Annotated in this window: 55 protein-coding genes and 2 tRNA genes (2 of these 57 only partly in view); 27 read left to right on the top strand and 30 right to left on the bottom strand. The window is 67.1% G+C overall.

All coding sequences use genetic code 11. From position 1 onward, the window contains the following. The 9 genes from AC5P5V_RS07370 to AC5P5V_RS07410 all read left to right on the top strand — a co-directional run. A protein-coding gene (locus AC5P5V_RS07370; protein WP_134968343.1) for an efflux RND transporter periplasmic adaptor subunit crosses the window boundary here: on the top strand, positions 1–39 show its 3' end. The gene continues 1,206 nt to the left of window position 1, outside the view; the window shows 39 of its 1,245 coding nt (coding positions 1,207–1,245); the start codon falls outside the window, past its left edge; it ends in the stop codon at positions 37–39. 74 nt (positions 40–113) lie between these two features. Continuing rightward, positions 114–3,347 carry an efflux RND transporter permease subunit gene (locus AC5P5V_RS07375; protein ID WP_134968342.1) on the top strand — a complete coding sequence of 1,078 codons (3,234 nt, stop codon included), beginning with the start codon at positions 114–116 and terminating at the stop codon, positions 3,345–3,347. A 31-nt stretch (positions 3,348–3,378) separates the two neighbouring features. After that, on the top strand, positions 3,379–6,501 hold the full coding sequence (locus tag AC5P5V_RS07380; RefSeq protein ID WP_231352355.1) for an efflux RND transporter permease subunit: 3,123 nt from the start codon (positions 3,379–3,381) through the stop codon (positions 6,499–6,501). Positions 6,502–6,647: 146 nt separating this feature from the next. Beyond that, positions 6,648–8,825 carry a YccS family putative transporter gene (gene yccS, locus AC5P5V_RS07385; protein ID WP_154351520.1) on the top strand — a complete coding sequence of 726 codons (2,178 nt, stop codon included), beginning with the start codon at positions 6,648–6,650 and terminating at the stop codon, positions 8,823–8,825. Positions 8,826–8,965: 140 nt separating this feature from the next. After that, complete coding sequence (locus tag AC5P5V_RS07390) at positions 8,966–9,760, top strand: SDR family NAD(P)-dependent oxidoreductase (protein WP_061478213.1); 795 nt, start codon at positions 8,966–8,968, stop codon at positions 9,758–9,760. A 98-nt stretch (positions 9,761–9,858) separates the two neighbouring features. Further along, positions 9,859–11,748 carry an MFS transporter gene (locus AC5P5V_RS07395; RefSeq protein WP_231352356.1) on the top strand — a complete coding sequence of 630 codons (1,890 nt, stop codon included), beginning with the start codon at positions 9,859–9,861 and terminating at the stop codon, positions 11,746–11,748. 229 nt (positions 11,749–11,977) lie between these two features. Next, entirely contained in the window at positions 11,978–12,265 is a 288-nt protein-coding gene (locus tag AC5P5V_RS07400) for a CD225/dispanin family protein (protein ID WP_005419784.1), read from the top strand. Between the two features lie 34 nt (positions 12,266–12,299). Next, complete coding sequence (locus AC5P5V_RS07405; protein WP_005419785.1) at positions 12,300–12,578, top strand: CD225/dispanin family protein; 279 nt, start codon at positions 12,300–12,302, stop codon at positions 12,576–12,578. A gap of 43 nt (positions 12,579–12,621) precedes the next feature. Further along, the gene (locus AC5P5V_RS07410; protein ID WP_005419786.1) at positions 12,622–13,047 is read left to right on the top strand and encodes a DUF2752 domain-containing protein; all 426 of its coding nucleotides are present in this window, start codon (positions 12,622–12,624) and stop codon (positions 13,045–13,047) included. Between the two features lie 485 nt (positions 13,048–13,532). Here the strand turns inward: AC5P5V_RS07410 and ampE are convergent, their stop codons facing one another. From ampE to AC5P5V_RS07435, 5 genes are all read right to left on the bottom strand, one after another. Beyond that, entirely contained in the window at positions 13,533–14,420 is an 888-nt protein-coding gene (ampE, locus tag AC5P5V_RS07415; protein ID WP_072168916.1) for a regulatory signaling modulator protein AmpE, read from the bottom strand. Between the two features lie 146 nt (positions 14,421–14,566). Further along, positions 14,567–15,472: an NAD(+) diphosphatase gene (gene nudC / locus AC5P5V_RS07420; RefSeq protein WP_061478193.1), complete on the bottom strand. Its 906-nt coding sequence runs from the start codon at positions 15,470–15,472 to the stop codon at positions 14,567–14,569. 119 nt (positions 15,473–15,591) lie between these two features. Continuing rightward, positions 15,592–15,984, bottom strand: a complete 393-nt coding sequence (gene erpA / locus AC5P5V_RS07425) for an iron-sulfur cluster insertion protein ErpA (protein WP_134969324.1) — start codon at positions 15,982–15,984, stop codon at positions 15,592–15,594. A gap of 31 nt (positions 15,985–16,015) precedes the next feature. After that, positions 16,016–16,480 (bottom strand): bactofilin family protein, encoded by a 465-nt coding sequence (locus AC5P5V_RS07430; RefSeq protein ID WP_049415389.1) that lies wholly within the window; start codon positions 16,478–16,480, stop codon positions 16,016–16,018. Positions 16,481–16,484: 4 nt separating this feature from the next. After that, positions 16,485–17,228: a DUF6776 family protein gene (locus AC5P5V_RS07435; RefSeq protein ID WP_005419791.1), complete on the bottom strand. Its 744-nt coding sequence runs from the start codon at positions 17,226–17,228 to the stop codon at positions 16,485–16,487. A gap of 179 nt (positions 17,229–17,407) precedes the next feature. Here AC5P5V_RS07435 and AC5P5V_RS07440 point away from each other — a divergent pair, with 179 nt between their 5' ends. Genes AC5P5V_RS07440 through AC5P5V_RS07450 form a run of 3 tightly spaced genes read left to right on the top strand, consistent with a single transcriptional unit; the run spans position 17,408 to position 22,195 of the window. Continuing rightward, positions 17,408–18,025: a DUF4126 domain-containing protein gene (locus AC5P5V_RS07440; RefSeq protein ID WP_061478194.1), complete on the top strand. Its 618-nt coding sequence runs from the start codon at positions 17,408–17,410 to the stop codon at positions 18,023–18,025. Positions 18,026–18,069: 44 nt separating this feature from the next. After that, positions 18,070–19,959, top strand: coding sequence for an EAL domain-containing protein (locus tag AC5P5V_RS07445; protein WP_495215858.1), 1,890 nt, complete (start codon positions 18,070–18,072; stop codon positions 19,957–19,959). A 1-nt stretch (position 19,960) separates the two neighbouring features. After that, a complete protein-coding gene (locus AC5P5V_RS07450; RefSeq protein WP_134968150.1) occupies positions 19,961–22,195 on the top strand; it encodes an ATP-binding protein in 2,235 nt (744 codons plus the stop codon). Position 22,196: 1 nt separating this feature from the next. On the opposite strand, the gene bfr is transcribed toward AC5P5V_RS07450, so the two are convergent. The 3 genes from bfr to AC5P5V_RS07465 form a co-directional block, all read right to left on the bottom strand. Next, complete coding sequence (gene bfr / locus AC5P5V_RS07455; RefSeq protein WP_005419804.1) at positions 22,197–22,667, bottom strand: bacterioferritin; 471 nt, start codon at positions 22,665–22,667, stop codon at positions 22,197–22,199. A gap of 142 nt (positions 22,668–22,809) precedes the next feature. Further along, positions 22,810–23,019, bottom strand: coding sequence for a (2Fe-2S)-binding protein (locus tag AC5P5V_RS07460; RefSeq protein ID WP_005411309.1), 210 nt, complete (start codon positions 23,017–23,019; stop codon positions 22,810–22,812). A 204-nt stretch (positions 23,020–23,223) separates the two neighbouring features. After that, on the bottom strand, positions 23,224–23,847 hold the full coding sequence (locus tag AC5P5V_RS07465) for an RNA pyrophosphohydrolase (protein ID WP_005419809.1): 624 nt from the start codon (positions 23,845–23,847) through the stop codon (positions 23,224–23,226). A 121-nt stretch (positions 23,848–23,968) separates the two neighbouring features. Between AC5P5V_RS07465 and AC5P5V_RS07470 the strand changes: the two genes are divergently transcribed. Next, positions 23,969–24,045, top strand: a tRNA-Met gene (locus AC5P5V_RS07470). 55 nt (positions 24,046–24,100) lie between these two features. Further along, positions 24,101–24,175: transfer RNA gene (locus AC5P5V_RS07475), tRNA-Gln, on the top strand. Positions 24,176–24,498: 323 nt separating this feature from the next. Here AC5P5V_RS07475 and rpsI read toward each other — a convergent pair. Together rpsI and rplM are read right to left on the bottom strand one after the other, a co-directional pair. After that, positions 24,499–24,891, bottom strand: a complete 393-nt coding sequence (gene rpsI, locus AC5P5V_RS07480) for a 30S ribosomal protein S9 (RefSeq protein WP_005411311.1) — start codon at positions 24,889–24,891, stop codon at positions 24,499–24,501. Positions 24,892–24,893: 2 nt separating this feature from the next. Then, a complete protein-coding gene (rplM, locus tag AC5P5V_RS07485; protein WP_005414692.1) occupies positions 24,894–25,322 on the bottom strand; it encodes a 50S ribosomal protein L13 in 429 nt (142 codons plus the stop codon). 197 nt (positions 25,323–25,519) lie between these two features. On the opposite strand from rplM, the gene coq7 reads away from it, so the two are divergent. Further along, positions 25,520–26,164 (top strand): 2-polyprenyl-3-methyl-6-methoxy-1,4-benzoquinone monooxygenase, encoded by a 645-nt coding sequence (gene coq7 / locus AC5P5V_RS07490; protein WP_053443613.1) that lies wholly within the window; start codon positions 25,520–25,522, stop codon positions 26,162–26,164. An 82-nt stretch (positions 26,165–26,246) separates the two neighbouring features. Here coq7 and AC5P5V_RS07495 read toward each other — a convergent pair whose 3' ends face one another. Beyond that, positions 26,247–26,567: a DMT family transporter gene (locus AC5P5V_RS07495; protein WP_005419816.1), complete on the bottom strand. Its 321-nt coding sequence runs from the start codon at positions 26,565–26,567 to the stop codon at positions 26,247–26,249. 168 nt (positions 26,568–26,735) lie between these two features. Then, positions 26,736–27,530, bottom strand: a complete 795-nt coding sequence (gene speD, locus AC5P5V_RS07500; protein WP_005411315.1) for an adenosylmethionine decarboxylase — start codon at positions 27,528–27,530, stop codon at positions 26,736–26,738. Positions 27,531–27,679: 149 nt separating this feature from the next. Between speD and crp the strand changes: the two genes are divergently transcribed. Continuing rightward, complete coding sequence (crp, locus tag AC5P5V_RS07505; protein WP_010482649.1) at positions 27,680–28,369, top strand: cAMP-activated global transcriptional regulator CRP; 690 nt, start codon at positions 27,680–27,682, stop codon at positions 28,367–28,369. Positions 28,370–28,503: 134 nt separating this feature from the next. Continuing rightward, entirely contained in the window at positions 28,504–29,265 is a 762-nt protein-coding gene (locus tag AC5P5V_RS07510) for a sulfite exporter TauE/SafE family protein (protein WP_061478197.1), read from the top strand. Between the two features lie 97 nt (positions 29,266–29,362). Here AC5P5V_RS07510 and AC5P5V_RS07515 read toward each other — a convergent pair whose 3' ends face one another. From AC5P5V_RS07515 to AC5P5V_RS07560, 10 genes are all read right to left on the bottom strand, one after another. Continuing rightward, positions 29,363–30,079, bottom strand: a complete 717-nt coding sequence (locus AC5P5V_RS07515) for a haloacid dehalogenase-like hydrolase (RefSeq protein ID WP_005419826.1) — start codon at positions 30,077–30,079, stop codon at positions 29,363–29,365. Then, a complete protein-coding gene (trpC, locus tag AC5P5V_RS07520; protein WP_061478198.1) occupies positions 30,076–30,870 on the bottom strand; it encodes an indole-3-glycerol phosphate synthase TrpC in 795 nt (264 codons plus the stop codon). Before trpC ends, AC5P5V_RS07515 begins: the two co-directional genes overlap by 4 nt. Before the next feature lie 74 nt (positions 30,871–30,944). Continuing rightward, positions 30,945–31,976 carry an anthranilate phosphoribosyltransferase gene (gene trpD, locus AC5P5V_RS07525; RefSeq protein WP_049443905.1) on the bottom strand — a complete coding sequence of 344 codons (1,032 nt, stop codon included), beginning with the start codon at positions 31,974–31,976 and terminating at the stop codon, positions 30,945–30,947. A gap of 16 nt (positions 31,977–31,992) precedes the next feature. Next, positions 31,993–32,580, bottom strand: coding sequence for an anthranilate synthase component II (locus AC5P5V_RS07530; protein WP_005419831.1), 588 nt, complete (start codon positions 32,578–32,580; stop codon positions 31,993–31,995). Between the two features lie 2 nt (positions 32,581–32,582). Beyond that, positions 32,583–33,362, bottom strand: coding sequence for an SIMPL domain-containing protein (locus tag AC5P5V_RS07535; RefSeq protein ID WP_134968151.1), 780 nt, complete (start codon positions 33,360–33,362; stop codon positions 32,583–32,585). 67 nt (positions 33,363–33,429) lie between these two features. Further along, positions 33,430–34,905, bottom strand: coding sequence for an anthranilate synthase component I (gene trpE / locus AC5P5V_RS07540; RefSeq protein WP_134968152.1), 1,476 nt, complete (start codon positions 34,903–34,905; stop codon positions 33,430–33,432). 200 nt (positions 34,906–35,105) lie between these two features. After that, positions 35,106–36,041: a lipid kinase YegS gene (yegS, locus tag AC5P5V_RS07545; protein ID WP_134968153.1), complete on the bottom strand. Its 936-nt coding sequence runs from the start codon at positions 36,039–36,041 to the stop codon at positions 35,106–35,108. A 224-nt stretch (positions 36,042–36,265) separates the two neighbouring features. Then, positions 36,266–36,748 carry a GNAT family N-acetyltransferase gene (locus tag AC5P5V_RS07550; protein WP_132863895.1) on the bottom strand — a complete coding sequence of 161 codons (483 nt, stop codon included), beginning with the start codon at positions 36,746–36,748 and terminating at the stop codon, positions 36,266–36,268. A 12-nt stretch (positions 36,749–36,760) separates the two neighbouring features. Continuing rightward, a complete protein-coding gene (gene rpe / locus AC5P5V_RS07555) occupies positions 36,761–37,438 on the bottom strand; it encodes a ribulose-phosphate 3-epimerase (RefSeq protein ID WP_134968154.1) in 678 nt (225 codons plus the stop codon). A gap of 30 nt (positions 37,439–37,468) precedes the next feature. Further along, on the bottom strand, positions 37,469–37,798 hold the full coding sequence (locus AC5P5V_RS07560) for a J domain-containing protein (RefSeq protein WP_008265098.1): 330 nt from the start codon (positions 37,796–37,798) through the stop codon (positions 37,469–37,471). A gap of 144 nt (positions 37,799–37,942) precedes the next feature. Here AC5P5V_RS07560 and AC5P5V_RS07565 point away from each other — a divergent pair, with 144 nt between their 5' ends. The 8 genes from AC5P5V_RS07565 (at position 37,943) to AC5P5V_RS07600 (ending at position 45,811) form a co-directional block, all read left to right on the top strand. After that, a complete protein-coding gene (locus tag AC5P5V_RS07565) occupies positions 37,943–38,869 on the top strand; it encodes a phosphoribosylaminoimidazolesuccinocarboxamide synthase (protein ID WP_061478205.1) in 927 nt (308 codons plus the stop codon). 199 nt (positions 38,870–39,068) lie between these two features. Then, complete coding sequence (locus AC5P5V_RS07570; protein ID WP_061478206.1) at positions 39,069–39,554, top strand: Mpo1 family 2-hydroxy fatty acid dioxygenase; 486 nt, start codon at positions 39,069–39,071, stop codon at positions 39,552–39,554. A gap of 331 nt (positions 39,555–39,885) precedes the next feature. Beyond that, complete coding sequence (locus AC5P5V_RS07575) at positions 39,886–42,717, top strand: monovalent cation/H+ antiporter subunit A (protein WP_154351528.1); 2,832 nt, start codon at positions 39,886–39,888, stop codon at positions 42,715–42,717. Continuing rightward, positions 42,717–43,109, top strand: a complete 393-nt coding sequence (locus AC5P5V_RS07580) for a Na+/H+ antiporter subunit C (RefSeq protein ID WP_010482669.1) — start codon at positions 42,717–42,719, stop codon at positions 43,107–43,109. The genes AC5P5V_RS07575 and AC5P5V_RS07580 overlap by 1 nt, the downstream gene beginning before the upstream one ends. Further along, positions 43,106–44,641: a monovalent cation/H+ antiporter subunit D gene (locus tag AC5P5V_RS07585; protein ID WP_134968156.1), complete on the top strand. Its 1,536-nt coding sequence runs from the start codon at positions 43,106–43,108 to the stop codon at positions 44,639–44,641. Before AC5P5V_RS07580 ends, AC5P5V_RS07585 begins: the two co-directional genes overlap by 4 nt. Next, positions 44,638–45,144 (top strand): Na+/H+ antiporter subunit E, encoded by a 507-nt coding sequence (locus AC5P5V_RS07590; RefSeq protein ID WP_061480225.1) that lies wholly within the window; start codon positions 44,638–44,640, stop codon positions 45,142–45,144. Before AC5P5V_RS07585 ends, AC5P5V_RS07590 begins: the two co-directional genes overlap by 4 nt. Further along, positions 45,141–45,425 carry a K+/H+ antiporter subunit F gene (locus tag AC5P5V_RS07595; RefSeq protein ID WP_005411334.1) on the top strand — a complete coding sequence of 95 codons (285 nt, stop codon included), beginning with the start codon at positions 45,141–45,143 and terminating at the stop codon, positions 45,423–45,425. Before AC5P5V_RS07590 ends, AC5P5V_RS07595 begins: the two co-directional genes overlap by 4 nt. Beyond that, entirely contained in the window at positions 45,422–45,811 is a 390-nt protein-coding gene (locus AC5P5V_RS07600; RefSeq protein ID WP_049401677.1) for a Na+/H+ antiporter subunit G, read from the top strand. Before AC5P5V_RS07595 ends, AC5P5V_RS07600 begins: the two co-directional genes overlap by 4 nt. An 83-nt stretch (positions 45,812–45,894) precedes the next feature. Here AC5P5V_RS07600 and AC5P5V_RS07605 read toward each other — a convergent pair whose 3' ends face one another. Then, positions 45,895–46,860 (bottom strand): sodium:calcium antiporter, encoded by a 966-nt coding sequence (locus AC5P5V_RS07605; protein WP_061480227.1) that lies wholly within the window; start codon positions 46,858–46,860, stop codon positions 45,895–45,897. Between the two features lie 73 nt (positions 46,861–46,933). Beyond that, positions 46,934–47,590 carry a hypothetical protein gene (locus AC5P5V_RS07610; protein ID WP_061480228.1) on the bottom strand — a complete coding sequence of 219 codons (657 nt, stop codon included), beginning with the start codon at positions 47,588–47,590 and terminating at the stop codon, positions 46,934–46,936. A 125-nt stretch (positions 47,591–47,715) separates the two neighbouring features. Between AC5P5V_RS07610 and AC5P5V_RS07615 the strand changes: the two genes are divergently transcribed. Continuing rightward, positions 47,716–48,222 carry a hypothetical protein gene (locus AC5P5V_RS07615; RefSeq protein WP_061480229.1) on the top strand — a complete coding sequence of 169 codons (507 nt, stop codon included), beginning with the start codon at positions 47,716–47,718 and terminating at the stop codon, positions 48,220–48,222. Positions 48,223–48,306: 84 nt separating this feature from the next. On the opposite strand, the gene hmgA is transcribed toward AC5P5V_RS07615, so the two are convergent. Together hmgA and hppD are read right to left on the bottom strand one after the other, a co-directional pair. Next, positions 48,307–49,605, bottom strand: a complete 1,299-nt coding sequence (gene hmgA, locus AC5P5V_RS07620) for a homogentisate 1,2-dioxygenase (protein WP_005411339.1) — start codon at positions 49,603–49,605, stop codon at positions 48,307–48,309. Positions 49,606–49,708: 103 nt separating this feature from the next. Next, entirely contained in the window at positions 49,709–50,821 is a 1,113-nt protein-coding gene (gene hppD / locus AC5P5V_RS07625; protein ID WP_185807468.1) for a 4-hydroxyphenylpyruvate dioxygenase, read from the bottom strand. A gap of 129 nt (positions 50,822–50,950) precedes the next feature. Between hppD and AC5P5V_RS07630 the strand changes: the two genes are divergently transcribed. After that, positions 50,951–51,445 (top strand): MarR family winged helix-turn-helix transcriptional regulator, encoded by a 495-nt coding sequence (locus AC5P5V_RS07630; RefSeq protein WP_072168901.1) that lies wholly within the window; start codon positions 50,951–50,953, stop codon positions 51,443–51,445. 81 nt (positions 51,446–51,526) lie between these two features. On the opposite strand, the gene AC5P5V_RS07635 is transcribed toward AC5P5V_RS07630, so the two are convergent. From AC5P5V_RS07635 to AC5P5V_RS07650, 4 genes are all read right to left on the bottom strand, one after another. Further along, positions 51,527–52,666, bottom strand: coding sequence for a hypothetical protein (locus AC5P5V_RS07635; protein ID WP_061480231.1), 1,140 nt, complete (start codon positions 52,664–52,666; stop codon positions 51,527–51,529). Between the two features lie 226 nt (positions 52,667–52,892). Further along, the gene (locus AC5P5V_RS07640; protein ID WP_154351531.1) at positions 52,893–53,498 is read right to left on the bottom strand and encodes a thioredoxin family protein; all 606 of its coding nucleotides are present in this window, start codon (positions 53,496–53,498) and stop codon (positions 52,893–52,895) included. Between the two features lie 19 nt (positions 53,499–53,517). Continuing rightward, positions 53,518–55,017 carry a peptide MFS transporter gene (locus AC5P5V_RS07645; RefSeq protein ID WP_061480233.1) on the bottom strand — a complete coding sequence of 500 codons (1,500 nt, stop codon included), beginning with the start codon at positions 55,015–55,017 and terminating at the stop codon, positions 53,518–53,520. Positions 55,018–55,198: 181 nt separating this feature from the next. Further along, a protein-coding gene (locus AC5P5V_RS07650) for a tryptophan 2,3-dioxygenase (protein ID WP_005419892.1) crosses the window boundary here: on the bottom strand, positions 55,199–56,043 show its 3' portion. It continues 31 nt past the right edge of the window; 845 of the gene's 876 nt are visible here — the last part of the coding sequence; its start codon lies beyond the right edge, outside the window — the gene reads right to left on this strand; the stop codon is at positions 55,199–55,201.

A 56,043-nucleotide genomic window follows, 5' to 3' on the forward strand; every position in this document is an offset into this window, starting at 1 on the left:
GCGGGCGGCGGTGGCCGTCGCGGTGGTGGCCCGCGCTGAGCGCAGGCCACGGTTCTCCCTCGCGCCGGCGGACCTGCCGGCGCCGACATTGAAGTGCCAGCAAGGATCAGTCCGTGGGCTTTTCGACGATCTTCATCCGCCGCCCGATCGCTACCTCGCTGTTGATGGCGGGCCTGTTGCTGCTGGGCATCCTCGGTTACCGCAAGCTGCCGGTGTCGGCGCTGCCGGAAATCGATGCGCCCAGCCTGGTGGTCACCACCCAGTACCCCGGCGCCAACGCCACCACCATGGCCTCGCTGGTCACCACCCCGCTGGAGCGCCAGTTCGGGCAGATCTCCGGGCTGGAACTGATGACGTCGGACTCGTCGGCCGGGTTGTCGACGATCATCCTGCAGTTCTCGATGGACCGCGACATCGACATCGCCGCGCAGGACGTGCAGGCGGCGATCCGCCAGGCCACCCTGCCCTCATCGCTGCCCTACCAGCCGGTCTACAACCGGGTGAATCCGGCCGACGCGGCCATCGTCACCCTGAAGCTGACCTCTGACACGCGCCCGCTGCGCGACGTCAACAACTACGCCGACTCGATCCTGGCCCAGCGCCTGTCGCAGGTGCAGGGCGTGGGCCTGGTCTCGATTGCCGGCAACGTGCGGCCCGCCGTGCGCATCCAGGTCAATCCGGCGCAGCTGTCGAACATGGGGCTGACCCTGGAACAGCTGCGCAGCGCGCTGACCCAGGCCAACGTCAACGCGCCGAAGGGTTCGTTGAACGGCAAGACCCAGTCCTACAGCATCGGCACCAACGACCAGCTGGCCAGCGCCGCCGAGTACCGCGACACCATCATCAGCTACAAGAACGGCCGCCCGGTGCGGCTGTCGGACGTGGCCGAGGTGATCGATGGCGTGGAGAACGACCAGTTGGCCGCCTGGGCCGATGGCAAGCCGGCGGTGCTGCTGGAAGTGCGCCGCCAGCCCGGTGCCAACATCGTGCAGACCGTCGAGCGCATCCGCGCGATCCTGCCGCAGCTGCAGGGCGTGCTGCCGGCCGACGTGCACCTGGAAATCTTCAACGATCGCACCGAGACCATCCGCGCCTCGGTGCATGAGGTGCAGTTCACCCTGATCCTCACCATCGGCCTGGTGGTGGCGGTGATCTTCGTGTTCCTGCGCCGCCTGTGGGCCACGATCATCCCGTCGGTGGCAGTACCGCTCTCGCTGGCCGGTACCTTCGCGGTGATGGCCTTCGCCGGCATGTCGCTGGACAACCTGTCGCTGATGGCGCTGGTGGTGGCCACCGGCTTCGTGGTCGACGACGCGATCGTGATGATCGAGAACATCGTGCGCTACATCGAGCAGGGCAAGAGCGGCAAGGAAGCGGCCGAGATCGGCGCACGCCAGATCGGCTTCACCGTGCTGTCGCTGACCGTCTCGCTGGTGGCGGTGTTCCTGCCGCTGCTGCTGATGCCCGGCGTCACCGGCCGCCTGTTCCACGAGTTCGCGTGGGTGCTGAGCATCGCCGTGGTGCTGTCGATGCTGATCTCGCTGACGCTGACCCCGATGATGTGCGCCTACCTGCTCAAGCCCGACGCCCTGCCCGAGGGCGAGGACGCGCATGAGCGCGCGGCAGCGGCCGGCAAGCAGAACCTGTGGACGCGCACCGTCGGCCTCTACGAGCACAGCCTGGACTGGGTGCTGGGCCACCAGCGCCTGACCCTGGCCGTGGCCGGTGGCGCGCTGGTGCTGACCGTGCTGCTGTACGTGCTGATCCCCAAGGGCCTGCTGCCCGAACAGGACACCGGCCTGATCACCGGCGTGGTGCAGGCCGACCAGAACATCGCCTTCCCGCAGATGGAGCAGCGCACCCGGCAGGTGGCCGAAGCGCTGCGCCAGGACCCGGATGTGACCGGCGTGTCGGCCTTCATTGGCGCGGGCAGCATGAATCCCACGCTCAACCAGGGCCAGCTGTCGATCGTGCTGAAGGAACGCGGCGAGCGCGATGGCCTGGATGAGATCCTGCCGCGCCTGCAGAAGGCGGTGGCCGGCATTCCGGGCGTGGCGCTGTACCTGAAACCGGTGCAGGACGTGACCCTGGATACCCGCGTGGCCGCCACCGAGTACCAGTACTCGCTGTCGGACGTGGATTCGGCGACGGTGGCGACCCAGGCCACGCGCCTGACCGAAGCGCTGCGCAAGCGCCCGGAACTGGCCGACGTCGACAACAACCTGTCCAACCAGGGCCGCGCCCTGGAGCTGAACATCGACCGCGACAAGGCCAGCGTGCTGGGCGTGCCGATGCAGACCATCGACGACACGCTCTACGATGCGTTCGGCCAGCGCCAGATCTCGACCATCTTCACCGAGCTCAACCAGTATCGCGTGGTGCTGGAAGTGGCACCGGAGTTCCGCACCAGCACCGCGCTGATGGAACAGCTGGCCGTCGCCTCCAACGGCGCCGGCGCATTGACCGGCACCAATGCCACCAGCTTCGGCCAGGTCACCTCCTCCAACTCGTCCACCGCCACCGGCATCGGCGCGCAGAACACCGGCATCACCGTCGGCGCCGGCAACATCATCCCGCTGTCGGCGCTGGCCGAAGGCAAGGTCAGCAGCGCACCGCTGGTGGTCAGCCACCAGCAGCAGCTGCCGGCGCTGACCGTGTCGTTCAACGTGGCGCCGGGCTATTCGCTGTCCGAAGCGGTGCGAGCGATCCAGGAGACCAAGGACAGCCTGGACATGCCCACCCACCTGCATGCCGAGTTCATCGGCAAGGCGGCTGAGTTCACCGGCAGCCAGACCGACGTGGTGTGGCTGCTGCTGGCCTCGCTGGTGGTGATCTACATCGTGCTGGGCGTGCTCTACGAGAGCTACATCCACCCGATCACGATCATCTCCACGCTGCCGCCGGCCGGTGTCGGCGCGCTGCTGGCGCTGATGCTGTGCGGGCTGAGCCTGTCGGTGGATGGCATCGTCGGCATCGTGCTGCTGATCGGCATCGTCAAGAAGAACGGCATCATGATGGTCGACTTCGCCATCGAAGCCCGCCGCGCCGGCGCCAACGCGCACGAGGCGATCCGCCGCGCCTGCCTGCTGCGCTTCCGCCCGATCATGATGACCACCGCTGCGGCCATGCTCGGCGCACTGCCGCTGGCGCTCGGCACCGGCATCGGTTCGGAGCTGCGCCGCCCGCTGGGTATCGCCATCGTTGGCGGCCTGCTGCTGTCGCAGTTGGTGACCCTGTACACCACGCCGGTGATCTACCTGTACATGGAGCGCTTCTCTGAGTGGCTGGCGCGCCGCCGCGAACAGCGTGCGCTGCGCGACGGTTCGCTGCAGGAGCCGCAGGCATGATCCACGCCCCACTGCCGTGGGGGGCCGCGCGATGAACCTGTCCGGTCCCTTCATCCGCCGCCCGATCGGCACCGCACTGCTGGCCATCGGCCTGTTCATGGTCGGCCTGATCTGCTACCTGCGCCTGGGCGTATCGGCGCTGCCGAACATCGAGATCCCGGTAATCTTCGTGCATGCCAGCCAGTCCGGCGCCGACGCGGCGACCATGGCCTCGACCGTCACCGCGCCGCTGGAACGCCATCTCGGCCAGCTGCCGGGCATCGATCGCATGCGCTCGTCGAGCTCGGAAGGCAGCTCGCTGGTGTTCATGATCTTCCAGAGCGGCCACAACATCGATTCGGCGGCACTGGATGTACAAACGGCGATCAACTCGGCCCAGGCCGACCTGCCCTCGGGCATGGGCTCGCCGATGTACCAGAAGGCGAATCCGAACGACGACCCGGTGATCGCCATCGCGCTGACCTCGCAGACGCAGTCGGCCGACGAGCTCTACAACGTGGCCGACTCGCTGCTGGCGCAGCGCATCCGCCAGATCAGCGGCGTCGCCTCGGTCGACATCGCTGGCGCGTCGACGCCGGCGGTGCGCGTGGATGTCAACCTGCGCCTGATGAACGCGTTGGGCCTTACCGCCGATGACCTGCGCAACGCAGTGCGCGCGGCCAACGTGACCTCGCCCACCGGCTTCCTCAGCGATGGCAACACCACCACGGCGATCATCGCCAACGACTCGGTGGCGCGCGCCGCCGACTTCGCCGACCTGGTGGTCAAGACCCAGGGCGACGGCCGGGTGATCCGGCTGAAGGATATCGCCAACGTCTACGACGGCCAACAGGATGCCTACCAGGCGGCGTGGTTCGACCACAAGCCGGCGGTGGTGATGTACGTGTTCACCCGCGCCGGCGCCAACATCGTGGAGACCGTGGACCGGGTCAAGGCGCAGATCCCCACCCTGCGCGACTACCTGCAGCCGGGCACCACGATGACGCCGTACTTCGACCGTACGCCGACCATCCGTTCGTCGCTGCATGAAGTGCAGGTCACCCTGCTGATCAGCCTGGCGATGGTGGTGCTGACCATGGCGCTGTTCCTGCGCCGGCTGGCCCCCACCCTGATCGCGGCGGTGACCGTGCCGCTGTCGCTGGCCGGCGCCGCGCTGGTGATGTACGTGATGGGCTTCACCCTGAACAATCTGAGCCTGCTGGCGCTGGTGATCGCGATCGGCTTCGTGGTCGACGATGCGATCGTGGTGATCGAGAACATCATGCGCCACCTCGACGAAGGCATGCCGCGCATGCAGGCGGCGTTGACCGGTGCGCGCGAGATCGGCTTCACCATCGTCTCGATCACCGCCTCGCTGGTGGCGGTGTTCATCCCGCTGCTGTTCGCCAGCGGCATGATGGGCGCGTTCTTCCGCGAGTTCACCGTCACCCTGGTGGCGGCCATCGTGGTCTCGATGATCGTCTCGCTGACGTTGACCCCGGCGCTGTGCAGCCGCTTCCTCAGCGCGCACGACCACAGCGCGCCGCCGTCGCGTTTCGGCCGCTGGCTGAACGCCGGCCACGAGCGCATGCTGCGCATCTACACCGTGTTCCTCGATTTCTCGCTGCGCCACGCGCTGCTTCTGTCGCTGACGCCACTGATCCTGATCGGCGTCACCATCTTCCTGTTCGGCGCGGTGAAGAAGGGCGCGTTCCCGCCGCAGGACACCGGCCTGATCTGGGGCCGCGCCAACTCCAGTGCCACCGTGTCGTTCGAGGACATGGTCGCGCGCCAGCGCCGCATCACCGACATGCTGATGGCCGACCCGGCGGTGAAGACGGTGGGTGTACGCCTGGGCAGCGGCCGCCAGGGCTCCAGTGCACAGTTCAACATCGAGCTGAAATCACGCAGCGACGGCCGCCGCGAAACCACCGCGCATGCGTTGGCGCGCCTCAGCGCCAAGGCCGATCGCTATCCCGACCTGCAGCTGCGCCTGCGCGCGATCCAGGACCTGCCCAGCAACGATGGCGGCGGTTCCAGCCAGGGCGCGCAGTACCGCATCTCGCTGCAGGGCAACGACTTGGCCGCACTGCAGGAATGGCTGCCCAAGCTGCAGGCGGAACTGAAGAAGAACCCGAAGCTGCGCGACGTCGGCACCGACGTGGACAATGCCGGCCTGCGCCAGAACATCCAGATCGACCGCGCAAAGGCCGCGCGCCTGGGCATCACGGTGGGCGCCATCGACGGCGCGCTGTACGGGGCGTTCGGCCAGCGCCAGATCTCCACCATCTATTCGGACATCAACCAGTACAGCGTGGTGGTCAATGCCCTGCCCTCGCAGACCGCCACCCCGGCGGCGCTGGATGAGGTGTACGTGCGTGCGCGCAACGGCGACATGGTGCCGATCACCGCGGTGGCTACGCAGATGCCTGGCCTGGCCCCATCGCAGATCACCCACGAGAACCAGTACACGACGATGGACCTCAGCTACAACCTGGCTCCCAACGTGAGCATGGGCGAGGCCAAGGCGATCATCGACGCGACCGTGGCCGGCATGCGCATGCCCGGCGACATCCGCCTGGCCGACGATGCGGGCTTCGGCTTCAACTCCGATCCCAGCGACATGCTGATCCTGGTGTTCGCCGCAATCCTGACCGTGTACCTGGTACTGGGCATGCTCTACGAGAGCCTGATCCACCCGGTCACCATCCTGTCCACGCTGCCGGCGGCCGGTGTCGGTGCGCTGTTGGCCCTGTTCGGCACCAACACCGAGCTGTCGGTGATCTCGATGATCGCGCTGGTGCTGCTGATCGGCATCGTCAAGAAGAACGCGATCATGATGATCGACTTCGCACTGGTGGCGCAGCGCGAGCATGGGCTGGCGCCGCGCGATGCCGCACGCGAGGCCAGCATCGTGCGCTTCCGCCCGATCATGATGACCACGATGGTCGCGATCCTGGCCGCAGTGCCGCTGGCGATCGGCCTGGGTGAAGGGTCCGAGCTGCGCCGCCCGTTGGGCATCGCGATGATCGGCGGCCTGCTGTTCTCGCAGAGCCTGACCCTGCTCAGTACGCCGGCGCTGTACGTGATCTTCTCCTGCCTGGCCGAGCGCTGGCGCACCCGTCGCGCGCGCAGGCGCGAAGCGAAGCTGCTCAAGCGCGCGCAGCAGGCGTAGTAGAGCCCATCCACGCATGGCGTGGATCTACTTCTAGGTGCTGCGAATCTGCCGGCCAGCGGCCGGCACTACCGGTATTCCTGCGCAGGCTGTCCCCTTCACCCCGCACCCGCAATAATGGTGGAAGACCCTTCCACCGAGCCTGCATGTCCGCCCGCCAATCCCGCCTCAGCCGCCTGTGGGCCCACGAAAAGGCCAGCTACGGCCTGCGCGTGTTCATCGCGCTGACCGCGGCCGTGGCCGTGTGCTGGCAGTTCGAGGCGCTGACCGCCCTGCCCGGCGTGTTCCTCGGCATCATCGCAAGCGCCATCGCAGAAACGGACGACAACTGGTGGGGCCGGATCAAGGCCGTGGTGTTGTCACTGTTGTGCTTCTGCATTGCGGCGGCCTCGGTGATCTGGCTGTTCCCGTGGCCGTGGATCTTCATCGGTGCGCTGGCACTGTCCACCTTCGGCCTGACACTGCTTGGCGCGCTCGGTGAGCGCTACGCATCCATTGCCCAGGCCACGGTGACGCTGGCGATCTACACGATGATCGGCTTGGAGCAGCATGGCGCCAGCGACCTGCACAGCGCGCTGGACGCGGTCAGCCATCTGCTGGCCGGTGCAGCCTGGTACGGGCTGCTGTCGATCCTGTGGACTGCGCTGTTCGCCAACCGGCCGGTGCGCGAACGCGTGGCGCGGCTGTACGTTGAGCTGGGCCGCTACCTGCAGCTGAAGGCTGCGCTGTTCGAGCCGGTGCGCGAAGCCGACCTGCAACGTCGCCAACTCGACCTGGCCGAACAGAACCGGCGCGTGGTCGGTGCGTTGAACGAGGCCAAGACCGCGATCCTGGCCCGCTTCGGCCGTTCCGGGCGGCCGGGCGTGAACTCCGGCCTGTACCTGCGCCTGTATTACATGGCACAGGATTTCCACGAGCGCGCCAGTTCCTCGCACTACCCGTATGGCGCGCTGGTGGACGCCTTCTTCCACAGCGATGTGCTTTACCGCTGCCAGCGCCTGCTCGATCTGCAGGGCCAGGCCTGTGCCCGCCTGGGCGAGGCGATCCGGCTGCGTCGTCCGTTCGTATACGGCGAAAGCAACCAGCAGGCCGGGCGCGACCTGGCCGACGCGCTGGCCTACCTGCGTGACCAGCAGCGCCCGCAGTGGCAGCGCCTGCTCGGCTCGCTGGACCTGCTGGTTCACAACCTGCGCAGCATCGAGCGCCGCCTGCTGGATGCCGAACGTTCCGAAGCCAGCCTGGACAACGTCGACACCCGCCTGCGCGACAGCAACCCGCATACCCTGCGCGAGATGGGCGTGCGCATCCGCCAGCAGCTCACGCCCGGCTCGGTGCTGTTCCGCCATGGCCTGCGCATGGCACTGGCGCTGATCGCCGGCTTTGCAGCGATCCGGCTGTTCAATGCGCAGAATGGTTCATGGGTACTGCTGACCATCGTGTTCGTGTGCCGGCCCAACTTCGGCGCCACCCGCCAGCGCCTGGCACAGCGCATCGTCGGCACCGTCGCCGGACTGGTGCTGACCTGGGCACTGCTGCAGCTGTTCCCGCAGCTGCACGTACAGCTGCTGATCGCACTGCTGTCGGCACTGTTGTTCTTCTTCACCCGCACCGACCGCTACCTGGTGGCATCAGCCGCGATCACCGTGATGGCGCTGACCTGCTTCAACCTGATCGGCGATGGCTTCGTGCTGATCGTGCCGCGCATGGTCGATACGCTGCTGGGCTGCGCGATCGCCGCCGCCGCCGCGTTCCTGATCCTGCCCGACTGGCAGGGCCGCCAGCTGCATCTCGTCCTGGCACGCGTGCTGGATACCGCCGCTCGCTACCTGGATTCGGTGCTGGGCCAGTACCGCAGCGGCATGCGCGACGACCTGGCCTACCGCATCGCCCGCCGCGACATGCACAACGCCGACGCCGCGCTGTCCACCGCACTGTCGAACATGCTGCGCGAACCCGGCCACGTGCGCCGCAACCTGGATGCCGGCTTCCGCTTCCTGGCGCTGTCCAACACGCTGCTGGGGCATCTGTCGGCGCTGGGTGCGCACCGCGACCAGGTGGACAGCTACGCAGGCGATCCACTGGCGCTGGCCGCGGGCGATCGCGTGCGCAAGGCACTTCAGCAGCTGGCGACGGCGCTGACCGCGCGGCAACCCGTCGCGGACGATGACAACGACGCCGACCGCGCGGTGGCCGCCGAGCTGGAGCAGATCGACGAGGCGATGCCGCCGAAACTGCAGTTGATCCGTACCCAGATGGCGCTGGTGCTGCGCATGCTGCCGAAGGTGCGTGCAGCGGCCAATGAGGCGGTGACCAACCTGACCTGATCCCTCATCGCTGATCGGGCGTCCCATCCACGCACGGCGTGGATCTGCTGCGCTGCGTGCAACGGCGCGTTGCACCGGGCGATGCAGTTCGATCACGCCGCCACGCGGATACTGGGCAGCTCCCGCCCCGGATCATCACCATGAAAATCGAACTCAGCGGCCGCACCGCGCTGGTGACCGCCTCCACCGCCGGCATCGGCCTGGCCATCGCCCAAGGCCTGGCCAGCGCTGGTGCGCGGGTCATTGTCAATGGCCGCAGCACCAGCAGCGTCGAGCGCGCCCGCCAGCATCTGCTCGCGGCCGTGCCGGGAGCCGACGTACTCGGTGTCGCCGCCGACCTCTCCGATGCGGCCGGTGTCGATACGCTGCTGGCTGGGCTGCCGAAGATCGACATCCTGGTCAACAACGCCGGCATCTTCGGCCCAGAGGATTTCTTCCAGACCGATGACGCCACCTGGGAGCGCTACTGGCAGACCAACGTGATGTCCGGCGTACGCCTGTCGCGTGCGCTGCTGCCAGCGATGGTCGATGCCGGCTGGGGCCGCGTGCTGTTCATTTCGTCCGAATCGGCGCGCAACATCCCGGCCGACATGATCCATTACGGGGTCAGCAAGACCGCGCAGCTGTCACTGTCGCGCGGCCTGGCCAAGCGCGTGGCCGGCAGCGGCGTCACCGTCAACGCGGTGCTGCCTGGCCCGACCCTGTCCGATGGCTTCGCGGCGATGTTCGAGGATGAACGCCGGCGCAGCGGCAAGCCGCTGGAGCAGATCGGCCGCGAGTTCGTGATGGCACACCGGCCGTCCTCGGTGATCCAGCGCACTGCCACGGTCGAGGAAGTGGCCAACATGGTGGTGTACCTGGCGTCGCCGCAGGCTTCGGCCACGTCCGGTGCGGCACTGCGCGTGGATGGCGGCGTAGTCGACGATATCGTCTGAGTCCGACGGCAGGCGTGCGGACCAACGGTCCGCACCCACAGGTCCGCACCCACAGCGGATGGGCAGGAATGCTAGGCTGCGCCGGTCAAGGAGGTTCCATGTCCGGTCACAACCAGTTTGCCCTGCTCCGCCAGCGCCGTTTCCTGCCGTTCTTCGTGGTACAGGCGCTCGGTGCTTTCAACGACAACGTGTACCGGCAAGCGATCATCAGCATGTTGCTGTTCATGGCCGTGCCAGAGGAGGAACTCGGGCTGTACGCCACGTTGGCACCGGCCATCTTCATCCTGCCGTACTTCCTGTTCTCGGCACTGGCCGGGCAGATCGCCGACAAACTGGAAAAATCGCGGCTGATCGTCATCACCACCACCATGGAGATCGTGATCATGTCGCTGGCGGCCGCCGGCTTCCTCACCCAGAGCCTGCCGGTGTTGCTGGTCGCCCTGTTCTGCACCGGCATGCAATCGACCCTGTTCGGCCCGGTGAAGTATTCGGTGCTGCCGTCGGTGCTCAGGCCCGAGGAACTGACCGGCGGCAACGGCCTGGTCGAGATGGGGACCTCGATGTCGATCCTCTCCGGCATGATCGTCGGCGGCCTGGTGTTCACCGTGGCCGGCAGCCACGGTACGGTGGTGGCTGCGTGCGCGATCATCGCCCTGGCGGTCTGCGGCAACATCGCCGCGCGCCTGATTCCCAGGGTCGATGCCGGCGACCCGACCCTGAAGATCAACTGGAACCCGTTGCCGGAATCGCTGGCGGTACTGCGCATGGCGCGCCAGCAGAAGGCCGTGCGCAACTCGATCCTGGGCGTGTCCTGGTTCTGGTTCGTTGGCACCGTGCTGACCTCGCAGCTACCGGCCTACGCAGTGACCAACCTGGGCGGCGAGCCGACCCTGTACATCTTCGCGCTGGCCCTGTTCTCGGTGGGCACCGGCGTCGGCTCGCTGCTGTGCGAGAAGCTGTCAGCCCGTACGGTGGAAATCGGCCTGGTACCGCTGGGGGCGTTCGGCATGACCGCGTTCCTGCTCGACCTGTACTTCGCCCGCAGCGGCGAAGCGACGGTGCACGGGCTGACCATCGCGCCGTTCCTGCAGCAGCCCGGCAGCATCCGCATCGTCATCGACCTGATCGGCATCGGCCTGTTCACCGGCATCTTCGTGGTGCCGCTGTTCGCACTGATCCAGAGCCGCACGCCGAAGGCGCAGATGTCGCGCGTGTTCGCCGCACTGAACATCCAGAACTCGGGCTTCATCGTCGCTGCGGCGTTGCTGTCGCTGGCCGCGCACAAGCTGCTGCACTGGACCATTCCGCAGCAGTTCCTGGCGCTGGCCATCGCCAACGCGCTGGTGGCGATCTACATCTTCACCATCGTCCCCGAATTCCTGATGCGCTTCCTCAGCTGGTTGATGGTGCGCACCCTGTACCGGCTGCGCCCGCATGGCATCGAGGCCAACGTGCCCGACGAAGGCGCCGCACTGCTGGTCTGCAACCACGTCAGCTACATGGACGCGCTGATCCTGTCGGCGACGATTCCGCGCCCGGTGCGCTTCGTCATGTACTACAGGATCTTCAACATCCCGGTAATGCGCTGGATCTTCCGGACCGCCAAGGCAATCCCGATCGCCGGTGCGCGCGAAGACCCGGCACTGATGCAGCGCGCGTTCGACGAGATCGACGCTGCGCTGGCCGAAGGCGAACTGGTCTGCATCTTCCCCGAGGGTGCGCTGACCCGCGACGGGGAGATGGCGCCGTTCAAGTCCGGCGTCGAGAAGATCCTCGAGCGGCGGCCGGTGCCGGTGGTGCCGATGGCGCTGCGCGGCATGTGGTCGAGCATGTGGAGTCGCCGCGACAGCCGCCTCGGCCGCATGCGGGTGCCGCGCCGTTTCCGCGCTACCGTCGAGGTCGTGGCGGCACCGGCCGTCGATGGCCACGCCACCCGCGCCCCGGTGCTGGAGGCGCAGGTGCGGGCCCTGCGTGGCGATCACGCCTGATCGGCCCGGCGGCCGCCGGTAGCGCTTCCAAGCGATAGCCCCAATCCCCGGAATGACGGCCTCTGTCTCATGACAGAGGCCCGTCAAATAGCGCCCAGTCAAGGGCCATACACGCCACCATCTGACTGTAAACGCATACATGCAGCGCAGGTTGAGGTAGATTACGCACCCACAGGGGGGAGGTTCGGCCAATGCACCAAGGCCGGCCACCAAGGAATGGAGTCTTGCTTTGAATCAACCGCCACCGCTCAGCCGTCCGGTCTACATCCCCAACCATCTGGTCTGGGCGATCCTGACGACGCTGTTCTGCTGCCTGCCGTTGGGCGTGGTGTCGATCGTCTATGCCTCCCAGGTCGATGGCCGCCGCGCGGCCGGCGACCTGCCGGGGGCCTACAGCGCGTCGCGCAAGGCGGGCTGGTGGGCGGTGGCTTCGGCCGTGGCCCTGCCGGTCCTGTTGTTGTTGTGGTTCGGGCTGTTCGGCGGCTTGGCCGTACTGGGCGCTCTTTCCGACCAATGATTCACCACCACCACCCATCAAGGAGCTTGAACCCATGAATACCGCCACTCCGCAGGTCCCGAACAATCTGGTCTGGGCCATCCTGAGCACCCTGTTCTGCTGCCTGCCGGCCGGCATCGTGTCGATCGTCTACGCCGCCCAGGTCAACGGCAAGCTGGCCGCTGGCGACATCGCCGGTGCCCAGGAATCCTCGGCCAAGGCCAAGAAGTGGGCCATCTGGTCGGCCATTGCCGCCGTCGTGGTCGGCGTGCTGTACGGCATCCTGATCGTCGCTCTCGGCGGCATGGGTGCGATGAGCAACAGCGGCTACTGATCCGCGTGGACGGATCCGGCGCCTGCGCCGGATCCGTTGCTGCATGTCCGCCCTGCCCACCCGATCCCGACTGGCCCGCTGGGCACCACTGCTGGCCGCCACCGGCCTGGCCGCCGGTGCCGCGCTGGTGCTGCGCAACGTCAATCCGTATGTCGCCGGTAATCCCTTGCCGAGCTGCCCGCTGTACGCGCTGACCGGCCTGTACTGTCCGGGCTGTGGCAGCACCCGCTGCCTGTATTCGCTGGTCCATTTCGACCTGCCCGGCGCGATGGCGATGAACCCGCTGCTGGTCATCAGCCTGCCCTTCCTGCTGCTGATGCTGCTGAACGTCGCCGGCATCCGTCCGCGCCTGCTGGACCCGCTGATGCGGGTGCTGGCCAATCCCACGTTCTGGCTCTGGGTACTGCCCGGGTATGCGCTGCTGCGTAACCTGCCGTGGGCACCGTTCACGGCGCTGGCACCGGTCTAGTTTCCAGCCAACGGCGCAGCCCCTCGTGGTGGGCGGCGTTTGAAGGCAGAAGCCTTGGGGTCGGCCGGGCGGGATGGGTTTGCGGGGGACGCCGTGAATCCGTCCGTGGAGGCTTGGCCGCGGCATCCATGCCGCGGACACCCCCGCAAACCCATCCCGCCCGGCCACGGACAGTTTCCGTGTGCGTCCACCACGGAAAAGAAAAAGAAGATCAAAAGCGAAAGCGGATCGCTTCGCTGCGCTCGCTCGGAGCCGAGCATGGCTCGGCTCTACAGAACATCCGTCATCGGGAAACTGTCGGGGGTGGGGCGGTGTGGGGCTGCAGGACCGTTGGCGCCATGGATGGCGCCATCGAGCCCCCAGGGAGGGGTTTACGGCGTGTCCTGCAGCCCCACACCGCCCCGCCCAACCCTCAGCAACCCAGAGCCGCTTTGGCTTTGGCGTTGGCCTCTGCAGGTGCAGGGCTGCAAGCCCTGCCAGAACACCTACGTCACCCAGCCTGCAATCACCAGCAACGCGAGGATCGCCAGCCACAGCAGCAGCATCCGCCACACCAGGCTCATCGCATCACGCAGGTCCGGCAGCCGCTGCCACACCGGCAACAGCCCCGCCTCGGTGTAATCGTGCGCGTCCTCGCGCAGCTCGGCGTTGACGCTGGCCCGCGCCACCGCGCCCAGAAACCCGATGGTGCCGACCAGGCGTTCGCCATGGGCCTGGCGCCAGGCCTTCCACGCCGTATCGAAGTTGCCGACCAGCGCCATCGAGAACGCCATCAGCTGCGCTACCGGCCACTCGATCCAGCCCAGCAGGCGCTGGGCCAGCGCCAGCGGCTCCACCGGCACGCGTGCACGCATCGGGCTTTCCGCCATCAGCGCCAGCAAGCGGTAGCCCAACGCACCGGCCGGGCCCAGCAGCAGGAACCAGAACAGCACCGCGAACCAGCGACGCAGCGCATTGAGCACGGTCGCTTCGACCAGCGACGGCACGTCTTCGCGCAGGCTGCCACCGGCGGCCTGCAGGTTGCGCACGGCTGCCTGCCGCGTCGCGGCGTCGTCCGCATCAATGATCGCTTCGATATCGCGATCCAGGTCGCGCGGCCCCCAGCACCAGGCCAGCACGGCCACGCCCAGCAGCAGGGACGGCAGGCCGAACAGCACTCCGCGCAGCAGCCACGCCAGCAGCCCCATCAGCAGCAGCGGCGGCAGCAGCGCCAGCGCCACTCCAGCCGGTCCCTGCCAGGCCTTGCCACCACGCGCATCCAGCCAGCCCAGCCAGCGCCGGAAGCCGTCGAAACGGCGCATCGAGGCGGCAGCGGCCGGGGCAACGTGGCCCAGGGCCAGCGCCACCAGCACGGCGGCCAGAGTGGTGAACATGGCAGGTCTCCCTACGAAACAGAACGCTCGGCGCCGCTACCTTACCTGTCGCAGCGGTGCCCTCGCGGGTGAACCGGACTGTAACCCGGGCCGTGTTCAGGTGGCGGCAATACAGCTGCCACGATCGGCCCGGCCGAAACGCCGGCTCAGCCTCGCTGCTGGCGGTACCAGTGTTCGATCAGGCTCCGCGAAATCGAGATCGGTGGCGACAGGCGGATGCCCTGGCCGTCGTCCTCCACATCGCGCGCCAACGCGGCGCCGACCTCGTCGGCACTGAACCAGCGCGCGTCTTCCAGCTCGCCATCCACGGTCGGCAGGTCGTCATGCGCCTGTGCACGGAAGCCGACCATCAGCGCGCCGGGGAACGGCCACGGCTGCGAACCGAGGTACTGGCAGGCGGTCACCCGCACCTTGCTCTCCTCATGGACTTCGCGCACCACGGTCTGCTCGAAGGTCTCGCCAGGTTCGACGAAGCCGGCCAGCACCGAGTAACGGCGCGGGGCCCAGTTCGACTGTCGGCCCAGCAGCAGCCGGCCCTGGTTTTCCACGGCGACGATCACCGCCGGATCGACGCGCGGATAGTGTTCGGTGGAACACTGCGCGCAACGGCCGACGAAGCCGCCACGGGCAAACGCCACCGCGCCGCCGCATACGCCGCAGAAGCGGGTGCGCGAGTGCCAGTAGGACATGCCACGGGCATAGCTGAAAGCGGTGGCATCGGCCATCGGCCACAACAACGCAGCCTGGCGCAGATCCAGTCGGCGTGGCGCGCTCACGGTGACATTGGTGGCTTCGACCGAGAACCATGCCTGATCACCGCGAAGCCCCAGGAAAACTGCGGCGCCCGGGCCACCGCCGACGTCGGCGCCGGTCAGCGCCAGCGGCTGGTCGTCATCGCCGGTGAAGGCGCTGCCATCGTGATCGAGGACGAGGATGCGCGCGCCCGGCCACAGGCGCGCCAGTGCATCGGCATCTTCGCGCAGGGCATCGGCGCGCTCCAACGGTTCGCCAACGAAGGCAAAACCGGAAAGCGGCGAAGGAGTATTGGGCATCCGCCAAGCGTGCCGCCAATCGATGCAGGTGGCAAGCCGCAGGCTTTGCGGAAACCGCCTGTGGGTGTGGAGCTTGCTCCACACACCTTGTCGCGCGGGACACAGGCCCCGCGCCCTGCTTACATGCTGAAACTGCTGCCGCAGCCGCAGGTGGTCTTTGCGTTCGGGTTGCGGATCACGAACTGGGCACCCGTCAGGCTCTCGGTGTAATCCACCTCCGCGCCCATCAGGTACTGCAGGCTCAGCGGGTCGACCAGCAGGGTCACACCGCTGGTCTGTACCGCCAGGTCATCGTCGGCACGGTTCTCGTCGAACTCGAACCCGTACTGGAAGCCCGAACAGCCGCCTCCCTCGATGTACACACGCAGGGCCAGGTCGGGGTTGCCCTCTTCCTGGATCAGGGATTTGACCTTGGCGGCCGCCGACTCGGTGAAGTTCAGCGGGCGCTCCAGCGATTGGTAATCGGGCGCGGCAACCGGGGTGGCGCCGGGCAGGGAGACTAGCGTGCTCATGCTGCCAGCATGGGGGTGCCGACGACGGCTTTCAAGCCATCGCCTCGGCCAGCTTGCGACGCGCGGCGGTATCGCCCTTGCCATCCGGGGCGTCTTCGCCTTCCGGAGCCGGCAAGGCTGCCATCGGGGCGCTGGCATGGATCAGGCGGCCGTTCAGCTGCGCGCCCGCGTTCATCTCCACCACCTGGTAATGGACGTTGCCATTGACCCGTGCGCTCGGGGTCAACTCGACCTTCTCGGTAGCGTGTACATCGCCGTCCAGGCGGCCACTGATGACCACCACCTGGGCCCGGATCTCACCTTCGATCACGCCGTGCTCGGCAACCGTCAGGGTCGCACCACTGGCGCCTTCGGCGGCGATCACCTTGCCGTGGATGCGGCCTTCCACATACAGGCCACCACTGAATTCCACATCACCGCGGATCACCACCTGGTTGCCGATCAGGGCGTCCACCACCAGCTGGCCTTCACGGTTGGATTTGCTGCTTCCGAACATCTGCCTACTCCCCTTTGCTGGCCGGCGCACCGGCCTGTTTCCAGTCGAATACCTGGGTGGTACCCCCCGTACCACTCCCCAATGTCACCCGCACGCGTTGCGGGGTGAAGTCAGCCGGCAGCATCACGCTGCCGGTGAGCTGCTGGAAGTACCGGAACGAGTAGTCCTGTCCCGGCACCTTGCTGCGCTGGTGCAGATCATCCCAGCTGATCGTGGCCAGCTTGCCGTTCTTCACGCCTTCCACGGTGAAGCGCATCTGCCCCTGGCTGATGGCCCCACGGTTGAGGTTCTGGGTCAGCACGGCGGTGTACTGCCAGGTGCCGGCCGCTTCCGGGCTGAACTCGATCGAATGGGTGTTCAGGCCCTTGCGCTGGCTGGTCGAGCCGACCAGCCGCTCATAGAAGGCAACATCGGCGCGCAGCCCGGCGATTTCCTCATCGCGCTCGGCCAACGAGGACTGCACCTCGGTATTGGCGGCACGGCTGATGCGGTCGGAGGCTTCCAGCGTGGCCTGCTTCTGGCGCAGCTCGGTCAGCTGCGCCTGCAGCGCCTCGGCACGCTTCTCGGCGGCCTGCAGGCGCTGGCCCTGGGCATCGCGCGGGGTGGCCATCCAGCAGCCGCCAAGCACCGCCAGCACCAGGCTGAGCAGCCAGATGCCGCCGATCACCAGCAGGCGGCGACGGTCGGCAGGCGGTTGCGGCGCGCCGGGCAGGCGGACCTGCACGCGCATGGGAGGACGGTTGGTCATGGGTGGTTTCCGGGGTATCGCAAGGGCGACACCGGTACGGCCCCTGTGGCAAACGACGGGCTAGTGTATGACAGGACGGGTGGGTTTCCTGCGCAGTGGCCGGCCACGGTCTGTGGCGTTCAGGCACGCCATCGTCGATAGTGTGGCCCCCTGCACAGTTCCGTCGCCGGAGCACCGCCATGACCGAAGCCCACCTGTTCGTGATCGGCATCCTGCTGGCCTGGCTGGCCGGTATCCGCGTCTACCTCACCGTGTTCGGTGTCGGCCTGGCCGGGCTGCTTGGCTGGGTCGACCTGCCCCCCGCCCTGCAGGCCACCGAATCCTGGTGGGTGCTGGGCACCTCGGCGACGCTGGCGGTGGCCGAGTTCTTCGCCGACAAGATCCCTGGCGTGGATTCGGTGTGGGACCTGGTGCAGACGCTCGCGCGCGTACCCGCCGGCGCATTCCTCGCGGCGGCCACGCTGTCGCCGGATGGCCAGCTGGGCACCGGTGCGCTCGCCGCCGGTGCCGGCGTCGCCCTGGCCAGCCATGGCCTGAAGGCCGGTACCCGCGCCCTGCTCAACACCTCGCCGGAACCGGCCAGCAACTGGGTCGCCTCTGCGGCCGAAGACACCGTCGTGATCGGTGGCCTGGCCCTCGCCCTGGCACACCCGTGGATCGCGCTGATCGTGGTGCTGGCCTGCAGCCTGGCCGGTGCGCTGCTGGTGTGGCTGGTCTGGCGCGCCCTGTGGAAGGGCGTGCGCTGGCTGGCGCGCGGTGCATCGGCAGCACCGCCAGGGCACACCGGTACCGGCTGAGCGCCGGGCTTGTCGCATAATGGACGCGAACACCAGGAGCACCGATGGCCGCAAACGAATCCCCCGCGGGCGCCCGCCCGGGACGCGCTGAAACCCCTCCGGCCGACCATTGGCAACGCTGGGCCCCCGAGACGGCACCTCCGGCCGTGGACCCACCGATGGCGGCGACCCCATCTCCTGTCGCGGCCGATGCGTCCACGCCGGCCAACAGCGCGCCGCCGCCGCTGCCCGGCCCGGTCGCACTGGCCGACGCCGGCAACAACGATCTGGCCCCGTCGCCATCGGACTCGCCCTACCGCGTGCTGATCGTTGAGGATGATCGCGCGCAGGCCCTGTTCGCGCAGAGCGTGCTGCACGGCGCCGGCATGCAGGCGATCGTCCACAACGATGCCGATGCCGCGCTGCAGGCCATCAAGGAGCACCGCCCCGACCTGATCCTGATGGATCTTCATCTGCCCGGCCTGGACGGCATGCGCCTGACCGCGCTGATCCGCCAGCAGCCCGGCCTGCAGCTGCTTCCGATCGTGTTCCTCAGCGGTGATCCGGATCCGGAGCGCCAGTTCGAAGTCCTCGACAGCGGCGCGGACGACTACCTGAGCAAGCCGATCCGGCCCCGCCACCTGATCGCAGCGGTGGCCAACCGCATCCGCCGCGCACGAGCCCAGGCCGCCACCCTCCCCGGCGCCACCGGCGTACCGGCCACCAGCAATCCGGAAACCGGCCTGCCGACGCGCCACCACGTGCTGCAGCAGCTCAACACCGCACTCGCCCACCGCGATCAGGGCGGCGTGTTCTTCATCGAAGTGGCCAGCGCGCTGGGCCTGCGCGAACGCTATGGCTATGCCGCGTTTGAACGGCTGATGGTGCAGGCCGGGCAGCGCCTGGCCGAAGCCGGCCATCCGCACCTGCTGGCACGCCTGAACGACAACAGCTTCCTGCTGCTGGCCCGCAATACCGATGAAGACAGCCTGGAAAGCATCGCCGCGACCCTGCGTGAGCAGCTCTCGGCGCGCGCCTTCGTGATCCGCGACGATGAATCGGTGCACCTGCGCGGCGTGGTGGGTTACGCGCCGCTGTCGCCGGGCTTCGACGATGCCAACGCTGCACTGGAAGCGGTCGAGCGCACCACCCTGCAGGCACGCCTGCTCAGCGCCGGCGTGGCGGGCCACGTGCACCGCCAGGCCGTCACCGAACAGGAACACCTGGCACTGCTGGAAGGCCAGCTGGAGCTGGCCTATCAGCCGATCGTCGCCGTCGCCGGTGGCAACACCGCGCAGTACCAGCTGCTGCTGCGCCTGCGCCAGGCCGATGGCACGGTGCTGGCGGCCGGCCAGGTGATTCCCGCCGCCGAGGCGGCAGGCCGCATCGCCGACCTCGACCAGCAGGTGATGGACCATGCGCTGGGCCTGCTGGACCTGTACCGGCACGCAACGCAGCCGCTGAACCTGTTCGTCTCGCAGTCGCTGCGCACGCTGCAGCGCGATGCCTTTGGCGACTGGCTGCTGGAATCACTGCAGCAGCGTGACCTGCCGGGCAGTGCATTGGTGATCGACGTGCGCCTGCCGGACGCACTGATCCACACCGTGCCGCTGCAGCAGTTCTGCCAGCGCATGGCCAGTGCCGGGGTGCGCTTCTGCCTGAGCCAGTTCGAACCCAGCGGCGAGGCCGATGCCCTGCTGAACCAGCTGCCGCTGTCGTTCGTGCGCATGGCTGCGCGCTTTTCCAGCAGCCATGCCAATCCGGCCACGCGCGAGGAGCTGCGCAAGGCGATCGATCAGGCCCATGCCGCCGGGCTGCAGATCATCGGCCAGCAGATCGAGGATCCGCAGGCTGCGGCGGCGATGTGGGTCGGCGGCGTCGACTACATCCAGGGCAACATGGTGCAGTCGGCCGGCAGCGACCTGAACTTCGACTTCCACAACGCGGTGCTCTGACGTGCCGCTGTGGGGCGTGCTGCTGGTTGCCCTCGCCGCGGCCACCATCGCGCTGATGGTGCTGGGCCTGCGGCTTCGTGCGCGCGACCGTGCGCTGGCGCAGCTGCAGCGCACGCACGGCGCGCTGGCCGCTGAACGGGACCAGCTACGCCATACCACTGAACGCCAGGGCCAGTTGGAACAACAGCTGCTGCAGGCCAAGCAGGCCGCCGAGGCGGCCGTGCTGGCCAAGGGCGAGTTCCTGGCCACGATGAGCCACGAGATCCGCACCCCGCTCAATGGCATCCTGCCGATGCTGGAGCTGATCGCACGCGGGCCACTGGGCGAGGACCAGCGGCAGATGCTGGCCACCGCCTCGGCCAGCTCGCAGCAGCTGCTGCGCATCGTCGACGACATCCTCGACTACTCCCGGCTGGAAGCACAGGCGCTGGAGCTGGAAATCACCAGCTTCAACCTCCGCGATCTGCTCGATGGCGTGGTGCAGCTGATGCAGCGCGCCGCCGACGCCAAGGGCCTGGCACTGGGCCTGCAGCTGGATCCATCGGTGCGCCTGCCGGTGCGCGGCGACCCGGTGCGCCTGCGCCAGGTGCTGAGCAACCTGCTGGCCAATGCGATCAAGTTCACCGCCCGCGGCCAGGTGCAGCTGCGTGTGCTGCGCCTGGGCGAAGGTGCCGCGCAGCACCAGCTGCGCTTCGAGATCATCGATACCGGCATCGGCATCGACGACACGCTGCAGGCACGCCTGTTCCAGTCTTTCAGCCAGGCCGACGCATCCACTACGCGCATCTACGGCGGCACCGGTCTGGGCCTGGCCATCTGCAAGCGCATCATCGACCTGATGCATGGGCGTATCGGTGTGCAGTCCACGCCCGGCCAGGGTGCTACGTTCTGGTTCGAGATCCCGCTGCTGAAGGTTCCTGGCGACCTGCCGGCGATGACGCGCGCGCCGGCACCGCTGCTGCTGTTCAGTGCCGATGCAACGCTGCAGGCACGCATCGAGCGCATCGCTGCCCACCATGGACTGCAGGTGCAGGTGCTGGCGCAACTGGACAGCGTGGTCGAGCGCCTGCGCGCTCCCGCGCGGCCCGGAAAACCGGCACCCGCCTGGCTGCTGGTCGATGCGCGCGCACGCCGCAATGGCGAGGCCACGCTGCAGCTTGCACTGGGAGAACGCGGCGACGACGATGCACTGCAGGTACTGTGGCTGCAGGAGGATGCGATTGCGCAACGCCCCCGCCAGCGCCAGCTGCCCTCTCACTTCGACGACGCCGCCCTGCATGCACTCCTGGCGGCACCGGTCGCCTCTGCCCGCCCCGCTGCGCTGCTGGCCAGCGCGGAACACGAGCAACCGGCTGCCACGCTGCCGCCGCTGCATCTGCGCGTGCTGGTGGTGGAGGACAATACGGTGAACCGGATGGTGGCCGAGCAGCTGCTGCGGGTGTTCCAGTGCGAGGTGCGCAACGCCGCCGATGGCGAACAGGCCCTGGCCGCCCTTCGCGAAGGCGGGCTGGACATCGTGCTGATGGATTGCCAGATGCCGGTGCTGGACGGCTACGCCGCCACGCGCCGCTGGCGCGCCGAAGAAGCGGAAACCGGGCGTGCGCGACTGCCGATCATCGCGATGACCGCCAATGCGATGGCCGGCGACCGCGAGCGCTGCCTGCAGGCCGGCATGGACGATTACCTGTCCAAGCCGATCGCGCGCGCAACGCTGCATGCGCTGCTGCAGCGCTGGGGTGGCGGTAAAGCGGCATCACCTGCACGGCCTTCTGTAGAGCCGGGCCATGCCCGGCTGACGGCCAATTGCAGTCGCACGCCTTCAGCCGAGCATGGCTCGGCTCTACCGAATCCGGAAAAGCAGGTGGCGCCAGCACCACAACCGGTGCTCGACCGCGATGTGCTGGATGAACTGCACGCGGTGATCGGCGATGCTGCCACCCAGATCGTCACGGTGTTTCTTGAAGATGTGCCGGCGATGGTGCAGCAGTTGCAGTTGGCCGCGTGGAACAGCGATGAACCGCGCATGCAGGCCGTCGCGCACAGCCTGAAATCATCAAGCGCGAACGTGGGAGCGTTGTCGCTGTCGGCGATCGCGCAGCGGATCGAGCACGAAGCCCGTAGTGGCAGCCTGCAGCGCCCCGCAGTGGCGGTGGCGCTGCTGGTTGCGGAATTCGCCCGGGCGCGCGTTGCACTGACGGGCTACCTGGCACAGCATCGCGCCGGCCAGGACCGCTGATTCACTCTTCCAGCTTGCTCAGCAGGTACTTCGGCTCGCCGATGCGCTCGATCAGGTCGAGCTGGGTTTCCAGCCAGTCGATGTGTTCTTCCTCCGAGTCGAGGATCTTCACGAACAGCTGGCGGCTGACGTAGTCACCGACCGAATCGGAATAGGCCACGGCCTCGCGCAGGGTGACCACGCCATCGCGTTCCAGCGACAGGTCGCACTGCAGGATCTCGGTCGGGTTCTCGCCGATGCGCAGCTTGCCCAGCGCCTGGAAGTTCGGCAGGCCTTCAAGGAACAGGATGCGGTCGGCGAGCATGTCGGCATGCTTCATCTCGTCGATCGATTCCTTGTACTCATGTTCGGCCAGTTCCTTGATGCCCCAGTTCTTCAGCATCTTGGCGTGCAGGAAGTACTGGTTGATCGCGGTCAGCTCGTTGTAGAGGACCTTGTTGAGGAATTCGATGACCTTGGTGTCGCCCTTCATGGGGATGCTCCTGCACACTGAAAACGCAGGCACTTTAACGCCTTGCGTGCGGTCGTGAAGGAACGCGAATCGTGCGCATTGGCCTATGCGGCCACGCGTGAAGGATGCGGAAGCGCGGCGTCAGCGCGCCGCGAAAGAGACGTCAGGCGACCTGGGCCAGACCGAGGACCGGCAGCGGCAGATCGTGCGTCGCGCGTGCCTTGGCCAGCAGGTCGCCGGCCATGTCCAGGCACGAACCGCAGGTGGCACCGCAACCGGTACGCATGGTCAGTTCGGCCACCGTGCTGACGCCATGGCTGGCGGCTTCGCGGATCTGGTGGTCGGTGACTCCGTTGCAGATGCAGACGTACACAGGCGGGAACCGGGCTGACAGGCCAGAAGCGGCCTGTTGCGTATTCCAATGGAAACGAGAATGGTTGTCAATCAGAGACCTGAACCATTCTCGATACCGTTCAGAGTCGGATTGACCGGCCCGGCGGGCAGCCAGGTCCTGCTGGAAACAGCCGGCGGGGGACGCGTTGTGACGGATCGACCCACAGCCTGCGTGGCCTCCCATTCAAACCGCCCCGGACTCCCCCTTGGCCTTGCGCGGCCAGTAGCCGCCGCGCTTGGGCGTGCGCTTCCGGGGCCTGTCGTGGCCGGCTGCGTGGCCCGGCATCCAGGCCTCGGCGGCACTCTTGGGCATGGCGCTGACGCCCTGCCCGGCCACCCCGCGCGCCAACGGCGCCAGATGTCGCAGAGCGCGCGCATAGACGCCACGCTTGAACATCACCACGTGCTCCACCGGGTACCAGAAGTCCACCCAGCGCCAGTGGTCGAACTCGGGCGAATCGGTATGGTCCAGCTGCACATGCGATTCGTCGCCGGTCAGGCGCAGCAGGAACCAGACCTGCTTCTGGCCGATGCAGACCTGCCGCTCATTGCGGCGGATGGCCCGCGCCGGCAGCTTGTAGCGCAGCCAGCCGGGCGTCGCCCCGAGCACTTCCACGTGCTCAGGCAGCAGGCCGGTCTCTTCCTGCAGTTCACGATACATGGCCTCGACAGGCGTCTCGTCGGTGTTCATGCCGCCCTGCGGGAACTGCCAGCCGTCCCGGCGCACACGTCGTGCCCAGAACACCTGGCCGTCCTGCCGCATCAGCACAATGCCGACGTTCGGTCGATAGCCGTCCGGATCGATCACGATGCGGACTCCTAAGAAAATCTACTGGTCGGGACTATCCCATGCCCTCTGTCGACCCACAAGCACGACACAAAAGTGTTGACAGGGTCGATACACATCCGCAGAATAGCGGGCTCACCAAGGCTATGTAGCTCAGCCGGTTAGAGCACAGCACTCATAATGCTGGGGTCGGTGGTTCGAGTCCACCCATAGCCACCACACTGAAAATCAAGTTGTTTTTCAGTGTGAAAAGTGAGAAAATAGTTGCACGTTTTGCCCCGTCGCCAAGCGGTAAGGCACCTGACTCTGACTCAGGCATTCGGTGGTTCGAATCCATCCGGGGCAGCCAAATTAAAAGCAAAAGGCCAGATCGAAAGATCTGGCCTTTTGCTTTTAATTTGGTCGCGCATTCCACCTTATCCCCGCGCCTGTCGGCGCGCCCCCTTGAACAACAAGGGGGCTCTTCTCCAGAGAGAGGCCCGGGGTCGGATCCTTTTCCAAAGGAAAGGGCTCTGACCCCACCCCTTCCGAGATGCGAAACCACGGGTAGTGCCGGCCGCTGGCCGGCAACCCGGAAATGCATCCCCCCGAAACGACAAAAGCCCGGCCGAAGCCGGGCTTTTGCTTTCCCATCCAGCGGGCTCCCGAAGGAGCCCAACCAGGCGCGGTAGATCAGCGCTTGGAGAACTGGGTGGCGCGGCGGGCCTTGTGCAGACCAACCTTCTTACGCTCGACTTCACGGGCGTCACGGGTCATGAAGCCAGCCTTGCGCAGCTCGGACTTCAGGGTTTCGTCGTACTCGACCAGAGCACGGGCGATGCCCAGACGGATCGCACCGGCCTGGCCGGTGGTGCCGCCGCCAGCGGCGGTGACCAGGATGTCGAAGCTTTCGGTGTTCTTGGTCAGCTCGAGCGGCTGGCGCACGATCATGCGCGCAGTCTCACGACCGAAGAACTCGTCCAGCGGACGGCCATTGACGGTGATGTTGCCCGAACCCTTGCGCAGGAACACGCGAGCGGTGGAGGACTTGCGGCGGCCAGTGCCGTAGTTTTGAGTGATAGCCATGATTAGATATCCAGAACCTGCGGCTGCTGTGCGGCGTGCGGATGCTCAGTGCCGGCGTAGACCTTGAGCTTGCGGTACATCTGGCGACCCAGCGGGCCCTTCGGCAGCATGCCCTTCACGGCGATCTCGATCACGCGCTCCGGGTGGCGCTCCAGCGCCTGTGCCAGGGATTCGGTCTTCAGGTTGCCGATGTAACCGGTGAAACGGTGATACATCTTGTCCTGCAGCTTCTTGCCAGTGACGGCAATCTTTTCTGCATTGATGACGACCAGGTAGTCGCCGGTATCAACGTGCGGGGTGTAGACCGGCTTGTGCTTGCCGCGCAGACGGCGGGCCAGCTCGGTGGCGAGACGGCCCAGGGTCTTGCCCTCGGCGTCGACGAGGTACCAGTCGCGCTGGACGGTCTCGTTCTTGGCAGTGAAAGTGCTCATGAAGAACTCTAGGTTAGGTCGGGCTCATTGCGGCGAAAGGCTCACCGGAACTCTGCCACGCGTTGTGAAAAGGTGAAGCGTAAGAGGCGGGATTGTACGCAGGTCAGACCCCCGTTGCAAGCCGGCCCCTGACCGGGTTGGCAGGGGGACGGGGCCGGGCGAGAATCGCGGGGTCTTCCGCCCCACCGTGTACCGCCATGACCGTGCTCCGCCAGATCACCCCGCTGGACCACCTGCTGACCGAGGCGCAGCGCGCCCTGGACACGGTGTTCGGCAACCCGCCGGCGGCCCGTCCCTACCCGGCTGCGGACACCGACGAGCCGGGCATGGACAGCACTGAACGCCGCCATGCGGCCGGGCTGATGCGGATCAACCATGTCGGCGAGGTCTGCGCGCAGGGCCTGTACTTCGGCCAGGCCGCCGTGGCCCGCGACCCGGCCACGCGTGAACACCTGCTGGAAGCGGCCCAGGAAGAGACCGACCACCTGGCCTGGTGCGCCACCCGGCTGGGCGAACTGGACAGCCGTCCGAGCCTGTTCAACCCGCTCTGGTATGCCGGCAGCTACACCATCGGCACCCTGGCCGGGCTGCGTGGCGACGGCTGGAACCTGGGCTTCGTGGTCGAAACCGAGCGCCAGGTGGAAGCCCATCTGGACGAGCACCTGGTCGACCTGCCGGCCAGCGACCTGCGCAGCCGCGCGGTCATCCAGGTGATGAAGGAAGACGAAGCCCGCCATGCGGAGCACGCCGAGCAGGCCGGCGCACGCCGCCTGCCGTTCCCGATCCCGGGCGTGATGGCGCTGGCCTCCAGGGTGATGAAGACCATCGCCTACCGCATTTGAAGGGTCGCCCGCACCAACGGTGTGGGCCTACCAGGAGGTGCGGGGGGCGACGGTGGGGCCCGACCGTTGGTCGGGCCATCAATCAGTTGGGCGACACCAGCTTCAAGCCGATCACGCCGGCCACGATCAGGCCCACGCAGGCCAGGCGGGCCGGCGACGCACTGTCATTGAACAGGTAGATGCCGAGCACAGCCACGCCCATGGCACCGATGCCGGTCCAGATCGCATAGGCGGTGCCGACCGGGATGCTCTTCATCGCCTGGCTCATCAGGTACAGGCTGATCAGGGCCGATACCACCGTGGCAACGGTGGGCAGGGGTTTGCTGAAGCCTTCGGAGTACTTCATTCCGAGGGCGAAACCGATCTCGAACAGGCCGGCCAGCAGCAGGTAGATCCAGGGCATGGGTGGGGGCTCCTTACCTTTCTTGAGAAAAACGAAACGGCCCGGTGTTTTCACACCGGGCCGTGGGTCGGTACATCACCGTGGAACTGTAACGCGTGCGGGGCACTGGTTCCACGGGGCGGGTCGTCCCGCCTGGGTGGCGATGCCTGCGGGCATCGCACATGGGGCTTACTCGGACAGGTTCCGGCCGTGGAACAGCTCTTCGATCTCGCGCTTGAGCAGCGCTTCGATCTTCATGCGTTCCTTGAACGACAGGTTCTTGGCCTTTTCCTCGAACAGGTACTGGTCCAGGTCGAAGTCCTTCAGGTGCATCTTCGTGTGGAAGATGTTCTCCTGGTAGACGTTGACGTCGAACATCTCGTAACGCGACTTGATGTTCTTGGCCAGGAAGTTCTGGATCGAGTTGATCTTGTGGTCGATGAAGTGCTTCTTGCCCTTCACATCGCGGGTGAAGCCACGGACGCGGTAGTCCATGATCACGATGTCCGACTCGAGGCTCTCGATCAGGTAGTTCAGGGCCTTCAGCGGGGAAATGACGCCACAGGTGGCCACGTCGATGTCTGCGCGGAACGTGGCGATACCTTCCTGCGGATGGGTTTCCGGGTAGGTATGGACCGTGATGTGGCTCTTGTCCATGTGCGCGACCACGGCGTCGGAGATCAGCTCCTTGCCGGCCAGCTTCTTGTCGATCACCGGTTCTTCGGAGATCAGGATGGTCACCGAGGCACCCTGCGGATCGTAGTCCTGGCGGGCCACGTTCAGGATGTTGGCGCCGATGATCTCGGCGACATCGGTCAAGATCTGAGTCAGCCTGTCGGCGTTGTACTCTTCATCGATGTATTCAATGTAACGCTGACGCTCCTCTTCGGTGCGCGCGTAACACACGTCATAGATGTTGAAGCTCAGCGCCTTGGTGAGGTTGTTGAAACCCTGCAGCCTCAGGCGAGGCAACGGCTTGACCACGGCGGTCGATTCCTGTGTAAGAAGGGAAAGGGGGAATTATGGGGCAAACTGCCTCCGGGGGGAACGTGAAGACGCAAGAGTTCTGGCACACTGTTTGCCCTTAACAATTGCGCTGGTTAAGCTCCGCTATCGACCCCGTGAATCCGTTCATGCGCAGAGGGAGCGCTCCTATCGTGTCAACCGTGCGCCTAGCTAGCAGTCCACTGGCCCTGGATATCGCCACAATCGATCGTTTCCTGGCGCACAGCCACAGGCGGCGATATCCCACCCGTACCGACGTCTTCCGGCCCGGAGACCCGGCGGGAACCCTGTATTACGTCATCAGCGGCTCGGTTTCGATCATGGCCGAGGAAGATGACGATCGCGAGCTTGTGCTGGGCTACTTCGGTGCGGGCGAGTTCGTCGGCGAGATGGGCCTGTTCGTCGAATCGGACCGCCGCGAGGTGATCCTGCGGACCCGTACCGCCTGCGAGCTGGCTGAAATCAGCTACGAGCGCCTGCATCAGCTGTTCCTCGGCCCGCTGTCGGCCGATGCCCCGCGCCTGCTGTATGCGCTGGGCCAGCAGATTTCCAAGCGCCTGCTCGACACCAGCCGCAAGGCCAGCCGCCTGGCATTCCTGGACGTTACCGACCGGATCGTGCGCACCCTGCACGACCTGGCGCAGGAACCGGAGGCGATGAGCCACCCGCAGGGCAGCCAGCTGCGCGTCTCGCGACAGGAACTGGCGCGACTGGTCGGCTGCTCGCGCGAAATGGCCGGCCGCGTGCTGAAGAAGCTGCAGACCGACGGCCTGCTGCATGCCCGCGGCAAGACCGTGGTGCTGTACGGCACCCGTTGATTGCAAGGCAACCCAACGCTGCCGAGCCATCCTGTAGAGCCGAGCCGACGCTCGGCTGCGGTACGTCAAAGGCAGTCGCGCAAGGGCTCGGCTCTACACGGCCCCTGCGCGGCCCGCTGGGCTAGGCTCGGTACATGGAGCTGAGCAGCGAATTCTGGTGGTTCATCCTCATCGGCCTCGGCGCACAGCTGGTGGACGGTGCATTGGGCATGGCGTTCGGCCTGGTGTCCTCGTCGGTGATGCTGAGCATGGGCCTGCCCCCGGCACAGGTCAGCGCCAGCATCCACACCGCGGAAGTGTTCACCACGGGCGCCTCGGGGGTGTCGCACCTCGCAGCCGGAAATGTCGATAAACGCCTGTTCCTGCGCCTGGCCCTGCCCGGCGCAGTGGGCGGTGCCGTGGGCGCGTACGTGCTCACGCAGGTCCCGGGCGAGATCATCCGGCCACTGATCTACCTGTACCTGCTGGTGCTGGCGATCCTCATCCTGGCCCGCGCCGCTGGGCGCTGGATGCCCAAGGGCGAGATACGCCGGGTGCCGGTGCTGGGCTTCTTCGCCGGCCTGCTCGACGCCAGCGGCGGCGGTGGCTGGGGGCCGATCGCGACGTCCACCCTGCTCGCCCGCGGCGGCCAGGCGCGCACCACCATCGGAACAGTCAACGCAGCCGAGTTTGTGGTCACGTTGACGGTGTCAGCGACCTTCCTGTTGTCGATGGGCGTGCAGCATCTGCAGATCGTCGCCGGCCTGCTGATCGGCGGCATGATGGCCGCGCCGGTGGCGGCGATCCTGGTCAAGCGGGTGAAGGAGCGCTGGGTGCTGGTGGCCGTCGGCGTGCTGGTGCTGGGGATCAGCCTGTTCCAGATCGGGCATGCGGTGTACGGGCACCTCTACCGCTGAAGCATCCCCTGTAGAGCCGAGCCATGCTCGGCTGAGGACGCACGGATCCCGCAACGAAGAGCAGCCGAGCATGGCTCGGCTCTACAACAGGTGCGGGTCAGGCCTTGTCGCCGCCGCGATCCACGCATCCCCAGTTGAGGATGCGGGTGCCGGCCGGCAGCACGCGGCGGAAGAACGCCACCCGCCCCGGCTTCGGGTTCACCACCACCGGCGCCTTGGCCGCCAGCAGCAGCGGAAGGTCGGCGGTGCTGTCGGAGTAGGCGATATCGATGTCGCCATAGCCGCGTTCGCGCAGCATGCGCATCTTCTCTTCGTTGTGGCAGTGCCGGGTCGGGCCAACACCGCCCAGCCGCGGGCCGACCTCGGTGCCGATCACCGGCACATCCTGATGAGCCACGAAGGCCAGGATCGCGCGGGCCAGCTCCGGCGGCGCGCCGGTGGCAACCACCACGCGATCGCCCTTGGCGCGGTGCGCGGCGAACACCTCCAGCGCCTGCGGCAGCAGCTTGGCGCGCATCTGCGCCTGGTTGCGCAGCACGTAGGCGTCGATCACCTTGTTGAAGTCGCGCGCACGGTGCAGGCCGAAGCTGCCGATCCACACATAGACCGAGATGCCCGCGCGACGGGTCGGCAGCATCGCCACCATCGGCCCGGCAATCGGCGTGACCAGCAGCGCCGCCAGCATGCGCAACGGGTTGCGCTTGATCAGCGAGGCGAACAGGTGGGTACCCGAATCGCCGTCGTAGAGGGTGTGGTCGAAGTCGAAGACCACCAGCGGCGCATCCTCGCGCGGCGTCGGATAGTGCGTTGTCATGTTGCGAAGAATAGCTGACGCAGGCCCTCGCCCGGCTCTTCCACGCGCATGAAGGCCTCTCCGACCAGGAAGGCATGGATGCCTGCATCGCGCATCAGCGCCACGTCCTGCGGGCCGAGAATGCCGCTCTCGGTGACCAGCAGGCGGTCACGCGGCACCGCCTGCTGCATGTCCAGCGTGGTCTGCAGCGACACCTCGAAGGTGCGCAGGTTGCGGTTGTTGATGCCGATCATCGGCGCCGGCACCTGCAGTGCGCGCTCCAGTTCGTCGATGTCGTGCACTTCCACCAGCACGTCCATGCCCAGCGACAGCGCCAGTTCGGACAGCGTGGCCAGCTGGGTGTCGTCCAGCGCGGCGACGATCAGCAGGATGCAGTCGGCGCCCAGCACGCGCGCCTCGTACACTTGATAGGCGTCGATCACGAAGTCCTTGCGCAGCACCGGCAGCGTGCAGGCTTCACGGGCCTGCTGCAGGTAGGTATCGGCGCCCTGGAAGAAGTCCACGTCGGTCAACACCGACAGGCAGCTGGCACCACCGAACTCGTAGCTGACCGCGATATCGGCCGGCCGGAAATCGGGGCGGATGACGCCCTTGGACGGGCTGGCCTTCTTCACCTCGGCAATCACCGCCGGGTCGCCGTTGGCCACGGCCGCCTGCAACGCGCGTACGAAGCCACGTACCGGCGGGGCGCTGGCCACGGCGGCCTGCAGCGCCTCGAGCGGGCGCTGGGCGCGGCGCTGGGCCACTTCTTCGGCCTTGCGGGCCAGGATCGTCTGCAGGATGTCGCTCATCGTCTTCGATTCGGTGCGGGGGCGCTGAGGACGGCCATTATCGGCCATCGACGAGGTCAGGCTGAACCGCGCGCTCAGGCAACCAGCGCGCGGGTGGTCTCCACATACTGCTGCAGGCGCTGGCGGGCGCTGCCATTGGCGATGGCAGCACGGGCGCGGGCCAGGCCATCACCGATGTCGCTGGCCACGCCGGCCACGTACAGCGCGGCGCCGGCATTGAGCGCGACGATGTCCAGCGCCGGGCCGGGCTCGTTGTCCAGCACCGCGCGCAGCATCTGGATGGACTGCTCCGGGCTGTCCACGCGCAGGTTGCGGCTGGCCGACATGGCGATGCCGAAGTCCTCCGGGTGGATCTCGTACTCGCGCACCTTGCCGTCGCGCAGCTCGCCCACCAGGGTGCCGGCGCCCAGCGAGATCTCATCCATGTTGTCGCGGCCCCAGACCACCATGGCGCGCTCGGTTCCCAGCTCGCGCAGCACGCGCGCCTGGATACCCACCAGATCAGGATGGAACACGCCCATCAGCACCGACGGCGCGCTGGCGGGGTTGGTCAGCGGACCGAGAATGTTGAAGATGGTGCGCACCCCCATCTCGCGCCGGACCGGCGCGACGACCTTCATCGACGGATGATGGATCGGCGCGAACATGAAGCCGATGCCGGTCTGCTCGATGGCAGCGGCCACCTGCGCTGGCTGCAGCTCGATGGCCGCGCCCAGCGCCTCGACCGCATCGGCGCTGCCGGACTTGGACGACACGCTGCGGTTGCCATGCTTGGCCACGCGCGCACCGGCCGCAGCCGCAACGAACATCGCGCAGGTGGAGATGTTGAAGGTGTGCGAGCCATCGCCACCGGTGCCGACGATGTCGACCAGGTGGGTGCTGTCGGCCACCGGCACCGCCAGCGCGAATTCGCGCATGACCGTGGCGGCTGCGGCGATCTCGTCGATGGTTTCCTTCTTCACCCGCAGGCCGGTGAGGATGGCGGCGGTCATCATCGGCGATACGTCGCCGCGCATGATCTGCCGCATCAGGTCGACCATCTCGTCGAAGAAGATCTCGCGGTGCTCGATGGTGCGTTGCAGGGCTTCCTGGGGGGAGAAGCTCATGGGAATGCTCCTTGGATCAGGCCGCCGGGCGCTGCAGGAAATTGCGCAGCAGGGCGTGACCGTGTTCGGTGAGGATGGATTCGGGGTGGAACTGCACGCCTTCCACCGGGAACTGGCGGTGGCGCAGGCCCATGATCTCTTCGATCGAGCCGTCCTCGTTCTCGGTCCAGGCGGTCACTTCCAGGCAGTCCGGCAGACTGTTCTTGTCCACCACCAGCGAGTGGTAGCGGGTAGCCTGGTAGCGGTCCGGCAGGCCGGCGAACACGCCCTTGCCTTCATGGCGGATCGGCGAGGTCTTGCCATGCATGATGTTGCCGGCGCGGATCACGGTGCCGCCGTAGACCTGGCCGATGCCCTGATGGCCCAGGCACACGCCGAGGATCGGCGTGGTCGGGCCCAGCCGCTGGATCAGCTCCAGCGACACGCCCGCTTCGTTGGGCGTGCACGGGCCGGGCGAAATGACAATGCGCTCGGGCTTCTGCGCGGCGATCTCGTCCACGCTCATCGCATCGTTGCGCACCACCTTCACCTCGGCGCCCAGCGTCTGCAGGTACTGCACGAGGTTGTAGGTGAAGCTGTCGTAGTTGTCGATCATCCACAACATGGTCAGGTTCCGTCGCTTATCAGGAAAATGGCGTACACGTTTTCGGTGTAGGTGATGGGGCCGGCTTCGACCGACTCGGGCAGGCGGGAGCCCGTGGTCTCGATGCTGTTCATCGGTGCCTCGGGCGCGGGCGGCGAAGGCGGCGTCACCAGATCCCCACTGCTCGGCCAACTGCCGGCCTGGATGCCATAAGCAAAGTTCGGCGCTACGTCGGAAATGCTGTACAGGCCGCGCAGCCGGGTGCCGTAGGCCTTGGCCAGGCCCTGCGCGGACTCGCGGGTCTGGGCCGCCGCCTCACCCTTGAGTTCGCGGCGCAGCGCCACTTCACCCGAATAGGTTGGCGCCAGGCTGCTGACCTGTACGTTCTCGTCGGCCTTCAACGCACCCAGCACATCCTGCATCGCCTTCACGCTGGCGAAGCTCGCACGCAGCTGGCGCGATACGCGGGTACCGATGAAGACCTGCCGGTTCTGCTCATAGCGCGTCGCCGGGCCGATCCGCAGGTTGTCCGCGCGCACGCTGCCCTCCACCGCCTTGTGCTGCTTGAACAGTGCCAGCACGCGGGCCACGTTGTCCTGCACGCGGCGGCGCGCGGCGTCGGCATCCATGTCGGTTTCTTCGATGTTCAACTGCAGGCCGAAGCGGTCGGGCATCACCGTGCGGGTACCCTGCCCCTTCACCAGCAGGTGCGGCTGCGAGGGGATGGTGTTGGCCTGCGCCCACGCAGACGGGGCCATCGTGGCCAGCAGCGACGACCACAGCAATGCGCTCAGCAGCTTCATGCGGTACTCCTTGTCTTCAATGGGAACAGCGGAAGATGCCGCGGCGCAAGCCACGGCACGGGGAGCGTCACAGGCCCTTGGCGGCCTGGGCGACGGCGCGGAACAGCGCACGGCCCTTGTTCATCGTCTCGTCCCATTCCTTGTCCGGGTCCGAGTCGTAGACGATGCCGGCGCCGGCCTGCACGTACAGGCGGCCATCCTTGATGACCGCAGTGCGGATCGCGATCGCGGTATCGGCATCGCCGTGCCAGCCGATGTAGCCGATGCTGCCGGCATAGACATTGCGCTTGATCGGTTCCAGTTCGCGGATCACTTCCAGCGCGCGGATCTTTGGCGCGCCGCTGACGGTGCCGGCCGGGAAGGTAGCGCGCAGCACGTCGGCATAGCTCAGGCCCGGCTGCAGTTGGCCGGTCACTTCGCTGACGATGTGCATGACATGGCTGTAGCGTTCGATCACGAACTGCTCGCCCACTTCCACGGTACCGGCCCTGGAGACGCGCCCGGCATCGTTGCGGCCGAGGTCGATCAGCATCAGGTGCTCGGCACGTTCCTTCGGATCGGCCAGCAGCTCAGCTTCCAGTGCCAGGTCCAGCTCGGGCGTGGCGCCACGCGGGCGGGTGCCGGCGATCGGGCGCACGGTGACTTCGCCATCCTGAAGGCGTACCAGGATCTCCGGCGAGGAACCGACCACCTGCAGGTCGCCGACATCGAGGAAATACATGTACGGCGAGGGATTCAACGCGCGCAGCGCGCGGTACACATCCACCGGGCGCGCCTTGAACGGCACGCTCAGGCGCTGGCTGAGCACTACCTGGAAGATGTCACCGGCGCGGATGTATTCCTTGCTGCGCTGGACCGCATCGACGAAGCCTTCGCGGGTGAAGCCGGAGACGAAATCCGATTCGTCCAGCACGTCGCTGTTGAGCGGCGCCGGATAGCCGGCACCCGGCGCACGCAGCTTCGCAGTCAGTGCGTCCAGGCGCGCCTGCGCCTGTTCGAAGGCACCGTCGATACGCGGGTCGGCGTGCACGATCAGGTACAGCCGGCCCTTGAGATTGTCGAATACCGCCAGCTCGTTGGAGTCCAGCAGCAGGATGTCCGGCGTGCCCAGCTCATCACGGCCAGCCGGCGGGGCCAGGCGCGGCTCGATGTAGCCGATGCATTCGAAGCCGAACCAGCCGACCAGGCCGCCGGTGAAGCCCGGCAGGCCGTCCAGCTTGGGCACCGAGTGGGCGCTGCGCAGCGCCTCGACTTCGGCGAAGGGATCGGCTACCTCGCGGGTGTCCACCACCTGGCCGTCTTCGCGCACGGTCAGCGTGTGGCCGTGGAAGGCATACACGCGGCGCGCCGGCAGGCCGATGATCGAGTAACGACCGAAGCGCTCGCCGCCTTCGACGGATTCAAACAGGTAGGTATTGGGGCCGTCGGCGAGCTTCAGATAGACCGAGAGCGGCGTGTCCAGGTCGGACAGCACTTCGCGGACGACGGGAATGTGGGTGTGGCCTTCAGCGGCCTGCTGCTGAAACTGAGCGTGCGAGTTCAAGACGACTTTCCTTCCGGGACACAGCGTTATGGGGGCGGACGACGGCAACGGGCCACCATCGCCACCAACGGCGTGCGGAAGAAAGAGTATGCGGGGTCGTCAGGCTGGACACCCCTCGACTGTATCGCAGCTTGCGCGGCAGGGGAACCCCAGGAGACTGAACCACGGGACGCCCGCAGCGGCCACGGGGACCGATGACTCTACCCCTGCCCGTCCAGCAACGGGCAACCGACCGGCAGGTGCATCCGCACCCTGCCCGGCACGCACTCGACGCGGAAGTGACGGGCCTGCACCGGTTCGCCGTCCAGGTTGAGCGTCAACGGACGCTCGGACTCCATCTGCAGCCACGGCAACCGCGCGCGCGTGGCGAGTTGTTCCAGTGCGGCCTGGGTGCCCGCCTTCAGCATCTGGCCAAGGGTGGCGGTGACCTCCCCTTCCAGTTCCGGAAGCACGGTCACATCCAGCAGCCCATCATCGATCAGTGCCTGCGGGCACAGCTGCTGGCCACCGCCGGCCTGCCGGCCATTGCCGATGCCGAGCGCGATGAAGTCACCTTCCCAGGCGAAGTCCGGGCCGGACAGCCGCGCGGCGATCGGCTCGATGCGGCCCAGCTTGGCGATGCCGGTGATCACGTAGGCCAGCCCACCGAGCATCTTCTTCAAGCCGGCATCGGTCTCCACCGTCACCTGCGTGCCGAAGCCACCACTGGCGAGGTTGGCGCACCACCAGGGCGTGCCATCGGCATCCACGCGCAACAGGTCGATGGGCCGTGCCGGCACCTGGCCGATCAGCGCGAGGGCATCGGCGGGCTCGGTGGGAATGCCTGCCGACGTGGCGAAGTCGTTGGCGGTCCCCATCGGAATCAACGCCAGCGAAGGCAGCACTTCTGCCGGTTCCTCACGATGGGCCAACGTCTCGGCCACCGCGCTGAGCGTGCCATCGCCACCGGCCGCCACGATCACATCCACGCCATGATCGATCGCCTCGGCGACATAGCGCTCGGCGTCACCGTCCTCCCAGGTCACCCGCACTTCCAGCTGCACGCCCTGTCCGCGCCAATGGCCGACGGCGTCGCGCAACTCATCGTTGCCGGCGGATTTGCCGTTGAGGATCAGGCGCCAGCGCGGGGTGGTCATGCAGAGCTTCCAGGGATGCGGTGGCACAGGCTAGCAATGCGCTGTTTGCCCGCGGTGAATGTCACGCAGATGTCATTCAGCTGCTGGAGAATGGAAGGCCATAGCAGGGACGACGGATGGAGGCAGGATCAGCCTCCCACGCATGCAGCGAGGCCACGCCAATGATTGGCGTGGCCTTTTTTTTGCCGGCAGTAGATCCACGCCATGCGTGGATGCATTTCACGTCAACCGTTGGCGAAATCGTGCAGCGCCTGCCCCTGCAGCCGGTACACGGTCCACTCGTCCTGCGGCTTGGCACCGGCGGCGGTGTAGAACTCGATGGCCGGAGTGTTCCAGTCCAGCACCGACCATTCGAAACGGCCGCAGCCTTCGGCCACGGCCTGGCGTGCGATGTACTTCAGCAACGCTTTGCCGGCACCGGCACCGCGCTTTTCCTGGCTGACGTACAGGTCTTCCAGGTAGATGCCCTTGCGGCCCAGCCAGGTGGAGTAGTTGTAGAAGTACACCGCATAGCCGATGGCCTCACCGTCGGCTTCGCAGATCAACGCGCGTGCGGTCGCGTCGGCGCCGAACAGGCTCTCGGCGATGCCGATCTCATCGGTCTGCACCGAATGCTCGGCCTTCTCGTAGATCGCCAGCTCGCGGATGAAATGCAGGATCAGGCCAGCATCGGCCGCGGTGGCCGGACGAATGTTCAACACGGCCACCGTACCCATGGCTCAGCCCCGTGCCGCAGCGACGTTGGCGCGCATCTGCGCGATCACGTCCTGGTAGCTGGTCCTGGCGTTGAAGATGGCCGAGCCGGCCACGAAGGTGTCGGCGCCGGCGGCAGCGATCTCACCGATGTTGTCGGCCTTCACGCCACCGTCGATCTCCAGGCGGATGTCCTTGCCGCTGGCATCGATCTTCTGGCGCACCACGCGCAGCTTGTCCAGCGCCGAGGGGATGAAGGCCTGGCCACCGAAACCCGGGTTGACCGACATCAGCAGCACCAGGTCCAGGTCATCCAGCACCCAGTCGAGGATGTCCACCGGGGTGGCCGGATTGAGCACAATGCCCGGCTTGCAGCCCAGCGAGCGGATCAGCTGGATGGTGCGGTGCACGTGGCGACTGGCCTCCGGGTGGAAGCTGATGTAGGTGGCACCGGCTTCGGCGAAGTCCGGGATGATGCGGTCCACCGGCTCAACCATCAGGTGCACGTCGATCGGCGCGGTGACGCCGTGCTTGCGCAAGGCCTGGCAGACCATCGGGCCGATGGTCAGGTTCGGCACGTAGTGGTTGTCCATCACGTCGAAGTGGACCCAGTCCGCACCGGCAGCGAGGACATTGTCGACTTCCTCGCCGAGGCGGGCGAAGTTGGCGGACAGGATGGAGGGGGCGATGAGGCAGTGGGACATGGCCGGGCCTTGCAACGAGGGGAAAGTGGGTCAGCGCTTGCGCAGGGTCTTGATGCGGTCGTAGGCGGCATTGATCCGCCGCGACTTCTGCTCGGCCTGCTGCTGCAGCTCGGGGGCGGCGCCGCCAAGCTTGTCGGGGTGGTACTGCGAGATCAGCTTGCGGTAGGCGCGCTCGATCTCGGCGTCGGTGGCCTCGGAGGTCAGCCCCAGCTCCCGGTACGGGTTTTCCTTGTTCAGGCGGAACCAGTCGCTGTCGAAGGCGTGGCCAATCAGCAGGCCGACCACCGCGCCGAACAGCGGATTGGGCCGGAACAGCAGGGCGCCGGCGATGAATCCGAGCAGTTTTCCGTACCAGCGCATGGCGCTCCGGGGTCGACCGACGAAATGGACGCTCATTTTACGTCACAGCGGGCCCGGACGGCTTTACACTAGGCCGCCCGCTGGTCAGCGGGCCCGCCGGGTCCGTTGGGCAGCAGCCGTATCGACAACGCCCCAGGAGTGCCCGTGCCAACCACGCTGTTGCAATCCGATCTCCCCGGCCTGCCCTTGCGCCATCGCGGCAAGGTGCGTGATGTGTTCGATATCCCGCGCGAGCGGCTGCCTGCAGGGACCCCGCCGGGCGACTACCTGCTGATGGTGGCCACCGATCGCCTGTCGGCGTTCGACGTGGTCCTGCCCGACCCGATCCCGGGCAAGGGCGAGATGCTCTGCCAGGTCTCCAACTTCTGGTTCGCCAAGACCGCGCACCTGATGCCCAACCACCTGACCGGCATCGACGTGGCCAGCGTGCTGCCCGAAGGCGTGGATCCGGCGCTGTACGCCAAGCGCGCGGTGGTCACCCGCAAGCTGAAGCCGGTGCCGGTGGAAGCGATCGCCCGCGGCTACCTGATCGGCAGCGGCTGGAAGGATTACCAGCGCACCGGCAAGGTCAGCGGCATCGACCTGCCCGACGGCCTGCGCCAGGCCGAACAGCTGCCCGAGCCGATCTTCACACCCTCGACCAAGGCCGCAGTCGGCGACCATGACGAGAACATCGATTTCGACGCGATGGTGAAGCAGGTCGGTGCGGAACTGGCCGAGCGGGTGCGCGACGCCACCCTGCGCATCTACAAGTTCGCCGCCGATTACGCCCGCGAGCGCGGCATCCTCCTGGCCGACACCAAGTTCGAGTTCGGTACCGACGCCGATGGCCGGCTGTACATCATGGACGAGATGCTGACGCCGGATTCCTCGCGTTACTGGCCGGCCGACGAGTACGAAGTGGGCACCAGCCCGCCGAGCTACGACAAGCAGTTCGTGCGCGATTACCTGGAGACGCTGGACTGGGGCAAGACCGCCCCGGGTCCGAACATCCCGGCCGACATCATCGAGCGCACCCGCGCCAAGTACGCCGAGGCGCTGCAGCGCCTGGCCGGGATCAGCGTCGACTGATCCGCCTGCGCCCCTGGCCGGAAAGGCGGGGGGCGCGTTCGGTAGTGCCGGCCGCTGGCCGGCGCTTCGGTGAACCTGCAGCGAGGCATGGCCTGATCCTGGTAGTGCCGGCCGCTGGCCGGCAACCTCGCGAACTCGGCTATGCTCTGGTTTGCCGGCCAGCGGCCGGCACTACCGTTGTCCGAGGAAGCGACGCAGCATGCAGACATCCACCGAGCTTGCGCGGCCGATCGACCGCTATTTCGCCAGCTACTCCGACGACCACCGCAACGTGATCAACCAGCGCATCCACGTGGTGGCGGTGCCGGCGATCCTGTGGTCGGTGGTGGCCCTGCTGTGGTGCCTGCCGCCGCTGATCACCTGGTTCCAGTACGGCATCTGGTCGGCGTTCGCGATGTTCAGCGCCTGGTGCTTCTACAACAAGCTGTCGCGCCCGCTGGGCATCGGCATGCTCGTCCAGTTCTTCGTATTCGGCTGCCTGTGCCGCCTGCTGGAGGCCGAGATCGGCCTGCAGGCGCTGCGCTGGCTGGCGGTGGGCGTGTTCGTGGTGGCCTGGATCGCGCAGTTCATCGGCCACACGTTCGAGGGTCGCAAGCCCAGCTTCCTGACCGACCTGACCTACCTGCTGATCGGCCCGGCCTGGGTGATGGCCAAGTTCTATCGCAAGCTCGACTGGCGCTACTGATCGCCGGCGGTCGACAGCGGCCGTCGTTTCCTGAACGGGCGAATTCCATCACCCACACTCCACGGCGGCCCTGCCAGCCTGCGCCGGTGACTCGCTCCCCGCCTTCCGTCCATTGACGGCAGCCCCTGTGCGACAGGGCCTGCGGTCTCCCTGCGTGAGCGTAGGGTGTCCCCCGAGGGCAACCGGAAGGGACCGCAGGAACGTGATGTTGCGGCGCGGAAAAAATGAATCAGCGAACGTTACATGCAATTGATCGCTGTTTGATGGGTTTCGGCGACATTTCGCAGCCTGTTATTCTCCCTGACCTGCTCGTGAATCATGGATTCCCTGCATGCTCTCCAGCCTGCCCCTGCTGCTGGCCCTGCCGTTCCTGATGGCAGCGGCTGTTGCGGCCTTCCCCCGTAGTTCGCGCTCGACTGCTGCCTGGCTGGCGGCGCTGGCGCCGTTGGGCGGGCTGGCCATCCTCGGCTGGCTGACCCCGGCGGTGCTCGATGGCCAGGTGGTCCGCACCCTGGTCCCCTGGCTTCCACAGATCGGCCTGGACTTCACCCTGCGCCTGGACGGGCTGGCCTGGATGTTCGCCGGGCTGGTGCTGGGCATCGGCGCCCTGGTGGTGCTGTATGCGCGCTACTACCTCAGCCAGCAGGACAACGCGCACCGCTTCTACTGCTACCTGCTGCTGTTCATGGGCGCGATGCTGGGGATGGTGCTGTCGGGCAACCTGCTGTTGCTGATGATCTTCTGGGAAATGACCAGCATCAGCTCGTTCCTGCTGATCGGCTTCTGGTCGCACCGCCAGGACGCACGCGAAGGCGCGCGCATGGCGCTGGTGATCACCGGCGGCGGCGGCCTGGCCCTGCTCGGTGGCGTGCTGCTGATCGGCCGCATCGTCGGCAGCTTCGACCTGGATGTGGTGCTGGCCGCCGGCGAGCAGATCCGCGCCAGCACGCTGTACCCGTACGCCCTGTTCCTGGTGCTGGCCGGCATCTTCACCAAGAGCGCGCAGTTCCCGTTCCACTTCTGGCTGCCGCACGCGATGGCAGCGCCGACCCCGGTCTCGGCCTACCTGCACTCGGCCACCATGGTGAAGGCCGGCGTGTTCCTGCTGGCGCGGCTGCATCCGGCGCTGGCCGGCAGCGACCTGTTCTTCTATACGGTCAGCGGCATCGGCGCGCTGACCCTGCTGATCGGTGCCTGGAACGCGATCTTCCAGCACGACCTGAAAGGCCTGCTGGCGTACTCGACCATTTCCCACCTGGGCCTGATCACCCTGCTGTTCGGCCTGTCCACGCCGATGGCGGTGGTCGCCGGCGTGTTCCACATCCTCAACCACGCCACCTTCAAGGCTTCGCTGTTCATGGCCGCCGGCATCATCGACCACGAAACCGGCACCCGCGACATGCGCAAGCTGGGGGGGCTGCGCAGGCTGATGCCGTTCACCAGTGCGCTGGCGATCATCGCCTCGCTGGCGATGGCCGGCATCCCGCTGCTCAACGGCTTCCTGTCCAAGGAAATGCTGTTCGCCGAGGCACTGACCGCCGGTGGCGGCCCGGGCGCGATGCGCACGGCGGTGTCGATCGCTGCGTTGCTGGCAGGCGTGTTCGGCGTGGCGTACAGCCTGCGCTTCGTGCACGACACCTTCTTCGGCACTGGCCCGCACGACCTGGACCGCGTGCCCCACGAGCCGCCGCGCTGGATGAAGGTGCCGGTGGAGCTGCTGGTGGTGATCTGTGTGGCGGTGGGCGTGGCACCCGCACTGACCGTCGCGCCGGTGCTGCACGCCGCTGCCGCCTCGATCCTCGGCACCGCCATGCCCGAATACAGCCTGGCGGTGTGGCACGGCTTCAACCTGCCGCTGGCGATGAGCGCGATCGGCGTGGTCGGTGGCGTGGCGCTGTACTTCGGCCTGCGCAGGCTGATCAACCTGCATGCCGTGACCAATGTCAGCACGGGCCGCAACGTGTTCCACGCCCAGCTGGACGCCGTGTCCGCGCTGGCCATGCGCCTGACCAGCGGCATCGCCAATGGCAGCCTGCAGCGCATGCTGCTGGGCCTGGTGCTGGTGGCGATCGTGGTTGCCGCTGCGCCGTTCGTGGCCAACCCTGCCTCGCCGAACTGGACCGCGCCGCAGCCGATTCCGCTGCTGGGCTGGGCCCTGTGGCTGGTGATGATGGCCTGCGCGGTCGCCACCCTGCGCATCTACAAGCAGCGCCTGCTGGCGGTGCTGCTGGTCGGCGGCGTCGGCCTGATGGTGGCGCTGACCTTCGTGTTCCTGTCCGCGCCCGACCTGGCCCTCACCCAGCTGCTGGTGGAGATGGTGACGCTGGTGCTGATGCTGCTGGGCATGAACTACCTGCCTGCGCAGTCCGGCCCGGAGCGGCCGCGCTGGCGCAAGCGCCGCGACGCGGTGATCGCGATCATCGCCGGTGCCGGGCTTGGCGCGCTGGCCTATTCGGCGATGACCCTGCCGCCGAACACCATGGCTGGCGAGCTGCTCGCCCGCGCGTTGCCCGAGGCCTACGGCCAGAACGTGGTCAACGTGATCCTGGTCGACTTCCGCGGCTTCGATACCTTCGGCGAGATCACCGTGTTCGGCATCGCCGCGCTGGTGGTGCATGCGCTGCTGCGGCGTACGCGGATGGCGCCGGAGCAGATCATGCCCGGCCCGCCGATCAAGCTGCCGGTGCCGGCCGACCTGGCGCAGATCATGTTCCCGCTGACCCTGACCGTGTCGATCTTCCTGTTCCTGCGCGGGCACAACGCACCGGGTGGCGGCTTCATCGCCGGCCTGGTATTGGCAGTGCCGCTGCTGATCCAGTACGTGATCCAGGGCACTGCATCGGTGGAGTCGCGCTTCGGCTTCGACTATATCCGCTGCATCGGCATGGGCCTGCTGATCGCCCTGCTCAGCGGCAGCGCGTCGATGCTGTTCGGCGTGCCGTTCCTGACCAGCGGTCATCTCGACCTGCACCTGCCGCTGATCGGCGACGTGCCGCTGGCCAGCGCGATCGGTTTTGACATCGGCGTCTATCTGGTGGTGTTCGGCGGCGCCATGCTGATGCTGTCGATGATGGGCACGATCAAGCCGTCGCGTACCCGCACTGCCCGCAAGGGTGAGATCGACCTGCAACGCCGCTCGGCACGCACCGGGGAGATGCACTGATGGAACTGGCCCTGGCTACCGCGATCGGCGTGCTGACCGCCATCGGCATCTACCTGCTGCTGCGTGCGCGCAGCTTCGATGTGATCCTCGGCATGACCTTCCTGTCCTACGCCACCAACCTGCTGATCTTTGCCGGTGGCCGCGTGGTGCTGGGCAAGGCGCCGGTGCTGCAGGAAGGCGTGGACAGCCACCTGGGCAACTACACCGACCCGCTGCCACAGGCGCTGGTGCTGACCGCGATCGTGATCGCCTTCGCGATGACAGCCGTGAGCATCGTGCTGGCCATGCGCAGCCGCAGCGACAACCACAGCGACCACGTGGACGCCCACGAACCGGATGACGACCTGCAGGATGAGCGCGTGCCGCCGCGCCAGGACGAGGACCGCGCATGAATCATCTGGTGATCCTGCCGATCCTGATTCCGCTGCTGGGTGCTGCACTGTCGCTGTTCGTCGAACACCGCCGCTATGGCCCCCGGGTGCAGCGCGCGGTGGCCTGGACCGCGCTGTCGGCGCTGGCGCTGGCGGTCGGGCTGCTGTTTGCCACCACGGCCAGTGGTGAAATCAACGTCTACCTGCTGGGCGACTGGCCGTCGCGGCTGGGCATCGCGCTGGTGGCCGACCGGCTGTCGGCGTGGATGCTGCTGACCACCCTGCTGCTGGCCATTCCCTGCCTGCTGCACGCCTGCTCGGGCTGGGACCGCCGCGCGCCGCACTTCCATGCGCTGTTCCAGTTCCAGCTGGTCGGCCTCAACGGCGCGTTCCTGACCGGCGACATCTTCAACCTGTTCGTGTTCTTCGAGGTGATGCTGATCGCCTCCTACGGCCTGCTGCTCAGTGGCGGCCGCGGCCTGCGCATGCGCATCGGCCTGCACTACGTGGTGTTCAACGTCACCGCCTCGACCCTGTTCCTGGTCGCGCTGGGCCTGCTGTATGCCTCGCTGGGCTCATTGAACATGGCCGAGCTGTCGCAGCGCATCGCCGAGGTACCGCCGGCACAGCTGACCCTGGTGAAGGCGACCATGGGCCTGTTGCTGCTGGTGTTCTGCGCCAAGGCCGCGCTGATGCCGCTGTACCTGTGGCTGCCGGAAGCCTATTCGCGCGCACCGGCGGCGGTGGCGGCGCTGTTCGCGATCATGACCAAGGTCGGCCTGTACTCGGTGCTGCGCATCCAGATGCTGTGGTTCGGCGACGATGCCGGCGCGATGGCCGGCTATGGCCGCGACTGGCTGCTGTGGGCCGGCGTCGCGACGCTGGTGCTGGGCGGCCTCGGCGCGCTGGCCGCGACCCGCCTGCGCGTACTGATCTCCTACCTGGTGATCGTGTCGGCGGCCACGCTGTTCATCGCCTTCTCGGTGGGCACGCCCCAGGTGCTCTCGGCTGGCCTGTACTACCTGCCACACAGCAGCTTCGTCGCTGCCGCGCTGTTCCTGGTCGCCGATCTGATCCGCCGCCGTCGCGGTAGCGCCAGCGACCGCAAGGAAGTGGTCGCGCCGATGCCGGGCAAGGAAACGCCCGCCGTGTTGTTCCTGATCGGCGCGGTGTCGGTGGCCGGCCTGCCGCCGCTGTCCGGCTTCCTGGCCAAGGCTGCGCTGCTGGCCGGCATGCCGGCGCAGTACACCGGCCCGGTCTGGACCGCCGTTCTGGTCAGCAGCCTGCTGGTGATCATGGGCCTGACCCGGGGGGGCATCCGCCTGTTCTGGCGCGTGCCGCCGGTTGATCCGGAAGCGCCGGTACCACGCAAGGCGCGGCTGCGCCGGGTCGAGCTGTACGCGGCCTGCATCCTGCTGGCCTACGGCATCGGCATGACCCTGGCCGCAGCACCGCTGATGCGCTACACCGACGCCACCGCCGCGCAGCTGCTGCACCCCAGCGAGTATGTGCAGCAGCTGCGTGCGACTGCACCGGAGATCCGCCAGCCATGACCGCCCAGCGCTCCCTGTTCCGTCGCCTGATTCCGTCGCCGATGCTCAGCATCATGGTGGTGGCATTCTGGCTGCTGATGTCCGACAGCTTCACCCTCGGCCAGATCGTGCTGGGGCTGGTGCTGGGCGTGGTGGTGCCGCTGTTCGCCGCGCGCCTGGATCGCGAGTTCGCCCGCATCGGCACCCTGCGCCCGTTGCCGAAACTGCTGTGCGTGACCCTGTGGGACATCCTGATGTCCAACATCCGCGTTGCCCTGCAGGTGCTGGGCCCGGAGAAGAACATCCACCCGGGTTTCATCTGGTTGCCGCTGGACATCGCCAACATCCACGGCATCGCCGCGCTGACCAGCATGATCACGCTGACCCCGGGCACGGTCTCGGCCGCGCTCAGCGACGACCGCAAGTTCCTGCTGGTGCACGTGCTGCACCTGGAGGACCCACAGGACCTGATCGATACGATCAAGCGCCGCTACGAGGCGCCGTTGATGGAGATCTTCCCATGACCGGTTTTGAAGTCATCCAGACCACCCTGGTGGTGTGCATGCACGTGGTCGGCCTGGCGATGCTGCTGGCCACCTGGCGCCTGCTGCGCGGGCCGACCGTGCCCGACCGCATCCTCGCGCTGGACACGCTGTCGGTGACCGCGATCGCCGAGCTGATGCTGTTCGGCATGTACCTCAACTCGCCGATCTACTTCGAGGCCGCGCTGATCATCGCCATGCTCGGCTTCGGCAGCACCGTGGTGCTGAGCAAGTTCGTGCTGCGCCGGGACATCGTCGAATGATCACCGCGATCCAGATCGGCCTGTCGATCCTGCTGCTGTTCGGCTGCTTCTTCATCCTGGTCGGCGCACTGGGCCTGGTGAAGCTGTCCACCTTCTTCAAGCGCCTGCACGCACCGACCAAGGCCAGCACGCTGGGCGTGGGCTGCGTGCTGGTGTGCTCGGTGTGCTACCACATCTTCCTCGGCCAGGACCCGCAGCCACGCGAGCTGCTGATCACCGTGTTCCTGTTCATCACCGCACCGATCAGCGCGCACATGATGGCCAAGGCGGCGTTGTCGCTGCTGATGGAAACCCGCCCCAGCCTGCCGGGCAACGAGCCGGCCGCCGAGGAGCAGCTGCCGCCGCCGGAACCGGTGCGGGAAGAAGAAACCACGCAGAACCGGTAGTGCCGGCCGCTGGCCGGCAATGTGACGCCCGGTAGGTGCCGACCGCTGGTCGGCACGAACAGCGGCCGAGCATGGGCTCGGCTCTACAGCGCCGGTGCGCCGACCAGCAGCAGCTCCAGCACGAACCAGCCTACGAACGCGACCAGCAGGATCCCGCCTTCGCCACGACTGATCTTCAGGTCGCCGCGCAGCATCGGGTACAGCACCAGCGCGAACGCCAACAGCGCCGGCAGTTCCAGGCGCACGAACGAGGCCGGCAACGCCAACGGCTGCAACACCGCCATCGCGCCGATCACCAGCAGCAGGTTGACCACGCTGGAACCCAGTACGTGGCCGAGCACCATGTCGCCATGCCCGCGACGCGAGGCGGCAATGGCAGTGGCCACCTCGGGCAGTGCGGTGCCGATCGCCACCGGCAACAGGCCGACCAGCAACGGCGTCCAGCCCAGTGCGGCACCGAAGTCGGCCGCAGCACCCACCACCAGGCGCGCGCCCCAGTACAGGGTCAGTGCGGCGATCAGCACGCGCAGCACGTTCAACGGAAGGCTGGTGCGGCTCAGCGCGGATTCGGCGATGGCTGCCTGCACCTCGGCGCTCTCGACGCGGCCGCGGCGCAGCAGCAGCACCTGCATGACGATGAAGCCCGCCACCAGCACGCCGCCTTCCCAGCGCACCAGGTGACCATCCAGGCCGAACAGGATCAGCAGCACGGCGGCCGCCAGCAGCGACCACCACAGCACCGCCTGCAGGCGCGCGCGCAGCAACAGGGGCGCGGCGATGGCGGCCACGGCCAGGGTCAGGCCCAGATTGACGATGCTGCTGCCGACCGCATTGCCCAGCGCCAGCTCTGGCTGGCCCACCGCCAGCGCGCGTGCGTTGACCGCCAGTTCCGGCAACGAGGTGGCCACCCCGAGCAGCAGCAATCCGGCGGTGAACGGGCTGGCCCCGAAACGCTGGGCCAGGCCGGACACGGCCTTGACGATGGAGTCCCCGCCCAGGGCCAGCAGCAGCAGGCCAAGCAGGAACCAGGCAATGGCAATGGCGATCATCGAGCACTCCCCCAGCAGTGGTGGCGCGATTCTACGCGTGGCCCGAGCGCATGGCTGGGCGGTGGATCAAGGATCAGCCACAGCCTTCCGCATAGTCGACCTGCGGGGTCTGCCCGACCCGCCAGGCCCCCACCCGGCCATCGGCACCAAGCGCGAAGTCGATCACTGCCCCGCCCTCCTGCGCCGGCCGCACGCGCAGGTGCTGGGCCTTCTCGTCGTACTTGTCGGGACCGACGTCAGCGCGCTCGGGATACAGCACCTGCAGCTCGCCCAGGGTCATGCCGACCTTGCCGCCGCCCGGTGCAGTGATGGCGGCGCTGCGCACGTCGTAGCGCACCAGCTTGCGGCCTTCGATCATCAGCCGCGGGTCCTCGGCATCCTGCGGGCGCAGGAAGTAGCAGCCGTCGTTGCCGTCGTCGGCGGGCAAGGGCTTGCCACTGGCGTCGGTGCCCAGTCCCTGCAGCGGCGTGCCGAAGCCGCTGCGGACCTCGGCGATGCCGGCGCCCAGCGTGACGCCGCCGAAGCCATCCAGGCGCGCCGGGCTGTCCTTGCGGAGGTCGTTCGCCGGGCGGGCCGCCAGATCAGGATCCGTCGATTGGGCCGGACCGGTCGCCGACGCGGTTTCCGCCGGGGTGTCGCTGCCGCTGCCGGCGGCGCCCTGCTTGTCGGGGCCGCCACTGCAGGCGGCGAGCGAAAGGAGCAACAGACCAGCAATCGGGAGGTGCTTCATCGGTGCGGTTCCCTGGCACGAAGGTAGCTGCACGCTAGCGCAGCGCGCGTGCAGAGGCTGCATTGTCATCGCGGTTTCATCGCCCTCGTTCAGGCTCGGCGTGCACCGACCTGGCTGTCCCTTCCATGCAACCGCGCAAGACCGAACTCGCCCGAACCGCGCTGCAGGCCCATCGCGCGCCGCTGGACATGCGCCAGCGCCGGTTGCTGATCCTGTGCGACGGCCAGCGCACCCTGGCCGACCTCACCGGCCTGATCGGCCAGGACGCGGCGGCCATGGTCATCCAGCTGGTGCAGGCCGGTTACCTGAGCACCGGGACCGCCGCCACAGCCGCCCCGCCACCACCCGCAGCCGCGGCTGCACCCGCAACCGGCAGCGAACGCCGCCGCTCACTGGTGGCCGCGCGCATCTACGTGCTGGGGATCCTGGAGATGCAGCGCCACCCACAGGCAGTGGCCCTGTTCCGCGAACTGCAACAGGCCCGGGCCGAGAGCGATGTCCTGCAGGTACTTCAGTCTGCGATGCGGACGCTGCCCGGGCTGACCTCGGAAGGCTACTGCCAGCGCGTACGCCAACGCCTGCTGGAAGCGCTGCCGTTGGAGCACTGCGACGCGTTCGCCGAGGTGGCCTGAAGAAAAAGGGGACGGAGGGGATTAAGTCGTTTCAAGCACACGTGTGCTGATTGCGGCTTAATCCCCTCCGTCCCCTTTTTCGGATCAGCGGAAGTTGTTGCGCAGGCCGTTCCAGCACTGCTGGTAGTCGCCCTGACGGTGGCCGGCGGCCAGGGCCTGTGCGGTCGGGCGGATCACCGCGCGGGTCTCGAACATGAAGGCCATCGTGTCCTTGATCACGTCCGCCTTGGACAGATCGGCATTGGACGCCTTGTCGAAGGTCGGTGCGTCCGGGCCATGGCCGCTCATGCAGTTGTGCAGCGATGCGCCTCCCGGCACGAAGCCTTCGGCCTTGGCATCGTAGGCACCGTGCACCAGGCCCATGAATTCGCTGGCGATGTTGCGGTGGAACCACGGCGGGCGGAACGTGTTCTGCGCCACCAGCCAGCGCGGCGGGAAGATCGCAAAATCCATGTTGCTGGTTCCCGGCGTGTCGCTGGGCGAATGCAGCACCAGGAAGATCGACGGATCCGGGTGGTCGTAGCTGATCGAGCCAATGGTGTTGAAGCGGCGCAGGTCGTAGCGGTACGGCGCGTAGTTGCCGTGCCAGGCCACCACGTCCAGCGGCGAATGGTCGATCGGCGCACGCCACAGGCGGCCCTCGAATTTGGCGATCAGCTCGAAATCGCCATCGACATCCTCGAACGCCGCGTGCGGGGTTTCGAAGTCGCGCGGATTGGCCAGGCCGTTGGAACCGATCGGGCCAAGGTCGGGCAGCTTCAGCAGCGCACCGTAGTTCTCGCAGATGTAGCCGCGGCTCGGGCCATCGGGCAGTTCAACGCGGAACCGCACGCCGCGCGGGATCACCGCGATCTGCTGCGGCTCGATCTCGATCACGCCCAGCTCGGTCAGCAGGCGCAGCGCGCCCAGCTGCGGCACGATCAGCAGCTCACCGTCGGCATCGTAGAAGTAGCGGCCGACCATGTCGCGGTTGGCAGCGTAGAGGTGGATGCCCACGCCAGCATGCGCATCGGGCGAACCGTTGCCCCCCATCGTGTACAGGCCTTCGACGAAGTCGGTCGGCAGCTCCGGCAGCGGCAGCGGACTCCAGCGCAGCTGGTTCGGCGAGGCCGGCTGTGCGCCGAAATCACATTGCAGCTGCGACTGCGCGAACGGGGTGAACTCGCCATGGGTCACCGCCGGACGGATCCGGTACAGCCAGCTGCGGCGATTGCTGCCGCGCGGCGCGGTGAACGCGGTGCCGGTCAACTGTTCGGCGTACAGGCCGTGGGCCACCTTCTGCGGCGAGTTCTGCCCGACCGGCAGCGCGCCGGCGACGGCCTCGGTGGCGAATTCGTTGCCGAAGCCGGACTGGTAGCCGCGGGCGGTGATGGCGGGGGACATGGGGGCTCCTGAAAAACGGCAAGACCGGAACGGAAAGCAGCCGAGCATGGCTCGGCTCTACAGGCAAGCAGGCGCCGGGCGTGACCCGGCGCTGCCCAGGACCTTACAGCACGCCGCGGCGGATCTGGTCGCGCTCGATGCTCTCGAACAGCGCGGTGAAGTTGCCTTCGCCGAAGCCCTCGTTGCCCTTGCGCTGGATGATCTCGAAGAAGATCGGGCCGATGCAGTTCTGGGTGAAGATCTGCAGCAGCTTGCGCTGGTGGGTTTCCGGATCGGCATCGATCAGGATCTTGTTCCTGGCCAGGCGCGGCACGTCTTCACCGTGGTTCGGCACGCGCTGGTCGATCACGTCGAAGTAGGTCTCCGGCGTGTCGAGGAAGTCCACGCCCTGCGCGCGCATCGCTTCGACCGTGTCGTAGATGTTCTCGGTGAAGCAGGCGATGTGCTGGATGCCCTCGCCCTTGTACGCGTCCAGGTACTCGTTGATCTGGCTCTTCGGGTCGGACGATTCGTTCAGCGGGATGCGCACGATGCCGTCCGGCGCGGTCATCGCCTTGGACACCAGGCCGGTCTTCAGGCCCTTGATGTCGAAGTAGCGGATCTCGCGGAAGTTGAACAGGCGCTCGTAGTAGTCCGACCACTGCTGCATGTTGCCGAAGTACAGGTTATGGGTCAGGTGGTCGATGAAGGTCAGGCCGAAGCCCACCGGGTGCAGGTCGGCACCGGCGATCGGCTCGTAGTCGCCGTCGTAGATGCTGCCGGCGCTGCCATAGCGATCGACCAGGTACAGCATGCAGTCGCCGATGCCCTTGATGACCGGCGCGCTGACCGCCTTGCTGTCCGGCTTGAAGGCGATGGCTTCGGCGCCGTTGCCCAGCGCGGTCTGGTAGACCTCCTGGCCCGGCTTCTTGAAGCGGATGGCGAAGCCGCAGGCGCACGGACCATGCTTTTCGGCGAAGTCGGCGGCGAACGAATCGGGGTCTTCATTGACCAGGAAGTTGACGTCGCCCTGGCGATAGACGGTAATCGGACGCTGCTTGTGCTTGAGCACCGCGCTGAAGCCCATCTTCCGGAAGTACTCGTGCAGCTCCTGGCCGCGGCCGGCCGGGGCGGCGAATTCGACGAACTCGAAGCCGTCGATGCCCATCGGGTTCTCGAAGGTGGTGACCTGCATGCCGGGGTTGGGATGCGAGGCGGTCGGGACTGCGGTATTCATGGCGTGGCTCCGAATCGGTACCGCATCGGTACAAACCAGGTGCGGGCAGGTAGGGACCCGGCGAGAATGCAGGGTCTGGACCCACCCCTTATAGTTACACTTGAAACCACCAGCAAGGTGCACCGCAACATGAGCCCCGCCGATCCTGCCTCGACCCGCCTGCGTGCCTCGCACGTCCTGCTCGACCTGGAACAGTTCCTGCCGTACCGGCTGAGCGTGCTGTCCAACCGGGTCAGCGGCAACATCGCCAAGCTATACGGCGATCGTTACGGTCTGGCGATCCCTGAGTGGCGGGTGATCACCATCCTGGCGCTGTACCCGGGCTCCTCGGCCAGCGAGGTCTCCGACCGCACGGCGATGGACAAGGTGGCGGTCAGCCGCGCCGTGGCCCGCCTGCTGGAGCGCGGCTTCATCAAGCGCGAGACGCATGGCGACGACCGCCGCCGCTCGGTACTGGCGCTGTCGGCCGCCGGCTTCGAGGTGTACGAGACCATCGCGCCGATGGTGATCGAGATCACCCGCAAGCTGATGTCGGTCCTGAGCGACGAGGAAGAACAACTGCTGGAAAAGCTGATCCTGCGCCTGGCCGGCGAAGGCCTGGAGCGGATGGGCGAAGGGGTCTGAACGAAAAAGGGGACGGAGGGGATTAAGTCGTAATGAGCACAGGTGTGCCTGAAACGACCTAATCCCCTCCGTCCCCTTTTTTCAGCTCAGGTGCTTGCGCCTTGCGTGGATCCACGGCACGGCCAGTGCTGCGATGGCGCCGCCGGCGAAGCCCAGCGAGGCGGCAACCGTGGCGGCTTCGACCGCGCCGGGCAGCGCCAGCGCCGCAGCCACCAGCAGCAGCGACGGCAGGCCGACGAAGGTGCCCAGGAAGAAATGCCAGCGCGGTGACCATGTATTGAGCTGCAGCAGGCTGACCGGTTGCCAGGCGTCGGACGCGGCATCCTCGGCGATCTTCGCCACCACCTTGCCCAGATCCACTTCCGGCAGCGCGCGCCCCAGGCGGGCGGTCGCCAGCACTTCGGCCACGGCCTCCACCGGTGGGAAGCTGGACGGCCACGCCACCGGGGCCGGCACGCCGTAAGCGGTCAGCAGCGGCACGCTCAGCCACGGCGCCACCAGCGGGCGCATGCGGCGGCGGCCGTGCACGCACCAGATCTGCGGCTGGCCCTGCGCGGTGACGTTGTACAGCGCCAGTTCGTTGGCGGGCGGATAACCCAGCATGGTCACCCGCGCCGCCAGGCTGTCCTGGCCCATCGCACGCAGGAAGCCCGGGCGGCTGCGCCCTTCCTGCATCCACGCCAGGCCCAGCGCACCCACCAGGTACGCCTCCGCCACGTCCTTGCTGCCCGCCGTGGCGCGCTCGTCACTGGCCAGGTACCACGCCAACGACTTCGGCTCGGTGACATCCTCCAGGCCCCACCGGCTGTCATCCCCCAGCACGTGCCGCACCGGCAGACGGGCAGGCGCGGTTTCGCCACGCTCCCCGGTCTGCAGGAACGGCAGCACGCCCTGGATGAAGGTGGACAGCTCGATCGCGCGCGCGCCATGGCCCTGCCATTCCGGCGGCAGCAGCCCGGCCAGCTGGCCTTCGGCGGCCAGCGCATCAAGGCGCGCCTTCTGCTCGACCAGTTTCTGCACCGCACCCTTCAGCACCACGTTATCGGGCAGCGCGATCTGCGGCAGGCGATGGCGCGGCGGGGCCAGTTCGACGGTTTCCTCGCCGGTGCCGGCGTCGTCCAACAGGGTTTCCTGCGCCGGCAAAGTCACGCCCTCGCCTGCCCCACCCTCGGCCAGGTGGCTGGCAGGTTCGGGCAATCGTTCGGCGTGGTCGCTGTGCATGGGCGTTCCGGTAGGTTGCGTCGACGGGGCGTCGACTGAGGTCCTTGCCGGTAACGGCGAGCGCGTTGCGAAGTTGAGATGCCGATTCAGGGAGTGTGACCGCAACCACAGTAGAGCCACGCCATGCGTGGATGCACTTCTGTGCCGACCAACGGTCGGCACCCACCGGGGTAGGCGGCCGCGGTCGGCATCCACCAGAGCATGACGGCCAGCGGCCGGCACTCCCCTATTCCGGTTTGTCGGGTGCCCACTGCTTGAGGAACGCGCTCACCCGCGCAGGCTGGAAGGCTTCGCCCTTGCGCAGCTCAGCAGTGGCCTGCGAGACCAGCAGGCTGCCATCGGCGTCCAGTACCAGCAGGTGCGGGTAGTCGCGCTCCATCACCGGGAACTGGGCGAAGAAGGCGGTGTTGGGCTGTTCGTCGCTGGCGTTGACCTTCACCCACACGTAGTGGGCATCGCGGAAGCGACGCAGGTCGCCGCTGCCTTCCACCACATCGTCCAACGCCCGGCAGCGTTCGCAGGCGGCGTTGCCGACCTCCAGCAGGATGCGCTTCTTGCCGCGCTGGGCTTCCACCTTGGCGGTGGCCAGGTCGTCGGCGGGGTTGCGGGACGGGTCGAACTGCGCGCCGAGCCCAGCGATGGCGGCGATGTCTGCCGCCACCGGGGTGTTGCCCGAGGCCACCGGTTCGCTGGGGTCAGCGACCGGTGGCTCGGTGGGTCGGGTGTCCAGCGGCTGCGTGGGCTCGGCGGTGGCAGGCGGTTGCGGTTGGGAACAGGCGCCGATCAGCGCCGCACAGACCACCACCATTGCACCACCGAGCTTGCTGCGCATGCTTTCTACCCTCGCTTCATTACTTGACGCCGTGCATCAGCTTGTTGATCAGCGGGGCGATCAGGAACAGCACCACGCCGGAGCCGATCAGGGCCCAGAACCCGAAGGTATACCCCTTCAGGGCCGACTCGACCGTCATGCCGCCTTCACCACTGACCACGCCAGCGAAGATGCCCGACAGGTTGTTGCCGATGCCGGTGGACAGGAACCAGCCACCCATGCCGAAGCCGACCAGGCGCACCGGGGCCAGCTTGGTCACCATCGACAGGCCGATCGGCGACAGGCACAGCTCACCCACGGACTGGATGACGTAGACCATGAACAGGGTCCAGAACGGGATCTTGCCGTCCACGACCATCTGCGACAGGGCGAACATCAGCAGCGCGAAGGCGGCGCCGTTGAACAGCAGGCCCAGGCCGAACTTGCGTGGGATGGACGGATTGGCGCGGCCCATCGCCACCCAGATCCAGGCGATGACCGGTGCCAGGGTGATGATCGCCACCGAGTTGACCGACTGGAACCACGCGGTCGGGAAGGTCCAGCTGCCGAACTGGCGGTTGACGATGTTCTCGGCCAGGAAGGTGAACGAGCTGCCGGCCTGTTCGAAGAACATCCAGAACATCACGTTGAAGGCGAAGATGATCAGCATCGCGATCACGCGGTCGCGCTGCACCTTGCCCTCGCGGACGCCCTCGACCAGCAGCAGGATGGCCAGCGCGGTGAACATCGCGCCCAGGATCCAGGCCAGCGCGGTGGCGCCGGTAGCCAGCAGGAAGTAGGCCACCGGGATGGCGACCACGGCACCGGCCAGCACCATGATGATGCGGCCGAAGCCTTCCGCGCCGGCCGGCGGTGCACCGATGCCCTTCAGGCCGGCACGACCGATGTAGAACCACACCAGCGAGATCAGCATGCCCACGCCCGAGGCGATGAACACGACCTTGTAGGACGGCATCGCATCGGTACCGAACACCTTGCGGGCCAGGTACTCGGTCAGCACCGGGGCGATCATCGCGCCGATGTTGATGCCCATGTAGAAGATGGTGAAGCCCGAATCGCGGCGCTCGTCCTTCAGGCCGTACAACTTGCCGACCATGGTCGAGATGTTGGGCTTGAACAGGCCGTTGCCGACGATGATGGTGGCCAGGCCGAGCTTGAAGATGTGCTCCTGCGGCAGCGAGATCATGAACAGGCCGGCGGCCATGATGATCGCGCCGGTCAGGATCGAGCGCTGGTAGCCCAGTACCCGGTCGGCCACGTAGCCGCCAAAGATGGCCGCGGCGTACACCAGGGCCAGGTAGGCGCCATAGATGCGGCTGGCGTCGCCTTCACCGGCAGCGCTGCCGTTGTAGAACTGGGCAACGATGTAGAGCACCAACGCCCAGCGGATGCCGTAGAACGCAAAGCGTTCCCAGAACTCGGTCATGAACAGCATCCACAACGGGCGCGGGTGGCCCAGCGTGGTCTTGAAGTCCGGCAGTGCCGGCTCTGGGGTGTTCGCAGTGGCGTTTACGCTCATGCGGATTTCCTGGTTCGGTGGATGACGAGCACGTCCGCTGTGCAGTTGGAGCAACGCGCGAGGATCACCGACTTCTGGCGTTCACGTCAAATACACGCCGTTTGAGGCAGGTGGCAGCCTGCTCCCTGAACTTGCATCTGAAACGATCCAGCCGCGGGCCGGGAACCAAGCTGAATGGGGATCAGCCCAGCGCTGCCGGGGGCGCGGCCTGCAGGCTGGTGCGCACCTGGAACAGCTCGGGGAAGAAGGTCAGTTCCAGCGCCTTGGCCAGGAAGCCCACGCCGGACGAACCGCCGGTGCCGCGCTTGAAGCCGATCACCCGCATCACGGTGCGCATGTGTCGGAATCGCCACAGCTGGAAAGCCGTCTCCAGGTCCACCAGGTCCTCGCACAGCGCGTACTCGCGCCAGTAGCGGTCGGTGTCCTGGTAGATGCGCTCGAAGACCGGCTGCAATGCGTCGTCGGCCACGTGCGGCTGGGTCCAGTCGTGGGCCTCGTAGACCGCCGGGACAGCATGGCCAAAGCGGGCCAGGTACTTCAGGAATTCCTCGTACAGGCTCGGCGCCTCCAGCACGGTGCGCAGCTGCGCCTGCCCGGCCGGGTCGTGCTCGAACACCTGCAGCATCTGCGCGTTCTTGTTGCCCAGCAGGAACTCGATGTAGCGGTACTGCAGCGACTGGAAGCCCGACGACGGGCCCAGCACGTCGCGGAAGCCCATGTATTCGGACGGGGTCAGCGTTTCCAGCACCGACCACTGCTCGGTCAGCTGGCGCAGCACCTGCTTGCTGCGCGCCAGCACCTTGCGGCACTGCCAGACTTCATCGCGCTGCAGGAAGCCGATCGCGGCACGCAGTTCGTGGCCCAGCAGCTTCAGCCACAGCTCCGAGGTCTGGTGCTGGATGATGAAGAGCATCTCGTCATGGTGCGGCGGGCTGGACAGCGGCTGCTGCGCGCTGAGCAGCTGGTCCAGCCGCAGGTAGCCGCCGTAGGTCAGGCGTCCCTGCAGGTCGGTGTGGATGCCGGCTT

It is taken from the genome of Stenotrophomonas sp. YJH_SMC_130 (assembly GCF_059369035.1).

Coding starts and splice junctions, on each gene's coding strand:
- AC5P5V_RS07380 (WP_231352355.1), top strand. CDS start 3,379: ATGAACCTGTCCGGTCCCTTCATCCGCCGCCCGATCGGCACCGCACTG.
- yccS (WP_154351520.1), top strand. CDS start 6,648: ATGTCCGCCCGCCAATCCCGCCTCAGCCGCCTGTGGGCCCACGAAAAG.
- AC5P5V_RS07390 (WP_061478213.1), top strand. CDS start 8,966: ATGAAAATCGAACTCAGCGGCCGCACCGCGCTGGTGACCGCCTCCACC.
- AC5P5V_RS07395 (WP_231352356.1), top strand. CDS start 9,859: ATGTCCGGTCACAACCAGTTTGCCCTGCTCCGCCAGCGCCGTTTCCTG.
- AC5P5V_RS07405 (WP_005419785.1), top strand. CDS start 12,300: ATGAATACCGCCACTCCGCAGGTCCCGAACAATCTGGTCTGGGCCATC.
- AC5P5V_RS07410 (WP_005419786.1), top strand. CDS start 12,622: ATGTCCGCCCTGCCCACCCGATCCCGACTGGCCCGCTGGGCACCACTG.
- ampE (WP_072168916.1), bottom strand. CDS start 14,420: ATGTTCACCACTCTGGCCGCCGTGCTGGTGGCGCTGGCCCTGGGCCAC.
- nudC (WP_061478193.1), bottom strand. CDS start 15,472: ATGCCCAATACTCCTTCGCCGCTTTCCGGTTTTGCCTTCGTTGGCGAA.
- erpA (WP_134969324.1), bottom strand. CDS start 15,984: ATGAGCACGCTAGTCTCCCTGCCCGGCGCCACCCCGGTTGCCGCGCCC.
- AC5P5V_RS07430 (WP_049415389.1), bottom strand. CDS start 16,480: ATGTTCGGAAGCAGCAAATCCAACCGTGAAGGCCAGCTGGTGGTGGAC.
- AC5P5V_RS07435 (WP_005419791.1), bottom strand. CDS start 17,228: ATGACCAACCGTCCTCCCATGCGCGTGCAGGTCCGCCTGCCCGGCGCG.
- AC5P5V_RS07440 (WP_061478194.1), top strand. CDS start 17,408: ATGACCGAAGCCCACCTGTTCGTGATCGGCATCCTGCTGGCCTGGCTG.
- AC5P5V_RS07445 (WP_495215858.1), top strand. CDS start 18,070: ATGGCCGCAAACGAATCCCCCGCGGGCGCCCGCCCGGGACGCGCTGAA.
- bfr (WP_005419804.1), bottom strand. CDS start 22,667: ATGAAGGGCGACACCAAGGTCATCGAATTCCTCAACAAGGTCCTCTAC.
- rpsI (WP_005411311.1), bottom strand. CDS start 24,891: ATGGCTATCACTCAAAACTACGGCACTGGCCGCCGCAAGTCCTCCACC.
- rplM (WP_005414692.1), bottom strand. CDS start 25,322: ATGAGCACTTTCACTGCCAAGAACGAGACCGTCCAGCGCGACTGGTAC.
- coq7 (WP_053443613.1), top strand. CDS start 25,520: ATGACCGTGCTCCGCCAGATCACCCCGCTGGACCACCTGCTGACCGAG.
- AC5P5V_RS07495 (WP_005419816.1), bottom strand. CDS start 26,567: ATGCCCTGGATCTACCTGCTGCTGGCCGGCCTGTTCGAGATCGGTTTC.
- crp (WP_010482649.1), top strand. CDS start 27,680: ATGCGCAGAGGGAGCGCTCCTATCGTGTCAACCGTGCGCCTAGCTAGC.
- AC5P5V_RS07510 (WP_061478197.1), top strand. CDS start 28,504: ATGGAGCTGAGCAGCGAATTCTGGTGGTTCATCCTCATCGGCCTCGGC.
- AC5P5V_RS07515 (WP_005419826.1), bottom strand. CDS start 30,079: ATGACAACGCACTATCCGACGCCGCGCGAGGATGCGCCGCTGGTGGTC.
- trpC (WP_061478198.1), bottom strand. CDS start 30,870: ATGAGCGACATCCTGCAGACGATCCTGGCCCGCAAGGCCGAAGAAGTG.
- trpD (WP_049443905.1), bottom strand. CDS start 31,976: ATGAGCTTCTCCCCCCAGGAAGCCCTGCAACGCACCATCGAGCACCGC.
- AC5P5V_RS07530 (WP_005419831.1), bottom strand. CDS start 32,580: ATGTTGTGGATGATCGACAACTACGACAGCTTCACCTACAACCTCGTG.
- AC5P5V_RS07535 (WP_134968151.1), bottom strand. CDS start 33,362: ATGAAGCTGCTGAGCGCATTGCTGTGGTCGTCGCTGCTGGCCACGATG.
- yegS (WP_134968153.1), bottom strand. CDS start 36,041: ATGACCACCCCGCGCTGGCGCCTGATCCTCAACGGCAAATCCGCCGGC.
- rpe (WP_134968154.1), bottom strand. CDS start 37,438: ATGTCCCACTGCCTCATCGCCCCCTCCATCCTGTCCGCCAACTTCGCC.
- AC5P5V_RS07560 (WP_008265098.1), bottom strand. CDS start 37,798: ATGCGCTGGTACGGAAAACTGCTCGGATTCATCGCCGGCGCCCTGCTG.
- AC5P5V_RS07570 (WP_061478206.1), top strand. CDS start 39,069: ATGCAGACATCCACCGAGCTTGCGCGGCCGATCGACCGCTATTTCGCC.
- AC5P5V_RS07575 (WP_154351528.1), top strand. CDS start 39,886: ATGCTCTCCAGCCTGCCCCTGCTGCTGGCCCTGCCGTTCCTGATGGCA.
- AC5P5V_RS07580 (WP_010482669.1), top strand. CDS start 42,717: ATGGAACTGGCCCTGGCTACCGCGATCGGCGTGCTGACCGCCATCGGC.
- AC5P5V_RS07585 (WP_134968156.1), top strand. CDS start 43,106: ATGAATCATCTGGTGATCCTGCCGATCCTGATTCCGCTGCTGGGTGCT.
- AC5P5V_RS07590 (WP_061480225.1), top strand. CDS start 44,638: ATGACCGCCCAGCGCTCCCTGTTCCGTCGCCTGATTCCGTCGCCGATG.
- AC5P5V_RS07595 (WP_005411334.1), top strand. CDS start 45,141: ATGACCGGTTTTGAAGTCATCCAGACCACCCTGGTGGTGTGCATGCAC.
- AC5P5V_RS07600 (WP_049401677.1), top strand. CDS start 45,422: ATGATCACCGCGATCCAGATCGGCCTGTCGATCCTGCTGCTGTTCGGC.
- AC5P5V_RS07605 (WP_061480227.1), bottom strand. CDS start 46,860: ATGATCGCCATTGCCATTGCCTGGTTCCTGCTTGGCCTGCTGCTGCTG.
- AC5P5V_RS07610 (WP_061480228.1), bottom strand. CDS start 47,590: ATGAAGCACCTCCCGATTGCTGGTCTGTTGCTCCTTTCGCTCGCCGCC.
- AC5P5V_RS07615 (WP_061480229.1), top strand. CDS start 47,716: ATGCAACCGCGCAAGACCGAACTCGCCCGAACCGCGCTGCAGGCCCAT.
- hmgA (WP_005411339.1), bottom strand. CDS start 49,605: ATGTCCCCCGCCATCACCGCCCGCGGCTACCAGTCCGGCTTCGGCAAC.
- hppD (WP_185807468.1), bottom strand. CDS start 50,821: ATGAATACCGCAGTCCCGACCGCCTCGCATCCCAACCCCGGCATGCAG.
- AC5P5V_RS07630 (WP_072168901.1), top strand. CDS start 50,951: ATGAGCCCCGCCGATCCTGCCTCGACCCGCCTGCGTGCCTCGCACGTC.
- AC5P5V_RS07635 (WP_061480231.1), bottom strand. CDS start 52,666: ATGCACAGCGACCACGCCGAACGATTGCCCGAACCTGCCAGCCACCTG.
- AC5P5V_RS07640 (WP_154351531.1), bottom strand. CDS start 53,498: ATGCGCAGCAAGCTCGGTGGTGCAATGGTGGTGGTCTGTGCGGCGCTG.
- AC5P5V_RS07645 (WP_061480233.1), bottom strand. CDS start 55,017: ATGAGCGTAAACGCCACTGCGAACACCCCAGAGCCGGCACTGCCGGAC.